The sequence below is a fragment of the Acidithrix ferrooxidans genome (assembly GCF_000949295.1).
Lineage (GTDB): Bacteria > Actinomycetota > Acidimicrobiia > Acidimicrobiales > Acidimicrobiaceae > Acidithrix > Acidithrix ferrooxidans.
Genome location: NZ_JXYS01000035.1, coordinates 1 through 43319 on the forward strand (window position 1 = coordinate 1; position 43319 = coordinate 43319).

31 protein-coding genes and 1 pseudogene are annotated in these 43319 nt (G+C 47.2%); 18 read left to right on the plus strand and 14 right to left on the minus strand.

Going from position 1 to position 43319, the window contains the following annotated elements; all coding sequences use genetic code 11:
- The 5 genes and pseudogenes from AXFE_RS19145 to AXFE_RS07480 all read left to right on the plus strand — a co-directional run.
- Positions 1-921, plus strand: a pseudogene (locus AXFE_RS19145) (IS1595-like element ISAxf1 family transposase); the annotation flags it as partial.
- A 139-nt stretch (positions 922-1060) separates the two neighbouring features.
- Positions 1061-2740 (plus strand): sensor domain-containing diguanylate cyclase, encoded by a 1680-nt coding sequence (locus AXFE_RS07460; RefSeq protein WP_052605270.1) that lies wholly within the window; start codon positions 1061-1063, stop codon positions 2738-2740.
- A 605-nt stretch (positions 2741-3345) separates the two neighbouring features.
- Positions 3346-4245 carry a heavy metal-binding domain-containing protein gene (locus AXFE_RS07470; RefSeq protein WP_052605272.1) on the plus strand — a complete coding sequence of 300 codons (900 nt, stop codon included), beginning with the start codon at positions 3346-3348 and terminating at the stop codon, positions 4243-4245.
- A 152-nt stretch (positions 4246-4397) separates the two neighbouring features.
- Entirely contained in the window at positions 4398-5153 is a 756-nt protein-coding gene (locus AXFE_RS07475) for a heavy metal-binding domain-containing protein (protein ID WP_349632179.1), read from the plus strand.
- Between the two features lies 1 nt (position 5154).
- Positions 5155-5565 (plus strand): hypothetical protein, encoded by a 411-nt coding sequence (locus tag AXFE_RS07480; protein WP_082058564.1) that lies wholly within the window; start codon positions 5155-5157, stop codon positions 5563-5565.
- A gap of 53 nt (positions 5566-5618) precedes the next feature.
- On the opposite strand, the gene AXFE_RS07485 is transcribed toward AXFE_RS07480, so the two are convergent.
- Positions 5619-6392, minus strand: a complete 774-nt coding sequence (locus AXFE_RS07485; protein WP_052605273.1) for a PIG-L family deacetylase — start codon at positions 6390-6392, stop codon at positions 5619-5621.
- Between the two features lie 668 nt (positions 6393-7060).
- Between AXFE_RS07485 and AXFE_RS07490 the strand changes: the two genes are divergently transcribed.
- The gene (locus AXFE_RS07490) at positions 7061-8257 is read left to right on the plus strand and encodes a YbfB/YjiJ family MFS transporter (protein ID WP_160291769.1); all 1197 of its coding nucleotides are present in this window, start codon (positions 7061-7063) and stop codon (positions 8255-8257) included.
- 78 nt (positions 8258-8335) lie between these two features.
- Here the strand turns inward: AXFE_RS07490 and AXFE_RS07495 are convergent, their stop codons facing one another.
- The 6 genes from AXFE_RS07495 to AXFE_RS07520 form a co-directional block, all read right to left on the minus strand.
- Positions 8336-9718, minus strand: coding sequence for a UDP-glucose dehydrogenase family protein (locus tag AXFE_RS07495; RefSeq protein WP_052605275.1), 1383 nt, complete (start codon positions 9716-9718; stop codon positions 8336-8338).
- Between the two features lie 199 nt (positions 9719-9917).
- Positions 9918-11660 carry an ABC transporter ATP-binding protein gene (locus AXFE_RS07500; RefSeq protein ID WP_152625932.1) on the minus strand — a complete coding sequence of 581 codons (1743 nt, stop codon included), beginning with the start codon at positions 11658-11660 and terminating at the stop codon, positions 9918-9920.
- Between the two features lie 32 nt (positions 11661-11692).
- Positions 11693-12916: a glycosyltransferase family 4 protein gene (locus tag AXFE_RS07505; protein ID WP_052605277.1), complete on the minus strand. Its 1224-nt coding sequence runs from the start codon at positions 12914-12916 to the stop codon at positions 11693-11695.
- A complete protein-coding gene (locus AXFE_RS07510; RefSeq protein WP_052605278.1) occupies positions 12913-13389 on the minus strand; it encodes a hypothetical protein in 477 nt (158 codons plus the stop codon). The genes AXFE_RS07505 and AXFE_RS07510 overlap by 4 nt, the downstream gene beginning before the upstream one ends.
- Positions 13386-14633, minus strand: a complete 1248-nt coding sequence (locus tag AXFE_RS07515; protein WP_052605279.1) for a glycosyltransferase family protein — start codon at positions 14631-14633, stop codon at positions 13386-13388. Before AXFE_RS07515 ends, AXFE_RS07510 begins: the two co-directional genes overlap by 4 nt.
- Positions 14630-15592, minus strand: a complete 963-nt coding sequence (locus AXFE_RS07520) for an NAD-dependent epimerase/dehydratase family protein (RefSeq protein ID WP_160291770.1) — start codon at positions 15590-15592, stop codon at positions 14630-14632. Before AXFE_RS07520 ends, AXFE_RS07515 begins: the two co-directional genes overlap by 4 nt.
- 299 nt (positions 15593-15891) lie before the next feature.
- On the opposite strand from AXFE_RS07520, the gene AXFE_RS07525 reads away from it, so the two are divergent.
- From AXFE_RS07525 to AXFE_RS07550, 5 genes are all read left to right on the plus strand, one after another.
- Entirely contained in the window at positions 15892-17196 is a 1305-nt protein-coding gene (locus AXFE_RS07525) for an IS1380 family transposase (RefSeq protein ID WP_052605281.1), read from the plus strand.
- A gap of 2034 nt (positions 17197-19230) precedes the next feature.
- Positions 19231-20844, plus strand: coding sequence for an MFS transporter (locus AXFE_RS07535; RefSeq protein WP_052605283.1), 1614 nt, complete (start codon positions 19231-19233; stop codon positions 20842-20844).
- Between the two features lie 872 nt (positions 20845-21716).
- On the plus strand, positions 21717-22586 hold the full coding sequence (locus tag AXFE_RS07540; RefSeq protein ID WP_052605284.1) for a methyltransferase domain-containing protein: 870 nt from the start codon (positions 21717-21719) through the stop codon (positions 22584-22586).
- Between the two features lie 357 nt (positions 22587-22943).
- Entirely contained in the window at positions 22944-26327 is a 3384-nt protein-coding gene (locus AXFE_RS07545; protein WP_052605285.1) for a pyruvate carboxylase, read from the plus strand.
- Between the two features lie 108 nt (positions 26328-26435).
- The gene (locus tag AXFE_RS07550) at positions 26436-26867 is read left to right on the plus strand and encodes an organic hydroperoxide resistance protein (protein ID WP_052605286.1); all 432 of its coding nucleotides are present in this window, start codon (positions 26436-26438) and stop codon (positions 26865-26867) included.
- Between the two features lie 83 nt (positions 26868-26950).
- Here the strand turns inward: AXFE_RS07550 and AXFE_RS07555 are convergent, their stop codons facing one another.
- The 4 genes from AXFE_RS07555 to queC all read right to left on the minus strand — a co-directional run bounded on the left by AXFE_RS07555 (position 26951) and on the right by queC (position 29920).
- On the minus strand, positions 26951-27715 hold the full coding sequence (locus AXFE_RS07555; RefSeq protein ID WP_052605287.1) for an exonuclease domain-containing protein: 765 nt from the start codon (positions 27713-27715) through the stop codon (positions 26951-26953).
- 283 nt (positions 27716-27998) lie between these two features.
- Positions 27999-28586, minus strand: a complete 588-nt coding sequence (locus tag AXFE_RS07560; RefSeq protein WP_052605288.1) for a hypothetical protein — start codon at positions 28584-28586, stop codon at positions 27999-28001.
- 47 nt (positions 28587-28633) lie between these two features.
- Positions 28634-29128 carry a preQ(1) synthase gene (gene queF / locus AXFE_RS07565; RefSeq protein ID WP_052605289.1) on the minus strand — a complete coding sequence of 165 codons (495 nt, stop codon included), beginning with the start codon at positions 29126-29128 and terminating at the stop codon, positions 28634-28636.
- 102 nt (positions 29129-29230) lie between these two features.
- A complete protein-coding gene (queC, locus tag AXFE_RS07570; protein ID WP_052605290.1) occupies positions 29231-29920 on the minus strand; it encodes a 7-cyano-7-deazaguanine synthase QueC in 690 nt (229 codons plus the stop codon).
- A 786-nt stretch (positions 29921-30706) separates the two neighbouring features.
- Here queC and AXFE_RS07580 point away from each other — a divergent pair.
- Positions 30707-31936, plus strand: coding sequence for a serine hydrolase domain-containing protein (locus AXFE_RS07580; protein WP_052605292.1), 1230 nt, complete (start codon positions 30707-30709; stop codon positions 31934-31936).
- 159 nt (positions 31937-32095) lie between these two features.
- On the plus strand, positions 32096-33760 hold the full coding sequence (locus tag AXFE_RS07585) for a class I adenylate-forming enzyme family protein (RefSeq protein WP_052605293.1): 1665 nt from the start codon (positions 32096-32098) through the stop codon (positions 33758-33760).
- A 257-nt stretch (positions 33761-34017) separates the two neighbouring features.
- Here AXFE_RS07585 and AXFE_RS07590 read toward each other — a convergent pair whose 3' ends face one another.
- A complete protein-coding gene (locus AXFE_RS07590) occupies positions 34018-34557 on the minus strand; it encodes a GNAT family N-acetyltransferase (RefSeq protein ID WP_160291771.1) in 540 nt (179 codons plus the stop codon).
- A gap of 197 nt (positions 34558-34754) precedes the next feature.
- Between AXFE_RS07590 and AXFE_RS07595 the strand changes: the two genes are divergently transcribed.
- From AXFE_RS07595 to AXFE_RS07610, 4 genes are all read left to right on the plus strand, one after another.
- A complete protein-coding gene (locus AXFE_RS07595) occupies positions 34755-35390 on the plus strand; it encodes a LysE family translocator (protein WP_052605295.1) in 636 nt (211 codons plus the stop codon).
- Between the two features lie 301 nt (positions 35391-35691).
- Positions 35692-36600 carry a decaprenyl-phosphate phosphoribosyltransferase gene (locus AXFE_RS07600; RefSeq protein ID WP_052605296.1) on the plus strand — a complete coding sequence of 303 codons (909 nt, stop codon included), beginning with the start codon at positions 35692-35694 and terminating at the stop codon, positions 36598-36600.
- A 272-nt stretch (positions 36601-36872) separates the two neighbouring features.
- Positions 36873-38222, plus strand: a complete 1350-nt coding sequence (locus tag AXFE_RS07605; protein WP_052605297.1) for an FAD-binding oxidoreductase — start codon at positions 36873-36875, stop codon at positions 38220-38222.
- A gap of 100 nt (positions 38223-38322) precedes the next feature.
- On the plus strand, positions 38323-39093 hold the full coding sequence (locus AXFE_RS07610; RefSeq protein WP_052605298.1) for an SDR family NAD(P)-dependent oxidoreductase: 771 nt from the start codon (positions 38323-38325) through the stop codon (positions 39091-39093).
- Between the two features lie 9 nt (positions 39094-39102).
- Here AXFE_RS07610 and AXFE_RS07615 read toward each other — a convergent pair whose 3' ends face one another.
- Positions 39103-41259 carry a SpoIID/LytB domain-containing protein gene (locus AXFE_RS07615; RefSeq protein ID WP_052605299.1) on the minus strand — a complete coding sequence of 719 codons (2157 nt, stop codon included), beginning with the start codon at positions 41257-41259 and terminating at the stop codon, positions 39103-39105.
- A 277-nt stretch (positions 41260-41536) separates the two neighbouring features.
- Here AXFE_RS07615 and AXFE_RS07620 point away from each other — a divergent pair, with 277 nt between their 5' ends.
- Positions 41537-42586 carry a hypothetical protein gene (locus AXFE_RS07620; protein WP_052605300.1) on the plus strand — a complete coding sequence of 350 codons (1050 nt, stop codon included), beginning with the start codon at positions 41537-41539 and terminating at the stop codon, positions 42584-42586.
- A gap of 204 nt (positions 42587-42790) precedes the next feature.
- Here the strand turns inward: AXFE_RS07620 and AXFE_RS07625 are convergent.
- A partial coding sequence (locus tag AXFE_RS07625; RefSeq protein ID WP_152625934.1) for an IS1634 family transposase occupies positions 42791-43319 on the minus strand: 529 nt, incomplete at its 5' end.

Here is a 43319-nt window from a genome sequence, read left to right on the forward strand (position 1 = left end):
GTACGCTTCGCTTCAGAGGAAGCATGTGAAGATCATTTGATCAAATTGCGGTGGAAAGAGGGATTTAGATGCCCAAAGTGTGACTCTGACCAGTTTACCTTAATCAGGCCAAACCATCGAAGAAATGCAGCATCTCGAGCTCCACTTTTTCAATGTAAATCTTGTCACCGTCAAACTAGCGTTACCTCCGGAACCATCTTCCATCGAAGCCATATCTCTTTATCCAAGTGGTTCTCCGCTATCTATCTATTGTCCAACGACAAGCGTGGTCTTTCGGCTACTACCATTGCTAAATTCGTTCAAGTATCTTATTCGACTGGCTGGTTGATGCTAAATAAGCTACGAAAAGCAATGGCTGACCGAAATGGTTTATATAAACTTGGAGGAAACGCCTGAGTAGATGAGTTCTTTTTAGGTGGTGAGAGCCATGGCGAAGGCAGAAGAGGAAAGGGAACAAAACAAACCAATGTCCTAATTGGAGTGTCGATTAGCAATGGTGCTCCTACTCATTGCTTCATGGAAGTAATCAAAGATACCACTGCTAAATCATTCAAAGATGTTTTTGTGAGACGTTTAGATTCCGATACCAAGCTGATAAGTGATGGTAACCCAAGTTACGGGGTATGTGCTCGAGACCTTGGACTAGCGCATTCGATCACTCTATCCAAAGACGAACAAGCACATGTAACATTCAAATGGCTCAACATCCTGATAGGGAACTGCAAGAAATTTATCGACGGAACATACCACGGACGTGAGGAACATAAGCAACTTTACCTCGAGGAATTCGCATACCGATTCAACCGAAGGCACTTTGAAATGTCCTTGGTAGAGCGACTTCTCAATACATGTGTGTTCGCGTCTCCACATCCGCTACTCCGCGAATCTGATTCCAAAATGGCTCTTGCTTACGAAACTTGATAAGTATGATTTAAAACATCAACTATGGAAATTGAATGATAAAGCATACAGAGTTTTCGTCCGACAAGAAACTATTGCAACAGATGATTTATGAACAAGTGACAGGGCCAAAGATTAACAACGCTGAGGTCTGTCCATAATGAGTGATATCCTACCTACGACCTATGCCAAACTTCGATCGGTCATAGATGCGTCCCAGCATTTAACTCAGATGGTCGACGAACATGAACTCTTTGAAACCATAGCGACAAATGTCTGTCGGGATCTTGGCTTTTCCATGTGCGTAATCTTTGTTCTCGAAGGAACCACGTCTTTTGTACCCAAGGTTATCAAAGGATACGATGACGACTTCACACCTCCTCCATCTAACTACGTTCTTCCGATGGAGGCGTTTAAGAAGATCGAGGAGCACGCAAGCAGAATTGGAAACCTATTTTGGGTGGATGGACGTTCCGATCTCATTCGTCATCCTATTATCTTCCCACACGTTGTAGCAACTAAAACAACCAACCCCGACATCGGTGAATGGCATGAAAAATCACTACTAATCGCACCACTGAGGGATCCCAGCGGGAAAGTAGTCGGATTGGTCAACCCTGACGACCCAATCGACGGCCATCTTCCATCGCTCGAAAGCACGCTGATCTTAGAGACCTATGCGAACTTCTGCTCGATCGCTCTCGAGTTAATTCGTGCCAGAACGAATGCAGCTGCAAAAATATTAATACTCGAGGCGCAAAGGTCACAGATCGTCCGGCTATTTGAAGCAAGTAACGCAATTCGCCGTGAAGCTCAGCTCGATGAGATGCTGGAAGACTTTGCAAGGTCGATGTCGCAAGTTGGCGACTTCCAAAGAATAGGCATCTTACTAATCGAGGAAGACAAAAAGACCTTGCGTTTTCAAGCCGGTTGGGGATTTGCGGCCTCGGAGAAAGCGCAACTATCCGCCACAAATATTGACATCTCTCTCTTTTCGAAACTTATGCAACCAGCTATGCTCCAAAGCAAATCTTACGTTTTTGATCACACCCGATTCAACGTGCCCAAAGAGCTAATGGACAGACTAAGCGTCCCTCTGCACACCCAGGAGGTAGAGGCTGGACATTGGCATCCTCTAGATTCTTTGAGCATACCTATGCAAGACGAAAGCGGCCGACTCATTGGCATAATCTCCGCCGACGAACCTCTATCTGGCCTCTTTCCTGAACCATCACACCTTGAGGCACTGGAGTTCTTTGCCGATCAATGTGCAATAGCGGTCTCGCAAGTACAAAAATACAAGTCACTTGAGCGGCGTGCCGAGATCGATTCACTGACCGGCCTTCCGAATCGCGCTACTTTCACTATTGCATTAAACGACGAAATTATAAAGGCATCCCAGGCGGGAGAAGAATTATCTTTGCTGTTTATGGATTTGGACCATTTCAAGGCAATCAACGACTCCTTTGGCCATCTTGGAGGTGATAGAGTCCTCAGAAATGTCGCATCTCTCATAAGAAGCCAAATCCGAAAGACAGACTTCATCTCGCGTTACGGAGGGGAAGAATTTACAGTACTGCTGCCACAGACCAAGATCGAAGAAGCAGTTCAAATTGCCGAAAAAATTCGCCAACAAATTGAAAACAATACAACAAAAATAGATGCTTTGGTCTCGATTAAAGCGACGATCTCAATTGGAGCATCATCGATCAGACCAGGTAATACTCGCTCTCATCACCTAATTGAAGAGCAAACTACTACTCTGATTTCAAGAGCTGACAAAGCATTATACGCCGCAAAAGCGTGCGGAAGAAATCAAGTTTCAACAGATTATCTCTAAACACTATCTTCACAAATACTGACCTCGATCTACATCGCTCGCACAAGCCAGCACATCCCAAGAGCTTGGCACTTTATATTGTTGCAAAACAAGCGTCCTAAAAACTCTCCTAGCCAGATTGGATCCAGCAGCTACGGTGTCTCTCAATACAGAGATTGATATCACTTGATTAGCCCAAGCCCAAGCCCAAGGCCAAGGCCAAGGCCAAGGCCAAAGGTAATCCAAATGGAACAAACTAGGATCGGATCTCAAATCCGCATTGTACAAGAGTGAGAATTTTTCCTCGAATCGCTCCCAAAAACCTAACAACTTTTAAAAACCATCGCCATAGGAAATAATTACGACTTTTGGATCACCGAACGAGCAATATCAATGCCAACTAACCCACTTGATTCAGGGATATTTCCCACAATATTTAGGTCAATCGAGTAATAGCCCCTCTTGTTGCGTCCAAAAGATAGTTAAGAAAGCTCGAGGCTCAAAGGGATTCGCCTCTATCAATAACTTCCCACTTGCATAAGGAGTTGAAACAATTGGCCTAATCAAGCCCGATAGTGTGGACACAAATCCAACTAAAGGCTAATCTATGATTCAAGGAGTCTCACATGACAGATTGGAATGCCAAAGGATTGCCACCTGCAGCCCAGCGGCGAATTGACAATATACGCACAACTCATCTTCGATCCTCGCTTCTGAGCGTCAACGGAGCAACAGGTGTAGAGTCAGCCGGCTTTACATTTGCTAGCGAGGTAATGGGGGCGATTGTGCTCAACACCACCGGCGCAAGGATGCCAAGTTGTGGGTTTGTAGGTAACTACTATGGCGGTGGACCGTTCGGTGGAGGAAACTTTCAAAACGCTGGAATGGGGGCGATGTTCAACACGGGCTTCAATTCGACCTACGGCAACTATTTCGATATCATCAATTCAGGTTGGAGAAAAGCCATAGAAAGGATGATTCTCGAAGCCACCGAGATTGGCGCTGACGGGATCGTTGGAGTTCGACTAATGCAAAATTCTCTCGGCGAGGGATCGTCGGAATTTATTGCTATGGGCACTGCGATCTCGTCTAAAGGGAAATTACATTTAAAATCCCCCTTTAGCACCCATCTAAATGGAGCCGACTTTGCCAAACTCGTCCACAGCGGATATATTCCTGTTGCCATTTCAGTTGAAGTTAGTGTCGAGGTCACACACGACGACTATCGCACTCAACGGCAAAACTCGGTCTTCGCACCCAACGTCGAGATCGACACCTACACGGTCCTAGTCAAACAAGCACGGGAATCTGCCCGTCGGGCCTTGAGAAATGACGTAGCTCGAAAAGGCGCCGAAGGCGCCATAATAGACGAAATGTCACTTCGAATATTTGAAACCGAACCATACGAAAACCACAGAGATCATGTAGCTGAGGTAAGAGTCGTCGGTACCTCATTGGTGAGATTCGACACCAAAACAAAGCCAGATCGACCGATGACGTTTATCTCACTAAAAGACAAGCGGTAAATCTCAATTAGCCAGCGCCTTGACGGCCAAAGATTAACAACCGCGAAAAAAGCAAACGAAGTAGGAGCGCGAAAAAATTGACTAATGACAACCAAGCAATAGACCCAAGGTCAATCGGAGTACCCGAGGACGCTATTCGCCGGCTTTCTGAGATGAAACCGGGAAAAGCCACCTCTTTATTCACATCTGACCTTTCAGTCAACGAGTTCCTATTGGTGCGTGAAGCAGGATTTCGACCCCTTGGTCTAGTCTTTGGCTCCAGCATCTACCACGTAGGACTCCAAGTCGGAAAGTGGAGCGCCAATCAAGAGTTGACCAAGCTCACCGAAGCGATGTACCACGCCCGCGAGCTGGCGATGACAAGGATGGAAGCGGAAGCCGACATACTTGGTGCCGATGGTATCGTCGGGGTACGACTGGAGGTTGAATTCAAGGAATTCGGCTCAGATATAGCAGAATTCATAGCTGTTGGAACTGCGGTAGTCGCCGATGACAAGGAGATGCACTGGCGTTCGCAAGGAAAGCCGTTCACATCTGACCTTTCAGGACAAGACTTCTGGACTCTAGTTCAAGCAGGATATGCACCCCTCGGAATGGTGATGGGCACCTGTGTCTACCATATTGCCCATCAAAGGATGTTCCAATCCATGTCGAACTTTGGCCAGAACGTCGAAATTCCTCAATTCACTGAAGCGCTATATGACGCTCGCGAACTCGCCATGAGTCGCATGCAAGCCGAAGCCGAAACCCTCCATGCCGAAGGTATCGTTGGAGTCCAGCTCTTGTCACTTCCACATCGGTGGGGCGGCCACACCACGGAGTTCTTTGCAATCGGAACTGCCGTTCGTCCACTTCGCGAAAACCACGTCATAGCCAAACCACAGCTCGTATTGCCACTTGGAGACTAAGGTGACCGATGAACTAGAACCAATCTCTTCGGTAGATATGGTGGCTGCGGCACTTCGTGCCGACACCTCGGATCTTAATCTTCTGGGACAAGCTCTCTCTTCCAAGCTCGAATCTCTTCTTCCTGCAGGAATGGTCGAAGTTCGAAGGGAAAAATCGCTGTCAAACCGTTTTTCCAAACGAGAAGGCAAGGTAATTGCTCTAACGATTCGTACCAACAATCAAGTTCTGGAGCTAAATCAGGACAAACCAGGCCACATAAACCCGCAGATATCCCAGAGTGTAAAAGGAGTAGTAATTTCAAGAAGAAGTGTGGAGTTAGACGACTGGTTGCTCGCTTTAGCTAGTGAACTTACAGCTCTCGCAGCAAGCAACGCCAACGCTAGAAATGCACTTATCAATCTCCTGGGATAGCAACTTAGACGTGGATTGCATTTGAAAACAGATCGATCCACGTCTAAAAAATCCTAGAGTATTGCAGTCCTAAACTCTTTTTCTTTTGGATGACGAGATATAAACCATTCAGTGCCAAACGCTCTAGCGAAGTCTTCGTTGCCTAAGTCGAAGACAAAGGCAACTCCACCGATCTGGCTCCTATGGCGACTTAAAGCCTCTCTCTTGAGAAAGACATACTCCGAGACGTCAACAGCCGTGTCAATAGCATCCTCGCCCATTCCAAAAGCGCTTTGGGGTTCATCGGGAACCTTCCCTGGGTTGTCAACGGAGTAATCGGCCATTAGTTCCATTAAATAGTCGCGATTCATAGTGGCTTGGTACACCTCCGACAAACCGGAAATTTCGCAAGCTCTAAGGCCAACCCGATTCACATTTATATGATCCGGATGGCCGTAACCACCGATTTCATCATAGATGGTTACGACATCTGGCCTCTCAATCGCGATAATCTCCGCCAGAGCCTTGGCCGAAACGTCGATATCTGTCATCCAAAAAGATTTGGGATTGGAATTGCTTTGTGTTCCCATCATCCCTGAATCTCGATAGCCAAGGAAATAGACCTCGTCCACGCCTAGAACTTTCGCGGATTCCAATAGTTCATCGCGACGCCGATCAGGTAGTTCCGATCTATCGGATACAAATCCGGCTGGATATTCGCCCTCTTCGCCACCAGTAGCTACGACTATCACTACTCGATGGCCATCTGATTTAGCTTTTGCTAAGGTTCCGCCCGTCAAAAGACATTCGTCGTCGGGATGAGCATGAAATGAAAGTAATGTCGCCATATGTACCTCGTGACAATCGCAAGAATGAGATGTGAACGCCTATTAGCCATTAGCTCCACGAGATCATCAACGATGATTGCGAAGATAAAATTTCCCACTAACAAAAAGGGCGCCTCAAATTACAACACAATAATAAAAGCTCCTTTAGGTCAAAAAGATCGAACTAAATAGAGCAGCTGGCTCCAATAGATAAAATTGATGAGTTTTTAGTAAATTGCAAACGACAGCCAGAACCAGTAAGCTCCATCACACGTCCCCCTGACAAATCAACCCATCACGAAGGTTGCCCCGGAGGGGGGATCGCTCAGTTATTCCCGCCTACCGCCCCCGAGATCCAAAGCAAAACCAGAACCTCCCAAGGTACCTCATACCCGCCGATTTATCTGATGAGTCGATATTACAGTGACCCACAGACGAAGTGACCTTCGAATCCCACCAACTCGGCCGCTATCGACATACATCAAAATAGACCTGAGTAGTTTGGATAGATAAAATAAATGAAGCCTCAATCAATAACGAAGATCTATTCCCATCGGTGGAATAGTGAACATAGATACATGTTGTATACAACATTGATTATCTCGTCGAAGTAAGGAACAAAAATTAGCGCGACGGTTGAAAATAAATCAAAAAGAGCTTCTCGAAATCCTTATATGAGCGCTTTCGCGATGTCGTTGGGCGTAGCAACTGCCCTAGGATTCGCACGCTTTTCTTATGGCTTAATCCTCCCCGCCATGAAGGCCGATCTTCACTGGACATACCTAGAAGCCGGTTCGCTCAATATTCTCAACGCTGTCGGATATGGGTTTGGTGCTATTATATCGGCGCCCGTAGCTAAACGATATGGAGCGAAAAAGAGCTTTAGATTCGCAATGGCGGCTATTACGATATTGACTTTTGCCCCGGCTATCAATTCATCCCTCGGTTATCTTTTCATCGTTCGGGCAGCATCAGGGGTCTTTGGGGCCATGTTGCTAGTTGTCGGAGGTGCAATTGTTGCCCATTCAAACATTAGAAGTACCCATCGTGTTGCAACCGGTTCATTAGGAATATTCTTCGGCGGAGCCGGTCTTGGAACGGCGATATCTGGAATCGGCATTCCCCCGCTACTTCACCTGGTTGGCAATAGCAAATGGCAAGCTGCATGGATTTTACTTGGAGTTTTGTGCTTCATTAGCCTAATTATCACCAGCGTCGAACTCACCAAACTCACAAACCCAACCCCGCCAAAAGACATTTCGGAAAAGGCACGACTTCGAAGTTACATGCCTTCCTTTCTAGGATATGGAATCTTCGGTGCAGGATACATCTCATTCATGACGTTCATCGTGGCATTCCTTAAACAAAATGGATCGTCTTCAACCTTTGTCTCTGTCTTTTATATAGTTCTTGGAGTCGTTTCGGTCTTTTCAGGATTCTTTTGGGACCGACCTCTAGGCGCGCTTCGGGCAGGATGGGGCCTTGGCGCAACCTTGACTGTAATTTCGATCGGAACGATCCTACCCCTAGTCAGCAAAGATCAGGGCGTCGTTCTCCTCTCAGCGGCCCTAATTGGCCTTGGATTGATGGCCGCCACAACAGCCATAACCCGGTTAGCCCAACGCAACTCAGCGCCTTCGCAGGTCGCTAAAATTCTTGGGACTGCCACGCTGGCCATGGCAGTTGGGCAAAGCACAGGTCCGCTAGTAACCGGCTACTTCTCCGATACCTCTTCAGGGCTACGAATCGGAATGATCATTTCCAGCGCCTTCTGTTTGATAGCGATTCTGATCACTATTGTTCAAAAAGACTTCGCTCTGGAAAAACTAACTAGAAAAATACGCTGCCAATGCGATACTTCAAAAGAACCAACTACATTTTTCTAAGGTCCAATCCCTTATTTATGATGGCCACATTGATCTGTATGGCCATCATAAAAGGTCGCGAAAGAAGGTGTTTTTATCTCAAGCGACGCTTTCGTGGCTCATTGTTGTAGTCCAAGAAAGGGGTCTCCAAATAATCGGACGAAACCTGTCTTGGTGGCCCTCCCCGACACCCATCGTTATAAACCCTGCCATCTGCCACTTTTCGATCTCTATCGAACTCGAGCCGTCAAATACTACGGTGCGAGAGTTCATGGCGGTAATCGCAATAGGATCCAGTTGGCCAAATTCTGGCCATGCTGCGCCAAAGACAATTGCATCAACGTCAACGATAGCTTCGCTAAGGGAATCAACTCGCGATGTAATTGAAAACTCTTGAAGCGAAGTCAACTTTGCCATAGGGTCGTAACCGACGACGACACCACCCCTATTTATAAGTTCGCTGGACAATAAGAGCGCAGGCGAATCACGACAATCATCGGTTCCGGCCTTAAATGCCATTCCCAAAAGGGCGATACGCTTTCCGGATAAACCACCAACCGCCCTGTCAATGCGATCTATCGAACGCTCCCGAGCGGCTCGGTTAGCCAAAATCGCTGCCGACACCACCCCCGAATCGCACCCGAGGGAATCTGCGATAGCGACCATCCCAGAAGTATCCTTTGGAAGACAGGATCCACCCCAACCTATGCTTGGACTCAAAAAGGCAGTTCCTATCCGCGAATCCAAACCAACACCCCGAAGGACGTCGCTGGCTTTGGTTCCAAGTGACTCACATAGTGCTGCAATCTCATTCGCAAATGAAACCTTGACCGCCAAAAAGGCATTGGAGGCATACTTGATCAACTCAGCACCACGGCGGTCCATCTTGAGTAATGGCATATAGTCGGGGTAGAGCGAAGCCACCACGTCAACCGCCCATTCTTCGCCTCCTATTACGACCCGATCCGGATTCATAAAATCGTCGATTGAGCGTCCTTCGCGTAGAAATTCGGGGTTTGAACACACAGTAGGCTCTACGCCTTCTTTGGCAGCCTCGTGGCAAATGAGCTCCAACGCCTCACATGTTCCAGGAGGTACAGTGCTCTTGACGACTATTGGGAGGCTTGTCGTGGCCGCGCCGGCAACTTCAGCGGCTGCTGCTGCAATAATTGACAGGTTGGGGTTGCCGTTAGGAGATGGTGGAGTACCTACACATAAAAATGCTACATCGACCCCAAAGCAACCATCTGCCATGGAATCACCCAAGATGATTCTTCCATCACGCAGAGATCGCGCAAAGATCTCATCCAGCTGGGGCTCGTAGATAGGTATCTTCCCACGTGAAAGACTCTCCATTCGCTCCTCGTCCTTTTCGATGAGGTAGACCCTATGACCCAATTCCGCGAAACACCCGGCAGCAGTTAAACCTACGTATCCCCCGCCAACAACTAAAATATCCCTGACAACAAAGCGACTTTCCATTTTGAAACTTTTCTCCGTTTCTAACTAAATCAAATAACTACGCCGATCAAAAAAAGACCGACCCTAACTAACAAGCCGTGCCGTCTTTTTCGTGAAAAAACCAAGCACAATCAACGACGGCCTTCCAATGAGACATTGAATACTCAAATAGACAATGACCAAAAAGAATCAAGCGCATCAAGATCTCAATGGTCAAGCCTCAACCAAATGAAAGAAATTCATCGATTTGTTGACGTGGTTGACGATCCAAAGATGACAGGAAAAAATCTTCAAAGGTGCTCTTTTGCAATCGACCGTCACGAAAGCGATAGATCTCGTCACAAAAACGCAGCGTCTTTTCCTGATGGCTGATTACTATTGCAGTTCTACCTTTAGTAACCCGCTCGAAAGCACCGCACAAAACTTCCTCTAATTGCGGATCGACACCCACAGTTGGCTCATCCAAGATGATTATCCTTGCATTCTTAGCAACAGTTCGGGCGATTGCAATACACTGTCGCTGCCCTCCTGAGAGGGAGGTACCCTTTTCGGAGACGACTGTATCAATACCCATAGGAAGCACCTTGAAGACTTCCATAACTCCTGCCTCATAACAGGAGCGAACTGCGTCAAGGCGAATCGCCCCTTGAAGGCCATAGATGACGTTTTCCCAGATGGTACCCGAAAAGATAAAGGTCTCTTGAGGCAAGTAGGCGACTAATTCCCGTAGCTGAAATGAAGGAATCTCATCTAGAGAGCGACCCCCTATGGTGACTCGGCCCTCTTTGGGCTCCAAGAGCCGAGGGAGCATCTTTGCAATCGTCGACTTTCCCGATCCAGTTTCGCCTACAATTGCAATTCGCTTACCCTCCTCTACACGAAGGTTCAAATCCTCAAAGATCGAACGGCCGCCATGAGAGAAGGCGACACCTTCATAGCTAATAGAGCTCCCGCCGAGTGGAACTCGCCTCTTCGTGGTTACACCTGGCCTTGCATCATTGGCCAAAAGCAACTCTTCAACCCGCTCCTTGGCCGCTAAACCAACTCCAACGATTCCCGCTCTCTTGGTCAATTGTTGAAGCGGCTTGTATACCGATCGTGCATAGGAGGTCACAACCAAGATCATGCCAAGGCTAAGGGTGCGGGAAAAGACTGCCAATCCAGCAAAGAGGACGAAACCTGCAATAGTCAGATTCAATACCGAGGTTACAGATGAATTCATCGCAGCCTGTGCAATGTTGGAATTCAAAGAATGACGCGTACTCAATTTAACGAGCGAGGAAAACCGAAAGGATTCCATCTCTGTCGCTCCGTTAGTTTGAACTACCACCAGCCCGGTAATCGCCTGCTGCGCAGCTGAATTCGCCATACCCTCGTAGTCTCGAGCCCTCCTCGACTCCCGCCGAACTCGTCGCATAAAATATGCTAGGTCAAGGACTACGAATACACCAAGTGCCAAAACCGCTACCAAAAAGACGACTCCAAGCATGGCCAAGATAATTATGATTCCAACTATGGCCAGTATCGAATTGACCAAGGTCGGAACAGACTCCACCATCGCTCGTTGTATCGACTGCACATCGGCAATCAAACGAGTAGATAGGTCACCAGCCTTTCGCTTCTCAAAGAACGCTTGTGGCTGCTTTAGGATATGGTCATAGACCCTTACCTGGAGATTATTAGAGAATATCTGTCCTGCATTTGCAAAACTCAACGCTGAAATGTAGGTACTCACACCACCAATTAGAGCAAGTGCGCCCATTGCGCCAACGGTGATATAGAGCAGTTCTAATTTTGTTCCCGTGTAACCAAAGCTAGAAGGCAAAGGTTTAGTTCCAAAAACTGAGTCAACAACGATCTTTAGTGGCCATGGGGTTATCCAAGTGATGGCTGCATTGACGAGTGAAAAAAGCAATCCGATCGCCATTCGACCGCGACTCTGTCGAAGGAAGTCACCGACCATCCTTCCTTTTGGTCGATTTCGAGCCCTCACTACTACACCTGCCCTATCGTATCCACTGAATCAAACTGCACATCGTCTGGGCCATCTTTCTGGGAGGCCGCCACCTCAAGAATTGAACTAACCGTCTGATTCCAAGTGAAAGAGGTCTCGACCCGATCTCGTGCCTTTTTTCCTAGTTCCATGCGTCTTGTTGGATCGTCGATCAAAGTCGCAATTGCATTGGCAATCGCCTCTGGCGATGGGTCGCTCAAAAGAAGTGCATCGCCTCCGACGATAGCTTCAATGGATGGAGTTCTAGTGGCAATTACAGCTATCGAAGACGCCATATACTCAAGGATCTTTAGCGGGGAGAAGTAGAAGTCTCCCCGGAGCAGATATGGAGCTACGCCTATATCCATCGAAGATAAATAAGATGGGATCTCGCTCATCTCGAGCGCTCCAACAAAATGAATACGAGCCCGTGCCTTGGAACGCTCCGACAGTTGCTTTAGGGATGTCATCTCTGGTCCATCACCAACTATCAAAAGTCGATGAAAAATACCCCTATCAAAGAGTAGATTTGAAGCTAAAATCAAATTATTAACTCCATGCCAAGTCTTCAGGGAGCCGACAAAACCTATTGTTGTTGGATCGCTTGGCCCCTTAGGGTCAGATGTCACTTTGAGCGACATACTTTGCGTATCATATCGATATTTGATAACTGATCCGAATCGCTCGGTGTCTACGCCATTGGGAAAGACCGATATCGTCTTTGCCTCATTTGTCCTAATGTAGGCGCACAACGACTCCGACACGGCGATGACGTCTGCACCATAGATAGCAGCGGCCTCTTTGGCTCTAGCTTCATCGATAAGATCGAGGTTAAAGTGATCAATACGCTCATCCACTATCGGCGCGTTAACCTCTAACAATCTCTGGATTCCAAGTCGGATTGCAAGTTGGCGCCCCTCGCCAAAAAAGAGGCTCAGGCGCTCATAGATAAGATCTGGTTTTATCTCTCTCAAAACGTCAAACGCACGTTCTGAAAATTCATTAGCAGCCTGGAACTTGGAGCCATCTGAGGCCTTAATGTAGGGTAACTCAATATGGTGCAAGATCACACTGGGAACCCCATCGCCGACGACCCTGGTCGCAATCAAATGAATTTCATGGCCCAAGGCGCTGGCAGCACGGCAAAATTCACTTACGTGAATCGATGCGCCCTTTGTGCCTCCGACTGGGATACCTGGGTCAAAGAGAAGATACGCTATCCTCATTTCATACCAATTTTCCACTTGTCTTGGGAGTCATTACCACCGATCGACAAGTCGCAATTGGATGACACCAAAGACCCATCGATGACAAATTGCAGATCTTCAACTTGAGAGCTATCGATACTCAAGAGGTAATTGACCCTTTGAACCGTGCTCGCATGATTTAGGGGATCGGGCGAGCCATCAATTGGAACTTCGCTACCACCTAAGCCTCCTACGCCTTGTCTAGTTTGGGAGGTTCCATCTATTAGATACCCCAAGATAGCGTGCTCCCTTTGTGCCTGCCAATGGGTGGCTCCCTGATGAGCAGAAAATCCTATAGCATCAACGGCACCGCATTCCCCTTTATGGGATGTATCAGCCGGGCCAACAAGTACGTAATCTACGATTACGGCCGAGTCGCTCTCTTCGAAAAAGCGTACTTTGGTGGAATCGATAAATCGAACTTGGTATCCATCAACGGTTGAGGCAATCATGGTGTGGTCTCTGCTGAGTCACAAGCGCGATCAAAATCTACTAAATCAGGAACTACAATTTGACTTGCAAATTTTGGAATCGCAGACATATTCACGCTTATCTGACTCGAAAGAATCGGTTCAGACCAAAAATGCATTACTTCTTGGGAGATCCTCTCGATCTCCCACCTAGACAGGTCGACAACGCGCCCAAATCCTAACTTCTCAAAGATCTTCGCCCTTATCAGCTGCTCTTGTCTGGGATATATCCTGGGCAGATAAAGAGCAGGAACCCTAGCTGCCGCCAGTTCAACGGTTGTATTATATCCAGCCATAGAAAGCGCAACCCTAGATTTCGATAGCAAAACCTCAATATTCAGCTCGAAATCAATTAAACTAATATTGGCAGCGTCGCCGATCAGTCGCCGGAGGTGAGCCAGTGCATGTACCTCCATCAGGGGGCCGGCGACTACTAAAGTTGGGACTTGGATAACCTTTCCAACCTCAATCCCAACCTCACAAACCTCCTGGGCATCGCCACCACCGCCGCCGGTTACTAAAAAATATCCCTGATCAGACGAGGCGTTGGCGAAAAATTCAGCTCGACGCACACCCGCCTCGATGAATTCAGGCTTCCCCAAATATGAGAGGTATCGCAACTTGACACTTTCAGGAATCGAATAGTTCTTCCGCAGGTCGTAAATTGCCTCTTCTCCAAAGACAAACACCGCATGGTAATATCGAGCAATGGCATCCAATACACCATCGGTAGCCCAGCTTTGACCAAGATTAGTAGGTGAATCTATGACATCACGAAGACCAATAACTCGATGAATCTTAGGGTGTGCCAAAACCAAAAAGTCCAGGACTCCTAGGAGTTCCTTTGACATTCCAAGTGGCGAATGGTCCACGTAAAAGATATCTGGATTGAACCTAACCACTATATCTTTGATGATGGCTGCACGAGCACGCTTGATCAACGAAAGCGGAATCGAAACGCCATAACTCTCATACTCATCCGGACCAACTTTGATTACCGGTGGAAGCTCTACAAGCTCAATACCCCGAGAAGTATTAAAGCTACTCGCCACCCTCGAACCAGTCATAATGATAACTCGGACGGAGCGATTTATCCGAACTAGGGCCTCAGCAAGTGCTATATTGCGACGAAGATGACCAAGTCCATATGTATCGTGCGAATAAATTACAATACGTCTTGGCGCCATATCTGTGAGTTCATCGATCCTTGTGAAACTTTGGGTCACTGTGCCACACCTGCCGCCTGAAATGTGTGGAGATCTTTTAGCCATTCATATTCATTTCTAAATCCATTAGCAAAAGAGACCTTAGAAGAAAACCCGAGATAGTTTTTCGCTCTATCCAAATCAGCGCCGGTATGCAATACATCTCCCCGAGCAAAGTCGCCAAAGGAGACTCGCAGATCAGTACCGTGGAAACCTCGCAGCATCTCTACCACCTCCAGCAAGGTCACAGTCGAGCCACCACCGATATTTATTGCAAGTCCACTAACTTCAGCCTTGCCAGCACTCATTGTCGCATTGGCAATATCGCTCACGTAGGTAAAGTCACGACTCTGACTTCCATCGCCAAAGATCGCTATCTCCCGATCGGAAAGTGCGCTAGAGATAAATTTACGCAAACCCATATCAGGACGCTGGGAGGGTCCATATACCGTGAAATATCTCAACGCAACCGTCTCGACCAGAGGGCTAGTTGCCTCTAAAACCACTCTTTCGGCGGCAAGCTTTGTCTTACCATATGGCGAGATGGGCGAAGGCTCATAAGACTCCAGGAATGGAGTCGGTGAATTTCCATAGATGCTAGATGAAGAGGCATACACCAAGCGTATCTTGCGATTCTGGTCGGCAATAGCTCCAACTAACTTTGTCGTAGCCAGGATATTGTCATGAACATAGCTTGGGTATTGCTCAAAACTAGATCGTACGCCCGCCCGACCCGCAAGATGAAAGACCGTATCGACACCATCGAGCAGGACATCAAGATCGGCATCGACCAAATCAGCTTTTTGGAATTCAAAACCCTCCAGCTCAGACAAAGTGAGCATTCTCTCGTATTTCTCACCCGAATCATAAGAATCGGAAAAACAGTCAACACCTACAACTTCTATTCCATCTCTAACTAGCATCGCGGATAGGTGAGATCCGATAAATCCTGCTGCCCCAGTCACTAAAACTCTGTGCATAATCAACCTTCCTATTGACCGAGCCACAGGAAAGATGATCGCGAAAGGAGCTAAGGTGCAGGTGAAGAAGTAATTAGACATCCCTTATTCAAGTCATCAAGCAAATCTAAGAAGAACCTAATAGATTCATGAACTAGATACTGAAAAATTAATACTAAACCTGGATCCACCGAAAATTTAGCCGATCAACTTTGATTTTGGCATAGAAAAGGTGCTCTGAACTGGTAAACTTTAGGTTGTAATAGTCAAAAAACAACCAGTTCAAGGGGCACCTTTTAGATGCGAGCATCTGCTAGTGCTTGATAGTCACCTTTGACGATTCGAACGCAGTTTCCAACAGTGGGTTAATACTCCCTATCACCCTTGCTGAGAGACTTGGCCTTAGGGATCTCTTTGATTTACACATTGACCTAGAGGATCGTCCTGGACGAGCAAATGTTGGCAGAAAAGCTATGGCTATCATTGCATCTATCTTGGCCGGTGGTGATTGCGTTAATGACACTGCAATCCTTGAAAGCCCAAATGCGCAAGTGATTCTTGGTCAGATAATGCCAGCACCATCCACTCTTGGTGTCTTCTTGCGTAGTTTTGAGACCAGTGACATCGCAGATGTTGAACGAGTTGCAGCTTTGTTGCTAAAACGAGCCTGGCTAGCTGGAGCAGGTCCAGGTGATGAGCCGCTCACCATTGATGTTGATTCCACAATATGTCAGGTATATGGAAACAAAAAAGAAGGAGCTTACTTTGGTTATACCAAAGTAAGGGGGTATCACCCACACCTAGCAGCAGTTGGTAAAACAGGTGACATTCTTGGAATAGTGACACGTGAAGGCAATGCCAATACCGCTCGTGGTGCCGGGGAGTTTGTAACTCAGGTAATCAACAATGCCAGAGCCGCTGGAGCAACTGGTGAAATAACCATGCGTTTTGACTCTGGGTTCTTCTCAAGAGCCGTTAGAGACGCAGCTAGTGCGGGTGATGTTCGCATTTGCATTACAACACGGATGTCAAAACGATTGAAGCAGGTTATTGCAGCCATACCAGAAGAAACATGGACTTCAATTCCCTATTGGCTTGAAGGTGGAGCTGATGTAGCAGAAGTCAAATATCGCGCATTTGCAAGAGATAGACAAGACGTTCGTCTTATCGTACGAAGGGTCAAGCCTACTCCAGGGTCTCAGCTGGCACTATTTAGTGACTATGACTATCACGCATTTATTATCGATCGACAAGGCGAAACGCTTTTCCTTGAGGCTGATCACCGCCGTCATGCCCAGATCGAACTAGTCATCAAGGATCTCAAAGGAGGTTCTAGGTGGAATCATGTTCCATCCCGATACATGAACGCTAATGCCGTCTGGTTAGCTCTGGTCTGGTTAGCTCTGGTCTGGTTAGCTCTGGTCTGGTTAGTTATTTGTGTAACTACACAACCTGGCACGGTGCAACTGCACACAACCTGGCACGGTGCAACTGCACACAACCTGGCACGGTGCAACTGCACACAACCTGGCACAAATAGGTGCTATTGCAGAAACTGTAATAACCACACCAAAGCTTCGACGGTGTTACTTTCAGATCGCAGGACATATCACTCGTTCAGCTAGAAAAGTGAAACTCCATCTTGAAGAACACTGGCACTATAAGGATAAGTTCTTAGAGGCTCTTGATCGGATCAGAAAGTTTGAGATCGCCATCACCTGAACATCTGGTTACCTAACACACTGAATATTACTTGAAGGAACTGCTCTAGAAGACAAGGGATTAGGTCACTATACCCAAAATGAGATTTCACAATCTCAAAAATGACCAAACAGGCTCAACCACAAAGCGAATAGGTCTTATTTGGCTCTCTGAAACCAGATTTAAGCCATAGACCCTCCGTCAAACCTAAATCAGTTCCGAAAAACCGACTTGGATTCACACCGAGGGGCTCGAGCTGGTCCAATTCTGTGGATTCAGGTTTAACTAGATGTACCTATGTCATATTTGTTAGATGCCAGAGGTTTGTGCCCCTGAAGTTTCGACGGATGGTGATTGGCCATTTTCGATCTTATTTATTGAATCTTCAACCTCTAATGAGCCAACTTGCTTTGGCGAGATTTTGGAACTTGGTTTGTGATAGGGGTGAGCGCTTTTTCCAATCAGGAATAATCTGAAGTGGCCAATAACGGTGACTTCGTGTGCAGCTATTTTTCCTTGGCTTCTCGGGGGAATTGCGACCTGTTGCTATTCAAAGAGGAATTTAGGGCTGGCTACCTTTGAGGCTTTATCTGGGCTTGACTAAGTCGATGCGGGGCTGCTTTTTAGTTTGAGGTTTATTTCTCTTATGGATTTACCCCGGCGATCCGATTTGGTGAGGCCGCCATTGTCGTCGAGGTTTTTGTCCGTCGGCGAGGCTTCTCTATGGAGCTTGTGGTATTCCCCTGTTGTTAAAGCCTTTGGCGTGATCGGTGGAATCAACTGTCGGCGAGGCTTTATAGGAATCTTGCAATGGCTCTATGGCGCATTGAACCGGCGTAATATTCGCGGTGATCTCTAAGGGTATTCATAAGATTGCAGCCTGAGGTCTATGAACTCTCTTCAAATTTAGATCTTCATGTCCATCTAGGACTCATTTGATAGTCGAAGGATGGAAATTTAGCTGCAGTATTTGAAATTCATTAGCTAGGGTCAGAGACGATGAGCAGTATCGACTTTTATTCCTGTTTGGATGCGATAGATTGTTTCAAAAAAAAACTCAGAGGATGTGGTGGTTCTAATCTTTTATCGGCCAATGTGTTGGGGTATGGGGGCTTGACCACCAGGTGGGCCAAGTTCTATGATCATTTAGCTCGGTTCCACCGAGGACACCGACACGACTATTCACTTAGATTGAAACTTAGGAAAAATGAGATTGACCAACGACTACCTCTACCACACCAAAGCCACCAAACTACCGACTTAGATATAGCCCTACAACAGATGAAGATCCTTCGGTTCAACAGAGAGCCGATAAGATATCTAAAAGGTGAAATGCCAACCGGATTTCCTCCGACTTGACTAGAAGCGTCCCAGCGAGCTTTAGATTTTGGAGTTCGATACCAACTCAGCCCACAGACCAATTGCCGTATCCCCTCCGATCCACCTTGATACCACCCCTATCTCAATCCCATCTCCAAATTTCGCCCGCTGCAAAGAGCAAACGTATAGAAAGTATAAGCAAAATCATATGCAATTGAGATTTTAGATCGATCACACACGCAAATGTCGAGATCGAGACTGAACAAAGGCTAGCGGATATAAAAGCTATTAGTCGTGATATATATTCAAATTTATAGATATAAATATGGGCTTTAGGGCACCAATACAATTATCAGCCAACGGTCTTCAATGGCTCCCGTTGCTAGTCAAGCCAATAGAACGCCTCGCAAATACAAACCCCAAGACCGAGAGTCTCGATTAATGTAACTTTAGCTTCTATTTCCGATCTTGGAATTATCTCACGGGCTTCGACATTAAATAATGGAAATAGTAGCATTTAGGAGTGAACGAAGGTTCAGAGTGTGAAACTTTCTAAAAGCCGAGACGAGATATAGCCCGATAGTACCATATCTCAAAGATAAACAAATCAATAGACTAATTTAGGGGTCAAGACTTTCATGAATACCAAGTCAAACATTCAGAACACTTCAAATCGAAGTAGATGGTTAATGATGCCCTTCATTGCGCTTGGCGTCGCAATGATTATCGTCGATGCGACCATTGTCAATGTCGCGCTACCCACCATGATTCGCGATCTCCATTTGAACTCCAGTGACGCCGAATGGACCAACTCGATCTATTCGTTAGTATTTGGCGCACTTTTGATCTCACTGGGAAGACTCGGGGACAGATTCGGACGAAGAAAACTGTTCATTATTGGAACAATAATCTTCGTCTTGGCGAGCTTGCTAACCGCGGCCGCAAGTAACTCATCGATCCTGCTGCTTGGAAGGTTGATTCAAGGGATAGGAGGGGCAATGATTCTGCCATCCACCCTCTCTTTGGTAAATGCCAACTTCTTTGGCAAGGACCGCGGAATTGCCTTTGCCATTTGGGGTTCGACCATAGGTGGTGTAGCTGCATTGGGACCATTACTTGGGGGTTGGCTAACTCAGTCTTACTCATGGCGCTGGGCATTTTTGATCAACGTTCCCACTGGTATTGTAATCCTCGTTGGCGCCCTTCTTTTGGTTCCCGAATCGAAAGACGAAAATTCAGGGGCAATTGGAGATCTAGTTGGGAACCTACTTGTGATACTTAGCCTAGGCTCCTTAGTCTTTGGTCTTATTGAAGCCCAACGCTACGGATGGTGGAACGAGACCTCTCAATTTCAGCTCTCAAGCTTCACTTGGCCTGCTAACACGATCTCCCCAATCCCAATTGCATTGGCGATCTTTGCCATATCGGCGATCGCATTCATAGCATTAGAAAAATCAAAGATCGCAAAGGGTCGACCATCTCTAATTGAATTCTCACTATTTTCAATTCGGAGCTTCAGTGCCGGCAATATTGCAGCAGCTATCGTCTCGTTGGGCGAGTTCGGAATCCTTTTTGCACTTCCGCTATTCCTTCAAGGCGCCAGAAACTATACCGCACTTGGCACCGGAACAATCCTATTGGCCTTGGCGCTAGGGAGCTTCCTTGCAGGCGGAGCAGTAACGCCCCTCTCTAACAAGCTAGGCGCGAGAAATGTAGTTCGCATTGGCCTTGGGTTAGAGGTGATAGGGATTACCTCTCTCGCCGTTGCAGTTTCCCCAACTCGATCAGTACTTTGGATGGTACCTGCATTTCTAATCTACGGCGTGGGTGTTGGCTTTGCAACGTCGCAATTGACTGGAGTAATTCTCGCGGAAGTTCCACTGGATAAAAGTGGCCTGGGATCGGGGATTCAAAGCACCTCCCGACAGATCGGATCAGCTCTCGGAATTGCCATCTTGGGCACCGTCCTTCTTAGCCAACTCGCAAGTACCATGACCAAAAACCTCAACTTGCTTCATTTGACCTCATTGGGTCCTACAGCACAAGCAGGGATCGTGAGGGAACTACGAGCTAGTGCTGGAGCGGCTATACCCACACTTTCCCACCTATACAACGGTACGCTCATCCATACCGCAGCGGTCGAAGCGATGGCAAGTGCTACCAAAACCGCCGCATTTACTGCAGCATTTTTTGTGCTTATTGGTCTCTTTGCGACATTCTTACTTCCAAAAGAGGTCGATGACATCTCGTAGCCTCAGTCTGCTTTGAGCCCTATTTCAAGCCACTAAGAGTAAAAAGCTCGATTGGAATTTGAACTTTACCGATCGAGCTTTTTCAAACGTTAGTCCCAAAAGACGCTTCAAATAGACAACTTACTCTCAAGATATTGTTAACCCAAGGCAAGTCAAAAGGGCACAAATGAAGATAGTATCGCTTTATTTTTTCGGATTATCTAACCCAACCTTGATAGAGGGTGTTTTGGAGTTCGGATTGCGCCATAGCAAAGATTTCTCACCTAAAAAGACTGCCTTCAAGAGAAGTCGTAAACACAAGTGCCTATATGGTTATCCACAATGACCAAATAGGCAGACCCTAAAAAAACAGCTAATCATTTTTCCGTCATTTTAGCCACCGAATTACAAAGAGAAGACAAGAAAGATCTGTCCAAATCCACTACCCTCAAACGCACAACAATGCCTAAAATTAGATAGCAATCTGCACCAGGTGCCCCACCCGCGCCAAAACCGACCCAAAAACGCGATGAAACTAAAAAGTATCAGTTGATACCAGGAAAGCCGATATCGATTCTCATTCATATTTACTTCAACTACAGCTAGTGATATGAGGTAAGAGACAAAGCTCTAAACCAAGTGTCACGGCTTCAATCGGAGCGGCTCATCCGCGATAAAAATCCTAAAATTGTTAAAAATTGAGCAGCCAATTTGGGTATATGTCGTTTATGAATCGACTTTTATCGAACCAATCCGCTAACCTAACTCTTATTGGATAATCGGTACTTGGAAAGCCGACGCCAAAATGGAAAATGCGCTAGGTTTTTTTACCAAGCGGTGGAAGATTAATCCCACATTATCAATGACAATTAGGAGCAGGGATCGACTCAGAGATGCAGATGGTCAATGAAAAACTCGCAAAATTACGTACCGTAGCAGCTGGATACCTCTCGACGTTGGAAGACGGAGAGGGAAAATCCATGCTCGCATACACTTTGAACCTTGGACCGACTTGGAAGCAGATAATCGAATCACTTCCGCTTGGACCGAGCACGCGCGTACTCGATGTCGGTTGCGGCTACGGTCTACTGGCCATCGAGATCGCGATTCGAACTGGCGCTTCAATACTTGCATCAGATGTCAATCCAAAATTTGTAGCCGGTGCGAAAACCATCATTGAGCGCTCAATGGAACAAGGTATCTTGTCTAATGATATCTCTATCGAATTTCAAGTTGATGACATAATGCAACTCGACGTTCCAGAGGGAGAATTTGACGTAGTTGTAGTCCGTGAGGTCTTTAGCTACGTCTCAGATCCAGACAAGGCCGTTGGAAACCTCTTAGGGGCACTCAAGCCCGGTGGAGTGCTCTTAGTCGAAGATATAGATGACCATCTCTATATGACCTACCCAAGCCCATCTGATGCCTTCAGCCGTCTATTTGAGGCCATCCAAAAACTTCAAGGGCAACGAGGCGGGGATCGCGAAGTTGGTAGAAAGTTGTCGGTTTATTTATCGAGAGGTGGATTTGTGATCGACAGCGTAAAGCTGATGACCGAAGCGTTGCACGTTCATTCAGATCCCCAAAAAGGCGAGAAGCGCTTTATAGTCGACCAGATCGCAACACTGAAGGATCAACTCGTGGACTCGGGCCTCCTAGAGAGCGCGAGCTTCGACGAGCTTCTAGCCTCTGTAGCTCAAGAGGCTCCCCAAGAAGAATTCAGGATGAACGGTCGAGTCGTCGTACAAGCTCACCGCCCCTAATCAATAGAACTTTCAGCAATCAACTTTTGCAAACTAACTACATCTATTATCTGTAGCTCGGTAAAAGTTGATTGCTGGCTATCTACAAAGCGACTCTTTTGATCGTCTCGAATTACTTGCAATGGCACTTTTTTAGAGACAACTACAAACTCCTCACAGCATCGATCGAAGTTCCTGGCTTTTTAATGAAGGAGACCCTTTATTCGACATGGCTCTAAAGATATGTCGGCACGAACAAATCCGAATGGTCAATGGTCGTTCGGGTAGGCTAAGAGAGTTTCTAGAATAACAGTTTCGTGTTCCATCTTTGCTCAATGGCGAATGCAAGATCCCTCGAGATATCTAAGGTAGGCGAAAATGCTCAAAAAAATACTCGTAGCAAACCGTGGTGAGATTGCGATTCGTGCCTTTCGTGCCGCCTCTGAGCTTCGCATTTCAACAGTTGGCATCTATGCATACGAAGATCGGTATTCCCTCCATCGTCAAAAGTCAGACGAAAGCTACCAAATTGGCGAACCGGGTCACCCTCTTCGATCCTATCTAAATGTCGATTCGATAATCGAAATCGCCCTAAAGTCACAGGCTGATGGAATATATCCGGGATATGGCTTTCTCTCGGAAAACCCCTTACTCTCGGAGGCCTGTGTGAAGGCAGGGATCAAGTTCATAGGACCATCAACCGGCGCTCTCGAACTGGCTGGAAACAAGATGAACGCAGTGGCTGCAGCTCGTCGAGCCGGCATTCCGACCCTCAAGTCTCTAGGACCCGTCACGGCCTTGGACGACCTTTCGGAGATAATCTCAACTTTTCACTTTCCACTTTTCGTAAAAGCCTCAGCCGGCGGAGGTGGCCGCGGTCTTCGAAAGGTGGACTCCCCCGATCAGCTAAGCAACGCGATTACCAGCGCAAGCACCGAAGCGCAACTTGCATTCGGTGACCCGACAATCTTTATTGAAGAGGCGGTCATTGCGCCACGCCACATTGAGGTGCAGATTCTTGCTGATGAATACGGCGAGGTGGTTCATCTCTTCGAAAGGGACTGTTCGATACAACGCCGCCATCAAAAGGTAGTTGAGATCGCACCCGCTCCAAATCTATCGCCCGACATCAGAGAGAAGATCTGCAATGACGCGGTGAAATTCGCAGCCTCAATTGGATATTCGAATGCCGGAACGGTGGAATTCCTGCTCGACTCGAAGAACCGTCATGTCTTCATTGAGATGAATCCTCGAATTCAAGTTGAACACACAGTCACCGAAGAGGTAACCGGGGTTGACATCGTCCAAGCGCAGATCAAAATCGCATCCGGACAAAGCTTAACTGACTTAGAAATTCGACAGGAAGGAATCACAACGAGGGGCAGCGCGCTCCAATGTCGCATAACCACCGAAGATCCATCTGATAACTTTAGACCAGATACCGGTAGAATCTCGGCATATCGTGCTCCAGGTGGCGCTGGCATTCGCCTTGATGAAAGCACCTATTCCGGAGCACAAGTCCTTCCCTACTTTGATTCGATGCTAGTCAAGCTCACCACCCGGGGCCACGACTATCGAGAGGCGATTCAACGTGCCGACCGAGCGTTGCGAGAGTTTCGAATACGCGGCGTGGCGACAAACATCGGCTTTCTCCAGGAGTTGCTAAAGGAGGAAGACTTCCGTCATGGTCAAATTAATACCTCTTACATAGAAAGTCACCCTGAACTCCTTAAGGCTAAGTCAGTCGCCGACCGCGGAACTAAACTCCTTACCTACATCTCTGACATCTCGGTAAATCGCCCCAATGGCTCAGCTCCGACAAACAGCATCCCAAACTCTAAATTACCTAAAATCGACTTGGCCTTGACTCCATCAAAAGGAAGTAAAAACCTTCTCAGCGAAGTTGGGCCGGCTGAGTTCGCGAGGCTGCTAAGAGAGCAAGATGCGGTTGCCATAACAGATACAACGCTGCGAGATGCGCACCAAAGTCTCCTTGCAACTAGGTTGCGCACCAAGGACATGGTGGCAGTCGCGCCTTACATTCAAAGGCTCCTCCCCGGGTTACTGAGTATCGAGGCTTGGGGCGGGGCAACCTACGACGTTGCTCTTAGATTTTTAAAAGAAGATCCTTGGTCACGTCTAGAACAGTTGCGTGAGGAGATCCCAAACATTGCAATTCAAATGCTTCTTCGGGGCCAAAGCACCGTTGCATACACCCCCCAACCTGAGCCAGTGGCAAAATCATTTGTAAAGGCGGCGGTCAAAAGCGGTGTCGACATCTTTCGAGTCTTCGACGCCCTGAATAACGTCCAAATCATGCGACCTGAGATAGACGCGGTCTTAGAAAATAACGCCGTTGCAGAGGGAACCCTTTGCTATACAAGCGACATGACAAATCCAAAAGAGGCGCTTTACACAGTAGATTATTATCTAAGAATCGCCGAGCAACTTGTCTCTATGGGTTGCCACATTCTATGTATAAAGGATATGGCCGGCCTAGCCAAAGCACCGGCGGCGGCCAAATTGGTAAAAGCGCTTCGATCGAACTTCGATCTACCCGTACACTTTCATACCCACGATACAGCAGGAGGTCAACTCGCAACCTACCTAGCTGCAATCGAAGCCGGAGTAGATGCTGTCGATGGAGCAACGGCATCACTTGGAGGAACTACCTCCCAGCCACCTCTGTCTGCAATAATTGCCGCTTTAGAAAATACCCCCTACGATAGCGGCATTGACCTGAGCTCGGCACTTTCTCTTGAGCCATACTTTGACGCGGTAAGAAAGCTCTATCGTCCATTCGAATCTGGCCTTAGCGCCCCCACAGGACGTGTCTACCATCACGAGATTCCAGGGGGTCAGCTCTCAAACCTTCGCCAGCAAGCAATTGCACTGGGCCTTGGTGATCATTTTGAGCGAATCGAGGATATGTACGCAGCAGTAAACAAGATCCTCGGAAATATTGTAAAAGTTACACCCTCTTCAAAGGTCGTTGGCGATCTAGCACTCGGCTTAGTAGCTGCAGATGCTGACCCGACTGACTTTGAAGAAAACCCTTCGTCATATGATATTCCAGACAGTGTGATAGGTTTTCTCCAAGGTGAGTTAGGCGTACCCGCTAGTGGATGGCCAGAGCCCTTTCGTACCAAAGCACTAACTAATCGCACCTCAAAATATCTAGGGCCCAAAGTGCTAGACCAAGAGAGCCTAGATGCCCTTGAAGCTCCAAATCCCAGAGCTACTTTGAGCCGTCTTTTGTTTCCTGGACCCGCAAAGGAGTACGAAGAGTCGCTTGATAAATATGGTTCGCTATCGGTATTGGATACCAAGACCTTCTTTTACGGTCTGGAGATCGGGGAAGAGACATCTGTCAAACTCGACCAAGGAGTAGACCTCTACTTGGCTCTCGACGCCATCGGCGGAGCTGATGAAAGAGGGATTAGAGACGTCTATTGTCGCCTCAACGGACAGCTTCGAGTAATTCCAATTCGCGACAACTCTATCAAGTCCACTGCACCGAAAAACGAAAGGGCTGACTCTTCTAATCCCGGTCATATCTCAGCCCCATTTTCTGGAGTTGTCACCATAGCTGTAGCTCTAAACGACACCTTGAATGCAGGTCAAACAATCGCCACTATCGAAGCAATGAAGATGGAAGCTGCCATTACCACCTCAGTGAGTGGTCGCGTGAAACGAATAGTGGCCTCGGGTCCCACAAAGATTGAGGCAGGCGATCTCCTCATAGAAGTTGAGATATCATGATCTACTTGACCCTGTGAGACCTTGATCAATATCCCAAGAGATCCCGAGACTATGAATCTAGTTGTGTTATCTTTGTCATAGTAAGGGCAATTTAATGCAAAGGTTGAAATGGCTGTTGACGTAAGGTATAAAACGAGTGCAACCGCTTGGGGAGGTCGCCAGGGCAAGGCGAAGTCTCATGATGGCAAATTAGATATATATTTGACTACTCCAGTGGAGTTGGGAGGACCCGGCGGAGATGGGACCAACCCTGAGCAACTCTTCGCACTAGGCTACGCTGGTTGTTTCCACTCTGCTCTCAAGCTTGTAGCACGATCAAAGGGGGTAGACCTCACCGATTCAGCTGTATCTGTTGAAGTAGGCATTGGTCTCGATGATTCAGACGGGGGCTTTGGACTAACAGTCGCAATTGAAGCTGAGATGCCGGGAATCAATGAAGCCTTGGCCCTAGAACTGGTCGAATTAGCACACCAAACCTGCCCCTACTCCAAAGCGACTATGGGAAATATAAAGGTGACGCTCACGGTCACATCCGAGTGACACTGTAGCTCTCCAAAAAATTTAGCGAAAGTCTCTGACAGACATGGCCGATATTGAAATCATTGTCATGTCTGTCACAACTGTCAACGACCTCGATCTAACAGTATCGGCCAGCCGTTATCGTCAATCTCGGCATTGGACTTAGCGCGCGCCCACTTATTGTAGCCTTCCACCCATTTATGATGAAAGCCTGCCAAAACATCTGAACTCGTAGAGGGCTCCAAATCGGCTATGGCCGGATAAATAGTTGCCATCTCGCGCAGTACGCGATAGGTTACCTTACAGTCTTCCAAAGCGTTATGAAGTTCACCCTTTGCGACATTATATCGAGTTCCAAGAGCATCTAGAGTTCGGCGCCCCTTCCTGTATGGATCGTAATGGCGATCTAGGACTAATGTGTCGACAACACCAGGGCTAATGCCCATCTCACCCAAGCCTACGCCCAACTCCCTCTTCAACACATTATCCAGCAGGGATAGGTCATAGCTAATATTCATCCCAACCACAAACCAGCCATTTCGATAAGCACGCATCAGCTGATCTACGATCAGACCAAGAGCATCCCCCAGTGAAAGGCCATGTCGTCTTACCGCCGCGTCTGAGATACCATGAATCTTTGCGGCCTCAATCGGTATTTGGATGCCAGGATCAACAAGCGAATAGCTCTCTAGTACGCAATTATCACCGCTCATTATCAAAAGGGCGTATGAAACAGGGAGATCAACAAAAACGTCGACACCCGTTGTCTCAAGATCAAAGACTAAAAAAGTATTGTCGTAAAGCCAACTCTGCACCTTGTCCGTCTCTAATTGGCCACCTTCGTTACCCAGATAAGATTCAACATTCACGACAGTCCTCAACCACCTTTTGCAACCACTGAGGTCCAAATCCCCAAAGAGAAAAAATCGTGTCCAAAATGAAAGCTATCTCACATTCTGAGGTGAGATAATTTGTGAACTGCCTCTAAACACTACGTCGAAAATGCAAAAAGCACTCACTGATTTACTGGTCAATTTAGGATTTTCGCAAAAAAACAAGCGACAGCTTCCAAAACTTATCTATAGTCGCCATCAGATATCTGTAATAGAAAATAGACCATCTGTAATTAGAGAGATACAGTCCTAAGTGTCACTACGCTCCTCGCAGAGTCCGAGCGGGAATTGAAAAAACCCGGAAACGCCTCAACCATCCGGCTATCAACGCTCCGCTCAACATCACCCAAAACTTTCCCAAAAGCTGGCCGCCCAGCGCCAGCGAAAGTGGAATCCCGGCCAACGTTAGAAATACGACCGAATCGACTACGTCGGCTACAATTCCCGAAGCCAATACAGCAAAAGGAAAGTTCTTCGACTGCAAAGGCGTATAGATCAAAAAGTCACAACTCTCAGAGAGCAAAAAGGTAGCACCTGAAGCAAAAGCAAGATGAGCTGACGAGACCAATGTAGATACTAGAGCTCCGACAATAATTGCCAAAATCCCAACTTTGGTACCTGTTACACGTTGTAAAACGTCTCTAGCGACAAAGGCCGCCCCAGCAAGATATACACCCGATGGAGCCATCAAACCAAACCCTACAGGTAGCACATGAGCTCCAGGAATAGCCTTCCCGACATGACCAATCATCCAATTTGAGCCGCCTATCACAAAGACGTAGATCAAAAACGCAATGGCTCCTATAACCAATTGACTCTTAGATCTGTCAATTTCCTCTAACGCCATCGATTGATACTTCCCCTAAATCAATTCCAAAAAATCAAACACGATCATCAGCCCCTTGGGCCACGGGCCGAGAGACGATCAAAACTTGCAAATAGCTCTGCGATCTCATCGCGCAGTTCACTAGCCATTGGAGAGTTGCGTCGAATGGTGAGTGGCTTAATGGCTATTCCGCCTCTGACGTTGAAGTCACCAAAGACTCTTAAATAAAGAGGGTTAATCTTAGCCACGATGTCATCTGCAATTGAATTGACGCAGTCTTCGTGAAAGGCGCCGTGGTTCCTATAGCTGACAAGGTAAAGTTTAAGGCTCTTAGATTCAACACAGAGCTTGTCGCCAACGTAGTCAATATATATACTTCCGTAGTCGGGCTGTCCGGTCATAGGACAAAGACTAGTAAATTCCAGACAATCCAAACCTATGACAAAAGGAACTTCAGGACGCGGATTGTCAAAGACCTCTAGGAGGTCAGCCGTCGGCGAACTATATTCATAGTTAGTTGAGCCTGCTCCCAATAAACTCAGCTTCGAAGTATCGCTTACCATATAAATTTCACTCAGATTCCTTAAATACGTTTTCTTGAACTTCACGATAGAAACAGCCAAAGGCTTCGTAATGCCACAATCGCACACGGATCAACGAGGCTCCTAAAATAGCGGATCTACCATACCTAGACTCTCAAAGGCCCCCATGCGTATCAGACACGAGTCACAGCTTCCGCAGGGTTTATTAAAGTCAACTGGGTCATAACAACTATGGGTTATGGAATAATCCACTCCCAGGGAAAGGCCAAGCTCGATTATTCCAACTTTAGTCAAAGTCAAAAGGGGGGCGTGGATCGTTGTCTTTTGGCCCTTCTCAACCGATGCCTTAGTAGCTAAATTCGCCATAGCTTCAAAGGCGGCCAAGTACTCGGGACGACAATCTGGATACCCACTATAGTCGATCGAATTCGCACCTATAAAGATGTCGCTGGCAGAGATCGTCTCCGCCAAAGCCAATGCAAATGAAAGAAAAATCGTGTTGCGTGCCGGTACGTAGGTGACAGGAATCTCCTTAGATGCCCCAAAGTCAACCGCCTCGCCGCTTTGACGGTGAGGAACATCAATGGATGCAGTGAGTGCCGAACCGCCAAACACTCTCAAATCTATGTCGCAAACTACATGGCTATGAAGACCCAGCTCTCGAGCAACGCGCCGAGCCGCATCCAATTCAACAAGGTGGCGCTGACCGTAGTTAAAGCTCAAAGCATGAACGTCAAATCCTTGGCTCATGGCAAAGGCAGCCACCGTGGTAGAGTCAAGTCCACCACTTAGAAGCACTACACAATTGGCCATTACGACTCCTTAAATAGTAAAGAGATACTAGAACTAGGGACGATCCTCGACCGTTTTTGGGCCAAGTTCAAGATTTACTCCCAAATAGCCTATTGTCAATCCGCCCAAAGGACTTTGGGGAGGATACAAATCTTAATATTCAAAAACGAACCTCTCTTCATCAATGGATCCGCGTCAAGGCCTATCCAGAGTCCGAAAGATCCAAAAAAAGCGACCTTTATCCAATTGGTACCTTAGAAATCTGCTACTCGAAACCTTTCCATCTCGAAGAACTCAACCTCTCTCAGTCGAGCTTCGTCGACCACAAGACTCTCTTTAAAGCATTACCGGCGCCGATGATCAAAAGGGGAAAGGGGCCATCGCGGCCTCCAGTTGGATTAGGAGACAGACCCTGTGAGCAAAAATGAAAAAATGCGATCGCATTCTTATCGCCATCGCGAAAAAGATATCGGCCCCCTCCAGAAGCTATAGTCAAAAATAAGGTGCTCTAAAAGATACCTTCTAGATCCACGAATGATTCCTCTTATTAGTTCACGGAGCCAAATGCAAAAAAGAAGTTAAAAATCTCTCAAGCGCGGCCAGAGCGATACCCCCCTCTTCTTTGGACAATATGCCCAAGGTAAGCAATTGAGCCAAGATCGGTCTGGCCCGTCGAGATGGTCTTGGCGAGATAGTCTTGGCCGCCCAAGAAGGCGTCAAATATCACCAAACCTGAAATTGAATCCCATAAGCGACTGCGAGGTGCAATAATTCTTATTGGAACAATTTTGGTATAAGGAATGTAACATGAAAATTAATGTAACCAAGGATCCAAAGCGAATGGGATTCGATCCCAAGAGGCTGGATCGAATCGGAGAGCACTTCCAATCCTACGTAGAACAAAAAAAACTTGCCGGATGGCTAGTCTCCATCACGCGCCACTCGGAGCCCATTTACCTTGCTAAATCAGGTTTAAGAGACATCGAGGGTGGACAGGCGATAGAAGAGGATACCTTATTTCGTATCTATTCAATGACTAAGCCGATCACCACAGTCGCAGCGATGATCCTATACGAACGAGGGCTCTTGGATATAACTGACCCAGTCTCGAAGTACATTCCATCATTTGCAAACCTCCGCGTCTTCAAGCAAGGCTCCACTCAAGCCCCCTTGACCGTTCCAGCGACTGAACCAATGCGAATTTGGCACCTCATGACCCATACATCAGGCCTCACCTACGGCTTTCACCACGCACACACCACCGATGCGATCTACCGTGCAAACGGTTACGAATGGGGTTGGCCGCCAGATGTCGATTTAGCAGGTGCGTGCGATGCATGGGCATCGATGCCCCTAGTGGCCAATCCAGGAACGGAATGGAACTACTCGGTATCGACAGACGTTCTAGGTCGCGTCGTTGAGGTTGCCTCGGGAATGGGACTTGATGAATTCATGAAGAGGGAGATCTTTGACCCACTCTCGATGGTCGATACATCATTTTATATAGAGCCAGAACGCGCATCGAGACTCGCCGCGCTCTATATGCCAGGAGTAAATGGTGAAATCACGCGCCTCGATGCCTTTGGAAATGCATGTCTATCGCCTCAGAGAGTGCTCTCTGGCGGTGGCGGACTAGTCTCAACGGCAAGCGACTATGCCGCCTTTATGGCGATGATGCTAAATCGTGGCGAGCTTGATAGGGTCCGAATTCTCTCTCCTAAAACAGTAGATTACATGGTCACCAATCACCTTCCCGGAAACCAAGATATGGACCAGATCGGACGGCCAATCTTCTCCGAGTCAAATTCGGCTGGGGTTGGTTTTGGGCTGGGCTTCTCTGTTGTCATAAACCCCGCCGACACCAAATCTCTGATCTCCAAAGGAACCTATGCTTGGGGAGGAGCCGCCAGCACTGCCTTTTTCATCGATCCCAAAGAGGGTTTGGCGATCTCATTTATGACACAACTGCTCCCCTCCTCGACGTACCCAATTCGTCCAGAATTGGTTCAGTTGGTTTACAGTGCAATGGTAGATTAGCCATTCAAATTTGGCGGGATAAATCTATCCAAAAAAAGGATCAAACGACCACTGAGATATCGATCAGATCGTTTGGATATCGGAAGAAAAAACAACTGATGAGCTACCGGAGAGATTTTCATCTCCGATAGCTCATCAATTTCTAATTGAGGGAGACGAATGGACTACGAAGAGGCGCTTTTAGCCATCACTGGAGCGGGACAGTTCTTTGAGATCGTAGATGCCAAAATAAATGGTATCGAAATGAAGGTCTTCAAAAATACGCCATCATGCCTCGGAGATCTCTTTGCCAACGCAGCCCAGCATGCTAACGAGATTGCTGTCGTCTACGAGGACGAGAGGGTCTCCTATGAAACCCTAATGAAGCGCGCAGATGCGTTTGCAGACCTATTGGCAAACCACTATGGCGTTCAAAAAGGTGACCGTGTCGCTATTGCCATGCGAAACTTACCTGAGTGGATCGAAGCCTACATCGCTACTTTAAACATTGGAGCAATTGCCACTTTGATAAACGGCTGGTGGCAGAGGGACGAAATCGAATACGCCCTAGGTGATGCGACACCAAAAGTTCTAATCGCAGACACAGAACGCGCCAAGCGATCTCTAGCTCCCGCAAGTGAAAGAGGGGTACCGATCGTCGTAGTTCGATCTACTCCGGCTGACGACCTTGGAGAACTAAGGCGATTTGACCCAGCCACCTGGGAGACAAAGCCGTATAAGAAACCTGTCATGGACCCCGACGACGAAGCGACAATCCTCTACACCTCAGGTACGACAGGCTTTCCAAAAGGCGCTTTATCGACTCATAGGGCAATCATGAATGCAGTCTATGCAAATGGGGCTCGAGCTCAAATGAGCACCCTGCGGTACCCACCAAAGCAGCCGTCACAATGGCCAACTAGCTTTATCCTTGCGGTGCCCCTATTCCACGTAACTGGGTGCGTATCAGTACTTCTATCTTCACTAATTACGAACTCCAAATTAGTACTGATGCACCGCTGGGATCCAGATGTCGCCCTTGCAATAATCGAAGAGGAACATATAACCCACTTCATTGGTGTCCCTACAATGTCATGGGATATGCTCGAAAGTCCAAATTTCACCAAAACCGATACATCCTCGCTCTTGAGCATGGGTGGAGGGGGGTCGGCGGTTCCCCCAGAATTGATCAAGCGCATTGCAAATGGAATCAAAAACGGACGACCGGGTTTTGGCTATGGGATGACCGAAACTAATTCCTACGGACCGCAAATCGGAGATGACGAAGCACTTCAATATCCAAAATCAGCAGGGCGGTCCTTGCCTATTGTGGAGATTGCAATCCTCGACCCCATGGGTGAAAAAGTGCCCGTTGGCGAAAGAGGAGAGATCTGCTTCAAGGGCGCTACCGTCATTAAAGAGTATTGGAACAAGCCAGAAGCCAATGCTAAAACATTTGTGGATGGATTTTTGAGATCAGGCGACATCGGCCACTTGGATGAAAACGGACTCGTATATGTAGATGATCGAATCAAAGATATGGTAATTCGTGGCGGCGAAAACGTCTACTGCGCAGAGGTTGAATCTGCCATTTACGAATATCCTGCAGTCTATGAAGCCGCTGTCTTTGGACTACCACATCCCCGATTAGGGGAAGAGGTTGCAGCGTCAATCTACCTCAAGGAAGGCTCCAAAGTCTCGCCCCAAGAGATATCCTCTTTCCTTTCGAAAAAGATTGCAAGTTACAAAATCCCAACGAAACTTTACATTGAAAGTGATCCCCTCCCACGTGGTGCTACGGGAAAGATCCAAAAGCGCGAACTTCGAGACCGCCACGTGGACTAATCAACAAAGCACTACGGACAATTCCTGCTTCGTACGCGCCCATGCCCGACCATAAAGAGTTCTGCCATGGGCGCATACGAAGTTGAGATAATTGATGAGAAGCTCCGTTGAATAGTCTTACCATTGAAGATGAGTGCAACGAAGTCACCGAAACCTCAACAATTTATCTCGACTTATCTCAACAATGTATCTCTAGGGTCAAAGGGTGAATCTAGCGAAAGGCGGACCGTAGATCGTATCGAGATCTCGCTCGTAGTTTATTTTGAGACATAGTCACTCGCCAGCATTGAAAAGCACAATCGATCTAGATAAAGACCATTCAGCAAAATCGCCCGCACAGCTCGCGACTCAAGCGAAAAGCCACAACGCTTCGCTACGGCAATAGAGCGCTCATTATTGTCTGCCACGAATATCTCCAACCGATTAATTCCCAGTTGCCCAAAGGCAAAAGAAGTCATCTCGGCGACGACCTTGGTAATTATGCCCCTACGTGTGAAAGGGTCACCCAGAAAATAACCGATCTCTCCGGAGTTATTTAGTGGATCCAAAGAGAGCGAAGCTCCACCCGCCATCAAACCGTTAAACCAAATTCCAAAGTGATACTCCAGACCTGAAGAATAAAGTTCAAGGGCGCGACGCAAAAAATCTGCCTCGTCATCTGGAGACTTTGTCGAATCAACCCAAGGCAAAAATCTCCTCAAAGAATTCCTCGAAGAATTTACGAGCGCAAAGATCTCATCGGCATCCCGAGGACTTAAAATACCAACCTCGATAGAGTCGTCTAGTCTAGAACGCAAAAAGTGCATAACATTAATATGCTATACGACGACGACTAGTGATTACGATCGCTAAAGTTTGACCATTAACCGCTCTAAAAATGGATCCCCAGGCGTGCTAATAGACAGTTAGGGAAAGTCTTTCGATTTACAATTTGTGGATGGTCCTATCTAAAAAGATAAATTACTCCCTATTAGGCCGCTAATATAAAGATTAAATGAGGCCCTATTTCTTATCCTTCCTGCTAACAGCGATCCTGATCGTCCTTCTTCCTGGACCAGACACCATGGTGGTCGTAAAAAACATAATCAGAGGCGGTAAAAAGGGTGGACTTCTAGCTGGCCTCGGCGTCCTAGTAGGGCTTATGATATGGGTAGCAGCGGCCAGTTTTGGTGTTTCGGAGATCCTTGCTGCTTCAAGATATGGATACATGGCACTAAGGGTCTGCGGTGCTATCTATTTAACCTGGATGGGAATATCAACAATTCGAAGTAGGAGAAAGGATATCGAGGGCATTGATGAGAAATACTCTATTGGAGGAGCTAAAGATAGGGCGGGTCACCTAAAAAGATCTTTTAGCGACGGCCTCATGAGCGATCTCCTAAATCCAAAGATTGGAATCTTTTTCATAACCTTTTTACCCAGCTTCGTGCCCTCTGGATATCAGATCGGAACTACTACCGCACTCTTGGGAATCGTCTTTACCATCCTCACCGCGATCTATTTTTCAATATTGATTGCCATCTCGATGAAATTGACAAAATGGATGTCAAAGGGGTCGATTAGGTCACGGCTGTCAATCGGGACTGGACTGGTTCTAATTGGATTCGCGATACGGCTAGCTACCGAATAGAACCTAAAATTGAGGATAGATAGCCATTAAGTCTCTCTATTACCACCACCACGGGACAAAACTCTCTCCATTACCGCGCACGTTCCTCAAAGCGCCTGATCCAATCAAATCACCAAACCAAACACACCGCCTTGGGGACTCGCCTAAAATATAGCTGTATTCATGGCCGTCACCTTATGACATTGCCACGACCTAGGTGGCTGGAGTCCAAGGCATCGGCATAAACTCTATTCGGTCTGGTTCTAGCAGAACTCCTACCACCATCGTCGAACTAACTTCCAAAAGATTGAAAGACTAAAGCGTGCCCAAACACTCCTATCAAAAGCGTTCCACACTCGCTCAGTTCATCTCTCTGGCTCGGCCAAAACAATGGCTCAAAAATAGCCTTTTGCTTGCCGCTCCAGCTGCGGCGGGGAAGATAACCGAGATCCACTATCTTTCACTCGCCATTCTTGCCACCATAACATTCTCGCTTGGTGCCTCTGGCCTATATATGATCAACGACGCAAAGGACGTCGAGAGCGACCGTCGTCACCCAACAAAGAAGAACCGACCTATCGCAGCCGGAGCAATAGCCCCAAAGACCGCGATATTTGTTGGTACCGCTATAATTTTCATCTCCTTGGCAATCTCACTTGCCATTAACGGCCCATTCTTTCTGGCGATTTTGACCTACATTGTCATCACGATCAGCTACACCTACTGGCTAAAGAATGAACCGGTCCTAGATATCTCCATTGTTTCATTTGGCTTCTTGCTTCGCGCAATAGCTGGCGGACTTGCAACCAACCTACCTCTTTCAGTCTGGTTTCTCACAGTGGCAGCGTTTGGCTCTCTCTTTATGGTCTCGGGAAAACGCTACGCGGAGGTAAAGACAATGGGTGATGACGCAATCGACCACAAGAAAGTCTTGGGAGAATATAGCTCTGAGTACTTAAACTACGTACGATCCATGGCATCAGCCGTTGCAATTGCGGGCTATGGCCTGTGGACCTTTGAGGGATTCGCCTCACGGCCAGGCCAGATATTTGTACAACTCTCAGGCATTCCATTTGTAATCGCAATTTTGATCTACGCACTTGAAGCCGATCGTGGATTAGCAGGAAGCCCCGAAGAAGTCATTCTCGGCGATCGACGCCTTCAAATATTTGGTGCGATCTGGGCTCTCCTGGTCGCCATTGGTATCTATTATCCAAGACTCATCCATTGATTACAAAAGATCCAAACTAAAGATCGCTTTGTCCAAGATCAGCGACTCACACCTCGTCGTTATGTCTTCGAGCTCCCAAAACTCCATTTCTAAAAAGACAAAACCACCTATCAGGATGAAATAGAGATACCGTAGGCTAAATTATTCACCAGAAGGATTCGCTCTTTGGTATGCAATGCAAACTAATGATTTGCAATTTGAGCATCTTGGCCAAAGATCGGTTTCTTCTAGCGTCGCCTCGTACAACGAGGTAGATCTACCAGGGAGCAGCCATGAAGACACAAAGACAACTCCTAAACGGTTGGGGAAGAACTCAAAAGGTGACCTCTGAAGTAGTCGACCTCAAGCAGATAACTGATACAGAAAATATCTTTTCCGAAGCAAATGGAGCCGGCGTAATCGCAAGAGGAATGGGACGTGCGTACGGAGATGCCGCTCAAATCGCAGGGGGACGCGTCGTCATTCAAGAGGACCGAATTGACGATTCGCAGCTCTCGGGGAACCACCTCACCGTACATGGTGGCGTCTCTCTCAATTCTATCCTCAATAGTTATGTTCCAAAAGGATACTTTGTACCGGTCACACCGGGAACGAGGTATGTGAGCGTCGGAGGCGCCATAGCTGCAGATATCCATGGAAAAAATCACCACTTGGATGGCACATTCACCAATCACGTCTCTCAATTCGAACTAATAACACCTACTGGAACGCACCAGATAGATAAAGATTTGGACGAAGATATCTTTTGGGCAACCGCCGGAGGAATGGGACTTACAGGGATTATCGTAAAGGCGACTTTCGAGATGATTCCTATTGAGTCGGCATACATAAAGATGGAAACCCGAAGATGTACAAACTTGGATGAGTTGATGGCTGTCATGCTGGGAAGCGACGACAAATTTCGCTATAGCGTCGCTTGGATAGACCTGATGGCCAAAGGCGGCGACATCGGAAGATCGGTCCTTACTCGGGGCGACCATGCTATTTTGGATGAACTACATGGAAAACGTGCCGAACAACCCCTCAAATACGTTGCAAACACAAAATTAGAGGCACCCAAATGGATCCCCACCGGAACGCTAAACACAGTTTCAATAAAAGCCTTTAACGAACTTTGGTATCGCAAGGCACCTAAACTTCGACAAGACCAAATAGCAACACTGGCCTCATTTTTTCACCCACTCGACGGAGTTGGGAGCTGGAATCGCATCTACGGAAACTCTGGCTTCCTGCAATACCAATTTGTCGTTCCAAATGGTCAAGAAGAGACGCTCCGCAAAATAGTTGAGAGACTCTCAGCTGCCGGAGTGGCCTCATTTCTAGCAGTCCTGAAGCGCTTTGGTGCTGAAAATAAGGGGCTACTTTCCTTTCCACGACCTGGATGGACATTGGCCCTGGATATACCAATTGGCCAAGAAAATCTTTCTTCGCTTCTAAATGAACTAGACGATGAGGTACTTGGGGTCGGAGGCAGGATATATCTTGCCAAAGATTCAAGGGCGTCAGGGCCAACAATTCATAAGATGTACCCCGAAATCGACAAATTCGCGATGATAAAATCAAAGCTGGATCCAAATGGCCTTATAAAATCCGACCTTTCACGGCGGCTTGGCCTGATTTAGAAGATCGTCAGCTAATTTGAATGTTCATAGTCGTCATTCAATACATATGAATTAAATTTACTATCCGAGTTTAAAACTTGGAATTTTCGAGAGGTACCTAGTGTTCGACGCAATGCATACCCCAGACAACGTCCTTTTGGTTGGAGGATCTTCGGATATTGGAGTTGAGATAGCCAAATCATTAGCTCGCCGGGGAACTACTCGTTTTGTATTAGCTGGTCGGGACTTAGAGGCAATGCAACGCTCTGCAAATGCTATCTCCTCTGTCGCAACAGGTGAAGGGGTATCGGTTTCGGTAATCTTTTACGACGTCGTAGCAGAAAAGTCATACCAAGCGTTACTCGAAGTTGCAAGTACCGAACTTGAAACGATAGATTATGCAATCTTTGCCACGGGCGCGCTGGGCGACCAGGATGAAGATGAAAACTCACCTGCGTCAACACTGGAAATTCTAGAGATCAACTTCTCTAAATTAGCACCAGCAATTTTGAATGTTGCTAACCATATGTCCAAACAAGGCTTCGGACAGATCGTGGTACTCTCCTCTGTAGCTGGCATAAGAGTTCGTCGCTCTAACTTTATTTACGGCTCTGCCAAAGCGGGACTAGATGGATTTGCTATGGCCCTTGGCGAATCCCTCATCGACAAGGGCGTCAAAGTCACAGTCGTTCGACCAGGCTTTGTAAAAACCAAGATGACTTCCCACCTAAAGGCCGCACCCCTATCCACAACGCCCGAAGAGGTTGCCAAAGCCACGCTTGCGGCGACAGATCACCAAAATGCGTCCGTCTATGTCCCGTCCGCCATTGGATTGGTCATCGGCGTCTATCGACATCTTCCTCGAGCGCTCGCTCGAAAAATCCCCTTCTAACCTAGATCATCAAATTGCTGCAATGCCGACGATAGAACCAGGAATGGTTCCTATATTCACGTAGGCGTTCTGAATAATTGGAGCTGGGCCAAAGGCGTAGATCTTGCCGCTCGAACTCAAAATGTAATAGCCACCTTGAGGGGCAGCTGCCATTGAGACAGCACTTCCCCCATAGCCATTACTTGCGATAGAACCCATGTTGGCTGCATCTCCAAAGCAATAGATAGATCCATTTGATGAGACCAACCAATAGCCTTTACCATCTGGAGTCGAGGCCATGCCGACTATTGGAGAGGTTATATTCATTGCTCCAGTCGAGCCATAGAAAGCTGCATCGCCGAAGGTAAAGATGCCACCATCAGATGCTACCAACCAATAGCCTTTACCATCTGGAGTCGAGGCCATGCCGACTATTGGCTTATTGAGCTTCATTGCTCCAGTTGAGCCATAGAAAGCTGCGTCGCCAAAGGTAAAGATGCCACCATCAGATGCTACCAACCAATAGCCTTTACCATCTGGAGTCGAGGACATGCCGACTATTGGCTTATTGAGCTTTATTGCTCCAGTTGAGCCATAGAAAGCTGCATCGCCGAAGCTAAAGATGCCACCGTCGGCTGCAACCATCCAGTAGCCTTTACCGTCTGGCGTTGCCGCCATACCAACTACTGGCTTATTGAGCTTAGTTCCAACCATAGATCCAAAGACCGAAGCAGAACCCAATGCCACAACCCCACCTTGAGATGAATCTACATAGTAACCAGGTGTAGCAGGTGGTTGAGGAATTGTGGTTGGGGTTGTCGTTGTGGTTGCGAGGCTACCATTAGTCGAAAGGGCAATCCCCGATCCCGAAAAGGTAAACCAATCACTCCTCAATCCTGTGTCCCATGAAAACTGTTCGCCCGACATTGTTTGACTACCGCTTGATCCAGTAACTGTAATGTTGACGACTCGCCCACCATAATCGCCATATCCGTTGCGCTGGTCAACTGTAATAGCACTCAAGGTCCCAAGGGTGGGAAAATCGCTCTGAAGTTGCGAAATAGTCAAATTGGCATTCCAAGAATGATTCGTGTTACAGGCACTAGATGTACAAATCCCATCGTAGGTATCTACCACTGCTGGAAATGTTCCACCTGCCGTATAGCCACCTGTAGATGAAGAAAATTCCGTACGAGCGATTGCTCCGTTCAACATCAACACTTGACCCGCAGTCGCTGAAACCGCAGTGTCTGTATAGCTGCTCTCGCCTGCCATCCCACGGTAGACCTGGCAATATGTGTTATCACATATATCTGCGTAGCCAAACTCATTAGGGCTCGAAAGCGCATATGAACGCGCCTCAATGGCTTGGGCCATTAGTGCATACATTCCAGTAGGTTGGCTTCCCGCTGGAGTATTCGTATTGACAACATTTCCCAAAGTTCCCCAATAAGCCGGAGACTCTGAACCGACCACACCCCTTAGGTAATCTTCCACATCGACGACGTTGATCGTTCGCTCCGAGCCATTGTAACTAGCCCCATCTATCGTTCCTCGATAGTTATAAGGGACCCCACCAATACAAAGCGCCAAGGCATTTTGAGTGGTCTCGGTTGCATAATTCGTAGTATTTGGAGACGCGACCGCTTGAGCCTGCGGAGTCGAGCTCGAGAGTGCTGTCCATGTGGTAGTTGGCGAACACGACGTAGCAGTGGTCGAATCGATCTCCCAAGTTCCATTGGCATTTAAATGCATCCGGGCTTGTGCGTTGGCCGCAAAGGCGAACCCCCCAACCGTAAAAGGAGATGAATCTGTTACAACAATGTCATTGCCTGAATTCGCAGTAATTATTACCCGAATGGGAGTGTTCTGGACAACAGATGGAGTGGTATTTGAGTAGTAGTGTGCAAGTATCTGATTGGCATTCAAACCGCCTTGAAGCGCGTATCCAAGTTGGCCCCACTGACCCGCACCCCTGCCGTGACCCCAGCCATGGCCAGAGAATGTAATAATAGAGGAACCACTGGAAGGTGGCGTTGACGCACCAGCGGCAATCGGAGTTAAAAAAAATACCGATCCCGGTGACAATCCGGCAACCGCCGCCGTAGCAATTACAGTCGGCCGTCTCATCATAGCTAGACGTGAGGGCTTTTTGTAATATCTTAAACTTCCTCCTTGGTAATTCATTTGCGCCATGCCTCCTGCATTCTGTCGCTCGGAACATTAAATCCCCTAAAGCATTTGCTTTATACGTCAACTTTCGTCACAAAATCCGCAAAGCTTAACACTTCTAGTGATTATCAAGAAGATAATATGCATAAAAATTCATGCATTTCACAATTCGACAACAAATACAGAGGGCATAGCCACCTAAGGTGGGCTACAAATCGTCGGATAAAACGGCTAGAATTATCCATGTAAAGTCCAAGGTACTTGGACCTATTCGAAGCGAAACAACAACTGGATGGCTGCCATTTTTGAGGACAATGATAGATCGAAATTTGAATTAGCAGCTAAGAGCTACAGCGACGTGGATATCGCACACCTATACGACCAAATCACAAAAGATATTGACTCCCTGATTTCCGAAAAACGAAATCTAGGTCATTATGACCCGTCAATGTTGATTAGACTCAGACCCTCGTTCGAGACGATTTCAGGTCAAAAACTACCTGATAATAACGACGAAACCGATGCGTTGTTGATAATCCGCAGCTACGCCAATGTAAATGCCGACCCTCAAACTGCATCTGGAAGCTGGCTCGCCACAAAGGCTAAGCGTCTTATTCGAAAATCCATGGCATGGTACATTCTCTACCTAGTGGATCAATTCAAAAACTTCACAAAAATGATAACGGAGCTACTCGTTAGCCTCATCGCACGGTTGAACAACCTCTCGAGCCTATTCAACTCGGAAACGATCCCCAACGAGAAATTAGTCAGATACTCCGGTGCTATCAAAGCTCACGAGCTTCCAATCGATCTAGACACACAATTGGAAATCGAAATCTCAAGGGCCCATGGTCGGATCTTACTTGCATCGCCTACGACCTGTCTCTTGCCATTTGCAGAGAGAACCAATGGCGCTCTAGATCTATACCTGTTGATAGACGACGCAGAAAAAGATATTGAAGGATTGGAAACCTCCATCTATATTCGCAATCAGCCCTTAGCTACTCATTTAGCTTCTATCGCCGACGGCTCGTTGTCATTACTGATCATAGATAGCCTATTATGGCGTAGCCATCCTAAAAAAATCGTCGGGCTCATTGAGTTAATTAGCCGAAAAATATCAAACGACGGAAACGTCATTCTACTAGCCATAGATTTATCCGAAAAAAACGAATTCGACATTCAGGTTGAACAACGTTATTCATATCACCCAGATACAATCGTAAAATTGATGAACTATTATGGTCTAACTCAAATCGATGAGCCAGCAAAGAATTCGCAAAATTGGACATTATCCCGCTTCCAAAAGCGGGATCCACTTCCCCAAAGCTCCACAATCTGACTGCGCCGCAACTAAAAATGGTCATCGGCGAGAACAAGATCCTCAACAAAGCCATAACAACAGATGTCGCACGAGTTTCCAGATTTCCTCATCAAATTGAGCCCTAGCAATTTAAGGCCTCGAAATTGCTCAAGCCCCAACCCATCTTTCCGAAAATCAACCTATTCTCCCAGCTAGTTGAGTATGTGGTCTTACGTTGGGACACTACAAATGCGTCGCAATGGTCTTTATCCGTTTAAGGGGATCACTAACTCCTAAGAGACGGTAGATCTCTTTGTGAACCGGCTCAGAAACACCACTAGTGCGGATGTGATAGACGACGCCTTTATCTGATGTAAGAACTATGGTGGCTCGGCGGTGACTGTTGAGTTGCTCTTTAATGGTTGACCATCTTCTCTTATCGTTATTTTGCCTCAAGGTCAGCTCAATAGCACTAAGGAGGTGATAGGCAAGTACTGAGATGAAGAGGTGAGCAGCAGTTCGGCTAGCTAGTTGATGATAGACCGGTCGAAGTCCAAGATCACTCTTGAGGGATCTAAAGGCATCTTCTACTTTAGTGAGAGTCGTATAGATATTCCAGATCTCACCTGCATCTAGCTCGCTATGGCTGGTATCTATGACGTAGGCTCCTTGGAGATTATCATCTTTGGCTTTTGTGGGTTTTTCTGTAATAGTGAGATTGATTACTTTGTCAAAGCGTCTCTTTTTGATGATCTTGCCATGGTCTTGATGA

Coding starts and splice junctions, on each gene's coding strand:
- AXFE_RS07595 (WP_052605295.1), top strand. CDS start 34,755: ATGAGGCCCTATTTCTTATCCTTCCTGCTAACAGCGATCCTGATCGTC.
- AXFE_RS07585 (WP_052605293.1), top strand. CDS start 32,096: ATGGACTACGAAGAGGCGCTTTTAGCCATCACTGGAGCGGGACAGTTC.
- queF (WP_052605289.1), bottom strand. CDS start 29,128: ATGGTAAGCGATACTTCGAAGCTGAGTTTATTGGGAGCAGGCTCAACT.
- AXFE_RS07535 (WP_052605283.1), top strand. CDS start 19,231: ATGAATACCAAGTCAAACATTCAGAACACTTCAAATCGAAGTAGATGG.
- AXFE_RS07490 (WP_160291769.1), top strand. CDS start 7,061: ATGTCGTTGGGCGTAGCAACTGCCCTAGGATTCGCACGCTTTTCTTAT.
- AXFE_RS07520 (WP_160291770.1), bottom strand. CDS start 15,592: ATGCACAGAGTTTTAGTGACTGGGGCAGCAGGATTTATCGGATCTCAC.
- AXFE_RS07505 (WP_052605277.1), bottom strand. CDS start 12,916: ATGAGGATAGCGTATCTTCTCTTTGACCCAGGTATCCCAGTCGGAGGC.
- AXFE_RS07510 (WP_052605278.1), bottom strand. CDS start 13,389: ATGATTGCCTCAACCGTTGATGGATACCAAGTTCGATTTATCGATTCC.
- AXFE_RS07550 (WP_052605286.1), top strand. CDS start 26,436: ATGGCTGTTGACGTAAGGTATAAAACGAGTGCAACCGCTTGGGGAGGT.
- AXFE_RS07605 (WP_052605297.1), top strand. CDS start 36,873: ATGAAGACACAAAGACAACTCCTAAACGGTTGGGGAAGAACTCAAAAG.
- AXFE_RS07560 (WP_052605288.1), bottom strand. CDS start 28,586: ATGGCGTTAGAGGAAATTGACAGATCTAAGAGTCAATTGGTTATAGGA.
- queC (WP_052605290.1), bottom strand. CDS start 29,920: ATGGCCAATTGTGTAGTGCTTCTAAGTGGTGGACTTGACTCTACCACG.
- AXFE_RS07615 (WP_052605299.1), bottom strand. CDS start 41,259: ATGAATTACCAAGGAGGAAGTTTAAGATATTACAAAAAGCCCTCACGT.
- AXFE_RS07500 (WP_152625932.1), bottom strand. CDS start 11,660: ATGGTCGGTGACTTCCTTCGACAGAGTCGCGGTCGAATGGCGATCGGA.
- AXFE_RS07470 (WP_052605272.1), top strand. CDS start 3,346: ATGACAGATTGGAATGCCAAAGGATTGCCACCTGCAGCCCAGCGGCGA.
- AXFE_RS07495 (WP_052605275.1), bottom strand. CDS start 9,718: ATGGAAAGTCGCTTTGTTGTCAGGGATATTTTAGTTGTTGGCGGGGGA.
- AXFE_RS07620 (WP_052605300.1), top strand. CDS start 41,537: ATGGCTGCCATTTTTGAGGACAATGATAGATCGAAATTTGAATTAGCA.
- AXFE_RS07475 (WP_349632179.1), top strand. CDS start 4,398: ATGAAACCGGGAAAAGCCACCTCTTTATTCACATCTGACCTTTCAGTC.
- AXFE_RS07485 (WP_052605273.1), bottom strand. CDS start 6,392: ATGGCGACATTACTTTCATTTCATGCTCATCCCGACGACGAATGTCTT.
- AXFE_RS07460 (WP_052605270.1), top strand. CDS start 1,061: ATGAGTGATATCCTACCTACGACCTATGCCAAACTTCGATCGGTCATA.
- AXFE_RS07580 (WP_052605292.1), top strand. CDS start 30,707: ATGAAAATTAATGTAACCAAGGATCCAAAGCGAATGGGATTCGATCCC.
- AXFE_RS07540 (WP_052605284.1), top strand. CDS start 21,717: ATGCAGATGGTCAATGAAAAACTCGCAAAATTACGTACCGTAGCAGCT.
- AXFE_RS07545 (WP_052605285.1), top strand. CDS start 22,944: ATGCTCAAAAAAATACTCGTAGCAAACCGTGGTGAGATTGCGATTCGT.